This window comes from Hoeflea sp. BAL378 (assembly GCF_000759435.1).
Lineage (GTDB): Bacteria > Pseudomonadota > Alphaproteobacteria > Rhizobiales > Rhizobiaceae > Hoeflea.
This window is the reverse complement of record NZ_JRJG01000012.1, coordinates 1-43,440: the sequence shown is the minus strand read 5'-3', so window position 1 is coordinate 43,440 and position 43,440 is coordinate 1. Positions and strand designations below refer to the sequence as shown.

Below are 43,440 nucleotides of genomic sequence, written 5' to 3'. Positions count from 1 at the left end.
AAACCATGGCAAAACGCTTGACCAGCAAGACAGTCGCTCTCCCCGCAAAACGGAATTGGAGGTCTTCGGCCGGAACGTCGTGCACCAGGTTCTTGACGGCCTGATCGGCGTCTTCGACCAGTTGCTCGCCAAGAACTGGGACCCAACCGGGCTCGACGCTTACCACGAGCAGCTTCGCCGGGCGGCCAATCTCGATTTGCGCGACGTCAAAGACGAGTATACCGCTCTCCATGCCCTTACCGACTATGTGTCTGGGATGACCGACCGTTACGCAGTCAAGGTCGCCAAGCTCGTCGCTGGGGTATAGGCAGTCGGTTGCCTTGATCCTATCGCAGGCCACCCTTCGGCTGCGCGCTCCCGCAGCGAGGCGGCCTTCGCATTTGGTGCTCGATATGAGGGCTGTCCGGCCTTCTGAATGACGATCGGGCATTTCCATTGCCTGGCACATCACCCATTCATGGCTATCGGATGACGACGTCGACGCTCAACTCGAGCAGCGCTACCGTCAAATCGGGCGTTGCTGTCAGCTCTACGACATTGTCTCCCATAAGCTTCGAAGCGATGGCTCGATCGAAAATGGCCACACAATTGAAACCTGTTAGGCGCGAACGATACAGAAAGCCATCAACCGTAGTGTGATCGTGAATGTACTGCGCCAACTCACGCGACAGATTCCATCCTTTCGCCGAAGCAATATCCGTAGAGACGCCGAGTTTGAAGCAACCGTCAGTGCGAAGGTCGATGAGATCCAGTGGTGCCGTTGCCGAAATTTCCGCAACGCTGCGGCCTGTCAGCTCGGAGGAGAAGAGCAGCCGCGGTCCGCCGCCTTCGAAACGATCTCTAATGATCGTCTCCGCGATCGCGGTCGCGAGTGAGACCGCCGCATAAAGGGTGTTGAAGTTGCCGTCAATACTACTGAAACGCGCTGCTCCAGGCCCGGTGCCGAGCGGAGTACCACTAAAGGCGGACGAAAATATGCGCTTATAGGTCTTCGGCCTAAAGGCGATCCTGACATCTGTGATGGCGGCCGTGTTGAGCTTCATCGTCACTAGCGAAAGTCGCGCGTGACGAGCGAACGGAGTTGTTCGATCCCGTTTGTTTTCAGGACGTCAATCGGCCGGCGTCGGGCCAGAATGACATGGGGTTGGCGCAGCCACAGCCACGCCACGCGTGGATCGCCGATGGTCGCGGCAATTTCTCCCATACCGGCGACAGGCGAGCCGCCCACAAATTGCTCGACCGGATATCTGTCGGCACCCCGCTCATCTGGGAAGACGAAGACCAGACCCTCTTCGCGCCACCTTGCCAAGTCCCCCAAATCGATCGCGGCGGCTTCAGAAAGATCGGAAGCAGTGAGTGTGCGACCGGCCCACTGATCCACCGGGATATCCTTTGAAATTGCGTGCAATTGTGCGGCGCCTTCGGCTGGCGATAGCGCTGCGCCCAGACTTATTCCCTCATCTTCCTCGACGGGTCCTTGCGAGAAAAGAGGGAGCGCTGGTGCTTTGTCGCCAGTTCGAGGCTTCCGCGACCGTCGCCGTAACACTGCCCCGCGCACGGGACGTTCGCCGAATCCGAACGCGGCGATCAAATTGCCTTTTAGGTCATCCGCCAGCCCATAGGCTTCAATCGTCAATGCGTCCATGTGATCAAGAATCGCGCTGAGCTCACGAGGGTCGCTGTCGGGCCGGCTGGCAGACGCGGCATAAGCCCGGCTGAGGTCACCCAAGTCCGGCGGGATGTCGCGAGGAACGGGTGCGCGCTCGAGCATGCGGATACGGAATCTTTTGTCGAACGAATGTTCAGCAAGGAACGCATTCACCACGGGGCCATTGAGCAATGCAGCGATAGCATCAAGGTCCTCGCCGTGGGCAGCATCTTTTGGCCAGAAGGCAATAAATTGCTGCGAGGCACGTCGGCCCTCGCGGTCAACTGCTGCGGCCAAGCGCCAGTATCCGCGGCTCAGGCGTCCTGCGTTGGCAAGGATTTTTGGCGCATCCCAGTCGTATTTATCACCCCCGTATATCTCATTCGGCCGGACATCGAGATATCGCGGTTTGTCGAGCACAAATTGGTCGAGCGAACTGCTGTCCATGTAACCGGGGGCTCGGCCAGGACCAGGCGTGTCAAACACGCGGCTCGCTCCCTTTTGCCCTCCGTTCCATCTGAGCCCCCAGTGCCCATGGAGCAAGTCTCCGAGCGTCGGTAGCCCACTTAGCGCCGTCCAAACATGCTGCAACGGCGGCGACCACAGGTTTCCATCTGGGGAATCCGCATTCCTCAGTTGCGTCGTGGTATGAGAGGCTGCGCGATCGACCGCGAAGCGCCGTTTATCGGCATCATAAACGGCGCTTGAGCGAACCAGCTGGGGCGTGCCGGGGTCACGGATGTCCCGCGCGATCAGCAAGGCAGTATCGAGTTGCGAGACATTGAACACACCGTCGGGCAGCGATACCAACTCAACTTCCTGATAGCGCTTCTCGACAGAGCGCCGTTGGTCGCGATAGCGTCGATCGACCAAGAGCGTGTTGGGAACGACAAAGCCAAGCATTTTGGGGCGTGCCTTCAGTGCTGTCTCAAGCGCAAAAACGGCCTTAGAGCCGTCAATCGCCCGCGCGTCCGGGTATTTTTGTCGCTCTTCAGCGATAAATGCCTCAAACGGCGGGTTGCACAGAATGACATCCCTGTTCTCCAGACGCGCTGCAAGCGCGCCTTTCTGGAAGAGATCTGCCTCCTCGATCAACCAACCATTGGCGTTCGGATAATCCGCCAAGATCAGGGATAGTTTGGCCACTTCGCAGGCAAACGGATCGATTTCAGCGCCGCCAATATGTTGAACCAAAAGATCGTGACGCTGCTTATCGGTCCAATCGTGTGGCAGACCGTCCCGCATTTGACGCAAGGCTGACCCCAGAAATACGCCTGCGCCTGCGAACGGTTCGTATACCTTGAGTGGAGCTGTCCCATATTCCCATAGCTTTAACCGATCCAGAATATAATCCGCGACGTATCGTGGAGTGCTGTGTGTCCCAAATTGAGCTCGCGCCTGCGGAGTGACCAGGGTCGACTCGTAAACATACGCAAGATCATCAGCAGAAATATTGGCGACGTTAAACCCTTGGCGGAAGGTGTCCCATACGCCGCTGAGCAAAGCCAATGCGCGAGCGGGCCAGACCTGGGTGTCGTTGCCAAGAGCATAATAGTCGCCCATTGCCGACAAGACATCAGCGACATTTTCCGCATTCCAAGACTGCGCGCGCACATTCTGGCGATCGGTGAGGATCTTGGCCGCGAGCAGCCGGAAAACACCCCGGAATAACAACCGCATCGCTTCATTGCTGGTAACGGTTCGAACGTCCGCAACCGCTTCCCGGATCAGGCGATCGAGCTTTGTGTTTAGTTCACCCTCGATTGCTGGGATCAATCCAACATCAACGAAATCGAGTTGGTAGTTGGCATCAATTCGCCCTATCGATTTCGCCCGATGAATAACATCTGGCGCCCATTCGTGACGGTGTTCGCGAAACTGCTGCTCCAGACCATCCACCGGAAATCGGGAGAGAAGGCGCGGCGCCCGCCGGGCGTAGACCTGCCAAGACGACACTTGATCGCCTTCAATCACGAAGAACAGCGGCGCTCCGAGTGCGCGATGGCCTTCGACAATAGATTGCGCTGTCCCGGCGTCTCCCTCGACCACCGCAAAGGCGGCTGAACGATAGGACGGGGGCGTCTGGGTGAAAGCGACAAGAGGGACAGACCGCGTTCCGCCAGATGCTGCCCATACGTCGCTATAGGCGTAGTTACGCCGGATGGCGTCATCACGATAGCCGATCTGAGTCGTCTGAACGACAACAGCGTCTAGCAGAGTCACGAGCATCATGACCGTCCACCGGCAAACATAGGCGGAAAGGCCAATTCTTGTTGGGGATCCCTGCCTGCCGCAAGAAGACGGTCGCGCAACTCCAAAACCAGTGGTCTAAGCTCAATCAGGACTGCGAGCTTGCAGACCGGTGGTCGTTGATCCTCGTCTAGCAAGATTGCCCGTCCGTCATCAAGAATGAGAGCAACGCAGCCGCGTTCAAGCGGAATCCAAGGATGAGAACCGCATACGTCGTATAGCGCATCTGCGACAGGCGAAAGAGCTGAGACCGACATGTGCAATGTGTCCGTCGCGTATTGAATCACAGCGGTCGCAAGCAGATCACCGGCAGTGAAACAGCCTGATCGACCTTCGGTGGTGCTCAGCGGTGAAAGAGCCTGTCGATAGGTGCGCCATTGCTGCTTGCTGAGAGAGAGCGCCGCCATCAACTGTCCAGGGGTAAATAGGATTGGCAAGGCGCACTCCTTGGTGTTTGTCCGCAACATAATACAGTGTGGTGTAGCAAATGTAAACGAACAAAACATGAACAAAAGGCTTTTGAGGCCATGATCGTCATTGCCAGCCTCATCTCCCCGATACCCAATCTAGTCGACGTTGGCGAGCTGGCGACCCGCATCGCCACCGACGCTATCAAGTTGCCAAGGTTTCGGTTGTTGCATTTGTGTGCGCCGTGCGGACCACTTTGCCGATTCAAGGAGACGCGGACGTGGCCAGCACGATCGTTGTTTCTCCGGAACGTGCATTCCCTCTACCATCCTGGAGCCATTTCCCCACCGGTGTCGCATCCACCGACGAGGCTTCGCCCCAAAACTCAGTCACTCTCATGGAGCTCTGAATCTGGATCCGTGACAGGACTCTCTTCAATCCGCCGGCTGAGCAACCCAGCATCCTCGAGCGCCTCCATATCCGGCAGGTCGCGCAGCGTCTCCATGCCAAAGGCCGACAGAAAATGTTTCGTCGTCACATAGGTGTAGGGCGCCCCCGGCGTCGGGCTGCGAGGCCCAGAGGTAATAAACCCCGCCCCCCGCAGCGATCCGATCAGATCGCGACTGACCTCCTTGCCAAAGATCTTCGACAGCTCGCTCCTCGCCACCGGCTGGAAATACGCAATTGCCATCAGCACCATCGACTCGAGCTCGGACAGCACTGCGGCGGGCGCGCGTGTCGGCGCCGCCGAGGCCCGGATCGCGGGCGCGTAAGCCGAACGGCTTCGGTGCTGCCAGCCGCCGGCGACCGAAACCAGCTCATAGGGCCGGGAACGAAGTTCCTCGTGCAGATCATCAATGAGTAAGTCGACGCTGCAATCCATGCCGACCACGCGCGCCAAGATCTCGCGGGTGACAGGTTCGGCCGAGGCAAAAATCACCGCCTCAACCCGCAGCATCCATTCCCGCCAGCGCAGCTCCTGCGGCAAATCCTCCAGCTCCCGATCAAACAAGCGTTCGCTTGTGCCGTTCGCCTTCTTTCGGGATGCTTTTGTTGCGGTCGATCTGGCCACGCTCACAATCCATAGATCCGGAAGGACGATCGGCCGGACAGCTCGCGCACGGCGTCAAAACTCTCCAATCGTTCGAACAGCCGAGAACTGGCCCAGCGGGACAGACCATTGCCGGGTGCGGAGGCCGCAATCGCATCCTCGTTAAGCAAGGTCTGGATCACCGGCCCAGCTCCTTTGGTGCGCAGCTTCGGCGCGATAGCAACAAGCTGATCGGCTCGTCGGGCGATCTCGCCGGCTGACCGCAGGGCGCCCACTGTGCCATCAACCAGAGCCAAACAGATAGCTGTGGCGAACGCCACTTCGCCGGGTCGGACACGCCCCCCTCCGCCGAGTGTGCGGAAGGCCGAGCCGTACCGTTCGGCCATCAGCAGCGGTAGTGGAAACGGCCACTTGAGTTTTGCGGCGATGAGAACATCGGCAAGCGCCCAGGCGAGGGTTTCGGCATCCGGACGCGAGGCGCAGATCGCTGTCACCAGTTCCGCCGCGGCAAACGGCGCCGGCCGGCCGGATTGAAGCGCCTCGTCAGCATGGTCCACGGCCGCCGCGAGCGACTCATCCCAGGCGAGACCCAAAAGCTCCGCAAGCTCAGCTACATGCTTTGGGAAAAGCCGGGTTTTCGCACGGAAATCCTTTTGAAGGCCAAAACCACCTTACCCGCCGGTCCCGGGTCGTCGCCAGCGGCAGTGAGCATAAGCGCATCACGCAACGCGTGTTCGTCCTCGGTGCGGCCTGACAATCGGACGGCGGCTGTGGCGCATTTCAGCGCCTGGCGGGAGCGCCAGCAGCCGGCCCAGGCGGGTCGTGATCGTACGAGATCATCGAGCGTTTTCAAAGCGATGCCGACAGCGAATGCGGCATTGACCTCGCCGCGATCGCCCGGTTGTCGACCATGTGGCAGGGCCCAAGACGGCACGTGATGCGGCCAGACGGGCGGTTGTGAAGCTGTGGCGGCAAGCGAATCCATACGACATAACATAAATCAGGTGTGCAGTTTAGGATAGCTTTAATGAGACAAACCGCACGCTATGTCGGAGATTATTTACGATGGATAATATTGCATTATCAGTCATTTTGTTCTTTATAGAGGGAATGGCCAAAATCATCGAGCAAAACCCGGAAAATGATGCTCAGGACAGCTCAGCGCCGTCCCACAGCACGGCAGTTTTCGGTGATGTTTCCGCCGTCGGGGTGTCGGCCGGTCTCCCCTCCCCTCTTGAGGAGCTCAATGCCGGTGTCCCGGCGCATCTCCGGGATCTGACTGATCGCGCCCGTGGGTATGTCGAGGCCGCCAGTTCCGCAAACACCCGCCGCGCCTACGCGTCGGACTGGAAGCATTTTACCGCCTGGTGCCGGCGCCAGAACCTTTCCCCCCTACCCCCGGACCCGGAAGTCGTTGGTCTGTACATCACAGCCTGTGCCTCAGGCTCGACATCTGGCAGTCCCTCGGGCCCCCGGAGCAGTAAGCCCAACAGCGTTTCCACGATCGAACGGCGCCTGGCCGCCATCAGCTGGAATCTTTCCCAACGCGGCATGGCGCTCGATCGCAAGGACCGCGCCATCGCCACGGTCATGGCTGGCATTCGCAACACGCACGCAACCCCTCCTCGGCAAAAGGAAGCGCTGTTGCCCGAAGACTTGATCGCCATGCTTGAGACATTGGACCGCGGAACCCTGCGCGGTCTCCGCGACCGGGCGATGCTGCTGATCGGGTTTGCCGGCGGCTTGCGCCGCTCGGAAATCACTGGCCTCGACCTCGGCCGCGACCAGACCGAAGACGGTCGTGGTTGGATCGAAATCCTCGACAAGGGGCTACTGATCACTCTCCGCGGCAAGACCGGCTGGCGCGAAGTGGAAATCGGCCGTGGTTCGTCTGAAGCGACCTGTCCGGTTACTGCCGTTGAGACCTGGATCAAATTCGCGAAGCTCGCCAGGGGCCCCCTGTTTCGTCGCGTGACAGGAAAGGGCAAGAATGTCGGGCCTGATCGGCTCAACGATCAGGAAGTGGCCCGCCTGGTCAAGAAGGCTGCCCTAGCTGCTGGCGTCCGTGGAGATCTGTCAGAAGCTGACCGGGAGAAGCTGTTTGCAGGCCATTCGCTACGCGCCGGGCTTGCCTCCTCGGCGGAGGTTGATGAGCGCTATGTCCAGAAGCAGCTTGGCCATGCTTCGGCGGACATGACCCGCCGGTATCAGCGGCGGCGTGATCGGTTCCGGGTTAACCTGACCAAAGCGGTGGGGCTGTAGCCCCCTCCCCTGCCGGTGGCTCGCTCAGACCTTGGAACTGTGCCGAGAACGCTCCGCGATACCAGAAATATCGACTTTCTTGCCTGCGATATCCGCGACGATCTTCAACGTGCCGCCGAGGGATTCGACATAATCGCGAAGCGTCGATAGTTTCATGTCAGCGCGCTTCTCCAGTCTTGAGACATTGGTTTGCTTGAAACCAGTCCCGGCGGACACGTCTTCCTGCGTCCGTCCAGCGAGTGCCCGCAATTCCCGCAGATTATGCGCCGCAACAAGCTCATCAGCACGCTTTGCAACAGCGCGCCGTTCATTCTCAGGAAGAGTCTGCATCAGCTTATCGAGATCATCCATGTTTCTTCTCCAAGTCGCTCAAATGCTCGTCATACCGTTTGTCCGCCAGATCGATCAGCCGCTTGTAGAAGAGTTTCTGGCTGACGCCACTCTCCGCACCACCGCAGAGAACCACAGCCTTTTGCTCCGGATCGAAGGCAAAGGCGAACCGCCATTGCACCTTCAACACCTTGACGCCCAGTTCCTACATGTTCGCGTGTTTTGAGCCTTCGAGTGTGTCGACTTCAGGTCGTCCCAATCGAAAGCCCTTCTCGCGAAGCAGCACCAGATGCGTGAGCAATTCGACCCGAACATCGGCTGGAAGGTCTTTAGTCTCACCTTTGAAGCGGTCGTGAAACTCGACCTTCCATTTCGTCATTTCATATCCTGTATGATATAGATGCTTCTGGATATATAGTCGACAACTCCACTCGAGGCAATGGGTCGCACTTCCTCCAGATGTTCGGACAAACGATCAGTTATCCGTTACCAGCGCCGCCGTGACCCGTTCCATGTCAATCTGACCAGAGCCACCGGCGTGTGGCAGGGAAAAGTCCCCTCTTCTGTCCCACGTGAACCGGGTAGCTAAAGCGCTCACCATCACGATCTGGGCTTGTTCAGGGATTTCAGAAGCGCTTCCGAGACCTCATACGGTCCTTCCCCGCCCTTGTTGCCGTTTGGCGGCTCCCTATCGGTCGTGGCTGCCGCCTTGTCTGCATCCAGCTTGGTCCGGAGTAGGGCCATCACCATCGGCCAGGTCGAGAAATGCCCCTCTCTCGCCTTGTCGGTGAGGCTGCGCAGATATCCGCCAGCGCTGTTGATCTGATCGGACCGCTGCAAGATCGCCGCCAGCGTGATCGCCGCCTGAACCTCGCCCATGGCTTCGCAAGCTTCTCGCCACGCACTCGGACTGACCCCCAGCATCGGCCGGGCCACCTCGACGGCCGCCAAAAAATCACTCCAGTGGCGTATTCGACCACCCAGAGCCAAGTCCATCAGGTCCGGGCAAGCGTCAAGCACGATTCCCAAGGGCAGCTCCCGCTTCGGCAAACTCCGCAGGTTATCGTTTTCATCGGCGTTGCCGCCCGCTTCATTCTTTTCTCGTGAGCCTCTTTCAGATTCAAATATGGAGTCTGGTTTTGAATTTTGTATGTGGCGTCCATATTGGGACTCATTGGCGTCCATATTCTGTGTTTTCGTGAATAGTTCCAGCATGTCATGCACCTCGGTCCACAACTCCTGGAGTTCGTCACAAAGGCTTTCGATGACTTGGCGCGGTGCCGTGCGAGGAAGCCGTGCAATAATCTCCTGGTAGATCTGACCAATACGGCCCCAGTTGCCTGGAACGCCCTCTTCGATGCCGACGTCGATCATCTTCACAACATCCCGACGAAGCAGTGTCAGGCGTTCCTTGGAGACTTTGAAGGCCTTCTTCTCGGCCTGAACCGCTTCCGCGAGTTGCTCGAACTCCTCGGCGCGGGCCACGATCGGTGAGAGGTCGAAGCCATAGGCCTGTTCGACCTCTCCTCCCCGGCCCTTGCGCGCGAAGCGCTTTCCATTCGGACTGTCTCTACGAATGATCAGTCCGCAATCGACCAGGACGGCTAGATGCCGGCGCAGCGTCGTGGGCGGCATGCCATTAGCGCGCGCCATGAGTTGCTCATTCGACGGCCAAACGATCAGCGTACCGTCGCCCGAAAGCTCGCTGTCCCGATGGAATGACAGAAGCGCGTTGAGAATGGCCAGGGACCGGTCTGTGGCGCCCAGAAGATCACGAGCTTCACGGATCGAGCGGAAGACCTTCCACTTCTCAACCGTTGTTCCCTCGGGTATGGATTTCGCGGTGACTTGGCTTGCCATTTGGCCAAGCGTCATCGGCCGCCGCCCAAAGGGCGTCGTGGAGATATGCGTCTGCATTTTCTTTCACCTATTGCTAGGCAATAGAAAACTGCTCGCCGAAACGGCGCTCACGACTCAAAAGAGCCTTGACTGTGATTCCGGGAAGTGCGATTCTCTAGCTACCACACTAAGAGAGGGCTTCCGGAAGCGATTTCGGTGGCCTTTTTCTTTGCCAATTTCTGCCATGGCCGCCCGTTTACGACCGTTAATTCACTCACCGCCCTCCTCTTTGTTTTGCTGAAATTCTTCGTAAAGGCGCTTCAATTGTCCCGAGAGGAACGCGCCAAACTGAGATGCATCCCTGGATTTCAGGGCAAGAGTGAAGGTCCGGCCGCTATCCTTTGTCGTCACTTTGACGGCAGCTTCGGACAGACTCCACACCTTTTCCGCCGCCTGCTTCGGCTTGGCCTTCTTTGTTCGAGAAGACTTGAGGCCATCGATAAGGACCGTGAATTGTTGGCTCCCCTCTGCCTCAACGAATGCCTCACTCTGAACCAGCTCCAGCGCCGTTTCAGCATTTGCCGGCATTTGAACGAGTTTCTTCAGTTCTTCCCAACGGTCCCGGCCAACACCCTTCGCGGCGCCGAGCGCCTCGAGGACGGCTTCTGGCACGACATCAGCGACGGAGAGCATTCGAGAAAGCAAAGTGTCGTCAATCGTCAAAGCTGTCTTGATGGTAGCCTTGTCGATTCCGGACTCGAGCAAGCGCCGTGCATAAAGCGCCTTCTCGATGAAGCTCAGATCGTCCCTGGCTGAGTTCTCCTGACCCTGAGCGATGACGTGGGCAATATCTTCAAGCGGCTTGATGACGGCTCGAACTTCCTGCCCAAGCTTTCGGGCCACCCTAACTCGCCGGTGGCCGAATACTACAATGTAGCGGCCGCTTATCTGGGGATGCGGCCGAACCAAAACAGGAGAATGCTGTCCGGCATTTTTGATGGCCTGTAGGAGTTCGCCGTCCTTTTCTTCGTCCTCGCCAATTCTATCCGCATAAGGGGAGGGGTCGAGTTTATCTGGATCCAGCGATACCACAATGTCGCCTTCCAGAACGCGCATCGAGCTCTCAGCAAGGTCGTCGAGGGACTGCATCATAGATCGTGAAGCGCCGCGGCGCGCATATTCCACACGCGATTCCGCCACTCCGTCCTGCTCGACGGGTTTTGCCGGACGATCTCCAATATTCGCAAGCAGGTGCTTTCTAGCCATGACATTCACCTAAAATGGGAGATATCGTATTGTTCTCTAACCTTTTTTCCGCAATCTGCACGGCTGTCAAAATGGCCTTCATTTGCGCCTCCATGCCGAGTGGATGAGAGAAGTTATTTCTCCGTTCACTGCATTGAGGGACTCAATGGCCCGGTCATAGGTCGAGCGAACGAACAACGCTCGCTCGACCTCATAGACCGTCTGCTTGGTTATGCCCGCATCGGAGATTGCGGTTGACTTGACCATCTGGTTGTTCAGCATTCTCTTACCAAACATTGCCTGCATGAAGCCCACCATCTGCGCTTGGGGCCCGTCTGTCGCCTCGTAGCGAGTCACGAGGTATCTAAACCAATCAAGTCGAACCTTGGCACCAACTCCTTTAATCGATTGCAGAATGCCCCCGAGCATAAGCAGGAATTGGCTCATGCTCATGATGTCGAGCATTTGCGGATGCACAGTGATGAGAACGCCCGTCGAAGCCGTAAGCGCCGTCAGTGTGAGATATCCCAATTGAGGCGGACAATCGATAACGACGATATCATAGCGGTCATCAACCTCTTTTAGCGCATTGGAGATGCGCGTGAAAAAAAGCCGACCCTCAGGTGAGCTCCGATCAGATGCGGCAAGTGGCGTTTCGTATTCGTACTCTTGGAGCTCCAAGTTCGCCGGGACGATATCCAATCCGGGAAAATTGGTAGTACGAATGACTTCTTTAATCGAACAGCGTTCGTTGTCGTATCGCAAAGCGTCGAAAAGGGAAGGATTCTTATCGAGCTCGGGTTGAACGCCATGAAGAGCAGTGAGCGATGCTTGCGGATCGAGATCAATAGCAAGAACACGGTGCCCCGTAAGAGCCAGGTACTGTGCGAGATGGGCTGTGGTGGTCGTCTTACCGGATCCACCCTTGAAATTGACCACAGAGATGACCTGCAAATGGTCACCCTCACGTCGACGTGGGACATAGTCCTTCACGCCGCTACGTCCGTGCTTATCGAGATACTCGCGCAACTCCAGCATTTGTTCTGCGGTGTAGGAGCGCCTCCCCGACGATGAGACCGTTGGAACAGGACCTTTCCCATCCAAGTGCAATTTTTTCACGTGGTTCTGGGTAACGCCAATGAAGTCTGCAACCTCGGCCAACGAGAACAAGCGCAGACCCTTTTGCGCGTCAGGCGGGTACTGCTCAAGACGGAGCATATTCAGACGATCGGAGATCAATTCACCCTGCTGGATGATCTCCTCGTCGAAATCCATCGCATTTTGCTCATCGACTGTTGACACCAACATCTCACTTCCATCGAAATAACGCTTTTTCCCAAGCAACATGCGGGAAAGCGTTATTACTATGGGCGATTCCGGTTCCGGCGCAAGCGGTTTTTGGTTAACGGTCTCTTAACACGGGCCAAACCATCGGCCTCCAGATTCTCTGGAAAAGCAGATTTTATCCAGTGTTTTCCAATACTTATTTGACGCCACGAATGCCTTTTTGGATATTTGCTGTCCCGGCACATCTGCCGGGGCGACTTCGCATGCCGTCGTTCGAAAACTATGTAGAGCGCAAGTTCCAGCCCAATCCCGCCGATTATCACCCCGACTCAGTGATCTGAGTCGAACTCAAGCCCCGCTCAGCGGATACCGCGCGAACACTCATCTAACCACCCCGGCAGATCTGCCGGGGTGACCGGTTCCTCTCATTCGATCAAAACCGCAACTCACCCGTAAGTAGCAACGGTGGATGCGATGCAGACAAGATTTGACCACGCCGAGCGGCACCTAAATTCACCAATTGGAGAGGATCGATGAGCACGAGTTCCTCTCATTCGCGACTGGTTCGCAAACTGCGCGAGGCGCTCGGAGATGTGATCTGCGCGGCACTCGAGAACGACGATGTCGTTGAAATCATGCTCAACCCAAACGGACGGATGTTTGTCGAGCGGCTGGGCGAGGGGATGGCAAGGATTGGCGAGCTGCAGGTGGGCGCGGCCGAGATCATCATTGGCAGCGTTGCACACGCCCTGCAGACCGAGGCGGATGAAGAACGGCCTATTATTTCCGGTGAACTGCCGATCGGCGGGCATCGGTTCGAGGGACTACTCCCTCCGGTGGTGAGTGCGCCCAGCTTCACGATCCGCCGGCGCGCATCCCGTCTGATCCCGCTGGCGGACTATGTCAGCAGCGGCATGATGACCGGGCTTCAGGCAAGCCTCATTCGACGCGCCATTCAGGAACGGCTGAATATAGTCGTCTCCGGTGGAACGGGGTCAGGCAAGACGACATTGGCCAACGCAGTCATCGCCGAAATCGTACAGTCCGCTCCATCGCATCGGCTGCTCATTCTGGAAGACACGGCCGAAATCCAATGCGCAGCCGAGAACGCGGTTTGCCTGCACACAACCGACAGCACCGACATGGCGCGGCTTCTAAAAAGCACGATGCGTTTGCGCCCCGATCGCATTATCGTCGGCGAAGTCCGGGACGGCGCCGCGTTGACCCTTCTTAAGTCATGGAACACAGGCCACCCGGGCGGGATTACCACCATACACGCCAACACCGCCCATTCCGCGCTGCGGCGTTTGGAACAACTGACCGCTGAGGTGAGCCAGCAGCCGATGCGGGAAGTGATAGGCGAAGCGGTTGATCTCGTCGTCTCCATTGAACGAACGGCGAGCGGTCGGCGTGTGCGTGACGTGATGCGCGTTACCGGTTTCGACGGGGCGACTTACGAAACAGACCACAATTCCCAGATCGACGAGGACAGCCATGCCGCATAACTTCCGCCGAAACGCCTCTATCGGAGCGATCATTGCCTTGCTTTGCGTGGGCGTCGCGTCTCCAGCTCTCGCAAGTTCTGGTGGTGGCCTCCCATGGGAGGGGCCGCTCCAGCAGATCCAGGAATCAATTACCGGCCCGGTTGCAGGCTTCATCGCACTCTCTGCCGTCGCGGTCGCCGGGGGCATGTTGATATTCGGCGGTGAACTCAACGACTTCGCGCGGCGGCTGATGTATGTCGTCCTTGTCGCAGGCATTCTGCTTGGCGCGACCCAGATCGTCGGATTGTTCGGCGCATCGGGTGCCTCGATCGGCCTCCCAGATCAGGCAGCCCCAGGCGGGCGAGGGGAGGGGACTGATGGCTGAAGCCGGCGCACCCCTTTCCCGCTCGCCCATCCATCGCGCATTGTCGCGGCCGAACCATCTGATGGGCGCCGACCGCGAACTCGTGCTTCTGACCGGGCTTGCCACGGTCATTCTCATCTTCGTGGTGCTGACCTGGTTCTCGGTGATGCTGGGCATTGCGATCTGGATCGCCGTTGTCGGGATCCTCCGGATTATGGCCAAGGCCGATCCGATGATGCGGCAGGTCTATCTGCGCCACATCGGCTATCGACCGACTTATCGGCCGACATCTTCGCCATGGCGGAGGTACTGACCTCCCATGGTGGCGCTCAATCAATTCCGAAACTCCAAACCGTCGTTTTCCGACCTGTTGCCCTACGCCGGCCTGGTCGCCGACGGGATCATTCTGTTGAAGGACGGCTCGCTGATGGCTGGCTGGTATTTCGCGGGACCGGATTCGGAGAGCTCGACCAATGTCGAGCGAAACGAGGTGTCGCGCCAGATCAACACGATCCTTTCACGGCTCGGAACCGGATGGATGATCCAGGTCGAGGCCGTGCGTGTGCCGACGACGGCCTATCCGGCGCGAGAAGTCTGCCATTTCCCCGATCCGGTCACACGGGCGATCGACGAAGAGCGTCGCGCACATTTCGAGGCAGAGCGCGGCCACTACGAGAGCCAGCACGCCCTCATCCTCACCTATCGGCCACCGGAACCGCGCCGGTCGGCCATGGCCCGATACGTCTATTCCGACGAGGCAAGCCGATCGGAGACCTATGCGAACCGCGTCCTCAATTCGTTCCAGATCTCGCTCCGCGAGGTCGAACAGTATCTCGGCAACGTGCTGTCGATCCGGCGCATGGTAACACGCACGGTTACCAATCCAGAGACAGGAAGCGAGGCGCACTATGACGAGCTCTTCCAGTTCATCCGCTTCTGCATCCTCGGTGAGAACTACCCCGTCCGTCTGCCGGCGATCCCAATGTATCTTGACTGGCTGGTCACAGCCGAGTTCCACCACGGACTTTCGCCGATGGTCGATGGCACCTATCTGGCAGTCGTTGGCATTGACGGCTTCCCGGCCGAGAGCTGGCCGGGGATTCTCAATTCGCTCGACCTGATGCCGCTCACCTACCGCTGGTCGAGCCGATTCATCTTTCTCGACGATCAGGAGGCGCGCAAGAAGCTCGAGCGCACGCGCAAGAAGTGGCAGCAGAAAGTCCGGCCATTCTTCGACCAGCTCTTCCAGACCCAAAGCCGCTCGGTCGACCAGGACGCCATGACGATGGTGGCCGAAACCGAGGACGCAATCGCCGCCGCCTCGTCCCAGCTGGTCGCCTATGGCTACTACACGCCGGTCATCGTCATGTTCGACACCGACGAAGCTCGTCTGCGCGATCAGGCGGAGGCTGTCCGACGGCTGATCCAGGCCGAAGGCTTCGGTGCCCGGATCGAGACACTCAATGCCACCGAGGCCTATCTCGGCAGCCTGCCCGGCAATACCTACGCCAATATCCGCGAACCTCTCATCAACACAAGCAATCTGGCTGATCTCATTCCGGTCAATTCCGTATGGTCGGGCAGCGCCGTGGCGCCTTGCCCCTTCTACCCACCCAATGCCCCGCCGCTGATGCAAGTCGCCAGCGGCTCGTCTCCCTTCCGGTTAAACCTGCATGTCGACGATGTCGGCCATACGCTGATCTTCGGGCCGACGGGTTCGGGAAAATCGACCCTGCTGGCGCTGATCGCGGCACAGTTCCGCCGATACGAAGCGGCGCAAATCTTCGCCTTTGATAAAGGCAAATCGCTCTACCCGCTGACCAAGGCCGCCGACGGCGATCACTACGAGATCGGGGCAGGGGAGGGTGCGCTCGCATTCTGCCCGCTGGCCGAGCTTTCAACCGACGGGGACCGGGCATGGGCGGCCGAATGGGTCGAAACGCTCGTTTCCATGCAGGGAGTGACCATCACACCCGACCACCGCAACGCGATCGCTCGTCAGATAGCCCTGATGGCCGAGGCGCGCGGCCGATCGCTCTCGGATTTCGTGAGCGGCGTTCAGATGCGCGAGATCAAGACCGCGCTTCACCATTACACGGTCGACGGTCCGATGGGACAGCTCCTCGATGCCGAGCAAGACGGGTTGACGCTTGGGATGTTCCAGACCTTCGAGGTCGAGGAACTCATGAATATGGGCGAGCGCAATCTCGTCCCCGTCCTTCTCTATCTCTTCCGCAGGATCGAGAAGCGCCTGAGCGGGAACCCAAGCCTGATAATCCTCGACGAGGCCTGGCTGATGCTCGGCCACGCAACGTTCCGTGACAAGGTCAGGGAATGGCTCAAGGTCCTGCGAAAGGCCAATTGCGCCGTCGTTCTCGCCACACAGTCGATCTCGGATGCCGAGCAGTCCGGTATTATCGACGTGCTCAAGGAAAGCTGTCCGACCAAGATATGCCTGCCGAATGGCGCCGCGCGTGAATCCGGAACCCGCGAGTTCTACGAACGGATCGGCTTCAACGAGCGGCAGATCGAGATCGTCGCAACCGCCATTCCGAAGCGGGAATACTACGTCGCGTCTCCAGAAGGGCGGCGTCTGTTCGACATGACACTTGGACCCGTCGCGCTCGCCTTTGTCGGCGCGTCGGGCAAGAGCGATCTCAAACGCATCGATGATCTCAGCCAACAACATGGACCGGCTTGGCCGATGCACTGGTTGCAGGGAAGGGGAGTGAACAATGCGAAACGCATTCTCTCGATCAACTAAAATTGCCGTCGCGGCTCTGACGGTGGCCGCGTGGTTTCCGATCGTTCATGCCGATGCCGGCACCGTGACGGGCGGGGCGACCGAATGGACGCAGATCCTGAACAATACCGAGCTTGTCAGTCTCGTCGGGCAGTCGACCGAGCAAATCGGCAATCAGATGACGCAGATCACGCAGTTGGCGGAGCAGATCCAGAACCAGTTGAAGATCTACGAAAACATGCTCCAGAACACACTGACCCTTCCGAACCAGGTTTGGGGTCAGGTGGAAAGCGATCTCAACAGGCTTCGCAGCCTCCTCAATCAGGGACAATCGATCGCCTTTTCGATGGGCAATGCTGACGATGTGCTTCGGCAGCGGTTCCAAAGTTATGCCGATTTCAAGTCGGGGCTCACCAACGGCGAGACGTTTTCTGCAAATTATCAGACCTGGTCGGACACCAATCGCGACACGATTGCCGCAACGCTCAAGGCTGCAGGACTGACTGCGGACCAGTTCAGCTCCGAGGAATCGACGATGAGCCAGTTGCGGTCGATGTCGCAAAGCGCGGTCGGTCAGATGCAGGCGCTTCAGCTCGGCCACCAGATTGCGGCCCAGCAGGTCGCCCAGGCCCAGAAGCTGCGGGGCCTCGTCTCCCAGCAAGTGACGATGATGGGCACCTGGTATCAGTCCGAACAAGCGGCCAAAGACCTCGCCCAGAACCGTCGCGAGGAATTCTTCAATTCAACCGCGCCCTCCACCTCGGGCGGACAGGAATTGGAGCCGCGCTGGTGAACAGGTCCATCATTTTCATGGCGATCGTCCTCACAGTCATCGGAATCGGCGGAATCCTCGTTTGGCAGATCGTTCTGCCCTCAGACCCCACTTCGCATGTCAGCACATCAGCGCCGGTGCCACAGAAATTCGACACGACGGGCGGGCAGGAGATGCGTCCGCGCTGGGCTAACAAGAAAGAGCCGGGGGAAAGGGGATCCGATGGCGCAACCAACAACTAAGCTGGCGCTTGCGGGATTTACCCTCGCCCTGTTTGCGGGGCCCGCGTTTGCCCAGGAAGGTGCGCTGCTGACCAATCTCGAGAACGAAATCGCCAGCGCGGCCCAGGGATGGCAGAGCACCATCCTGAACGCGGCGCGGTCGCTGTTCTGGATTCTCGCTGGAATCGAGGTCGGGATTGCAGCCGTGTGGTTGGCAATTTCCGCCGCTTCGCTCGACACCTGGTTCGCGGAGCTTGTCCGCCGCATCATGTTCATCGGCCTCTTCGTTTTCATACTTGAGCAAGGGCCCGACTTTGCAAAGGCCGTGGTTGACAGCCTGTACCAGATCGGCGCCGGCGGCGGCTCGGCATCGCCCGCCAATGTCTTCAATGCCGGTCTGCAGGTGGCAAGCGCCATGTCAGCCAAAGCCCAGTTCGGCCTGTTCGAGGACAATGCGCTGGCAATCGCCGCTGTCTTCGCAATGGTGGTCGTGGTGATTTCATTCAGTCTGGTCGCGGCGATCTTCGTCGCCGTCATGGCGGAAATGTATGTCGGACTGCTCGCCGGCATGATCATGCTCGGGCTCGGCGGGTCGAGCTACACGAAAGATTTTTCGGTCCGCTATCTCGTCTACGCTTTCTCCGTTGGCATGAAACTGATGGCGCTCGTGATGATCGCGAGGATCGGCTCGGAAGTTCTGATCGGCCTCGCCAATACGCCGTCAAGCAGCGACGAGTTCCTCTCCACACTGGCGATCGCCGGCATCTCCGTCGTGGTGTTTGTCATCGCCATGTACGTGCCGAACATTGTGCAGGGGATGGTGCAGGGCGTTTCCGTAACGGGCGGCATGGAAGCCATACGCCATGGCGGGCAGGCCGCTAGCTTTGCTGCCGGAGGTGCTGCCCTCGCCACGGGCGGGGCGAGGGCAGGGGCCGCGGCCTATTCCAATGCCCGCGCCGGCGGCAGCTCGTTCGGTGCGGCCGCACTCAAGGGCATGGCAAGCGGTGTCGGCGCGGCTGGAGGTGCCGTTGCATCTGCTTCGCGTGACAAGGCGATCGGGGTGCCCGGCACATGGGGCGCTTCGACGCTTGGTCTTGCGAACGCCAAGCTTGATCAGGGTCAGGGTCGTTCAAGTCCAAGCCCGAACCGTGACGAGAAAGCGTGACAGAGACCATGGCCAAAACACATCCCCCCGAAAACCCGTATCTCGCTGCACGCCAGGAATGGAACGAGCGTTACGGTTCCTATGTCAAAGCGGCGGCTGCCTGGCGGATCGTCGGTATCACCGGCATGTTCATGGCGGTGATCGGCTTCTCCTACGCGCTTTACCAGAGCACTCAGGTCAAGCTCGTTCCCTACATCGTGGAAGTCGACAAGCTCGGGACCGCCGCGACCATCGGGTTTCCTCAGCAGATCGAATATGCCGACGCCAGGGTAGTACGTGCGACGCTTGGAAGTTTCGTATCGAACTTCCGCTCCGTCACACCCGACGCGATAGTGCAGAAGCAATACATCGACCGCACCTATGCGCTGCTGAGATCATCGGACCCGGCTACCGAGAAGGTGAATGCCTGGTTCCGCAACAACTCGCCGTTCGACAGAGCAAGATCGAAGACGGTTGCCATCGAGGTCACCAACATCGTGCCGCTTTCCAACCAGAGCTACCAGATCGACTGGACGGAATATGAGCGCGACCGGCAGGGCAAGGAGATCAGTACCAGGCGGTTCCGTGGCGTCGCCACGGTGGCGTTGACCCCGCCACAGGACGAGGCGGTCATCCGGCTCAACCCCATCGGCCTCTACCTCAAGGATTTTGACTGGACAGCGCAGTTGTGAACGCGCGCAAGGATAAAAACATGAAGAAAAGCATGCCCCCCGCCATCGCGCTTTGCGCTGGCGTTATCGTCGCAGCCACAAGCTTGCCGGTTTCCGCTGAGCCACTCAGCAACAATGAAGCCCGCGGGACACAACTTTCCGGACAGTGGCAGCACAGCCGGGGCGTTGTAACGCGTGGGCCGGATGGCAAGGTGGTGTTTCTCTACGGTGAGGTCCAGCCCTCGGTCGTCTGCTCGCCGCTACAGGTTTGCGACATCGAGCTGCAGGCCGGCGAGATCGTTCGGGACGTCCTTGTCGGCGACACGGTACGGTGGAAGGTCGATCCGGCGACATCCGGCGCGCCGAACGGTCAGGCAGTGCATCTGATCGTCAAACCTGCCGAGGCCGGGCTCATGACATCGATGGTCGTGACCACCTCGCGGCGGACGTATCACATTCAGCTCAAGTCCCATCCGACCCAGTACATGGCCCGTGTCGGCTTCGACTACCCCGAGGACATCAATGCACGCTTCGCCGAGATCAATGCCCGGATCGACGCGAGCGTCGTTCCGGGAGCCGGCGTTCCCGCCGACCAGCTCGACTTCTCCTTCCATGTCAGCGGCTCGGCCCGCTGGCGGCCGACCCGGATCTATAGCGACGGCATGAAGACCTTCATCCAGTTTCCGCGCTTGCTCTCGGGTCAGGATGCACCGGTGCTGTTCGTCGTCTCTGGCGGCGAAAACCGGATCGTCAACTACCGGATGAAGGGAACAATGATGGTGGTCGACTACAATGTCGATCGAGCGATCCTCGTCTCGGGCGTCGGGCGCCAGCAGCAGAAGATCACAATCCGGCGGGGAGGGTAGGCGATGTCGAAACTCCTCTCTTATCTTCGTTTTTCCACCGCCCTGTTTTGTCTCGTCCTGCTTGCAGCTTGCCAGACAATGGGCGGGACCGGATTGATTAAAAGCGAAGTCACCGCCGAACTCTCAACCGAAGCCGCAAGCTCGATTGCCGCGGACATGGTGGAGCGGCTCGCGGAGCATATCGGGCCCGGAAGCACGACCATTGCACTCCGCGGCAATGACATCGTGTTCGGGCCGGCGCTCGAGGCGTCCTTGCGGGACAAGGGTTATGCCGTCGTGACTGATCAGGCGACCACTGAAGCGGCTGTCGAACCGCTGGCCTATAGCATCGACCCGTTCGCGGACGGTGTGCTTGTGCGTATCTCGACCTTGAAGGTCGAGCTCACCCGGATGTACACACTCGGTACGACCGGTACGACCGGTACGACCGGTACGAGCGGTACGACCGGTGCGAACGGAGCGGTACCCGCAAGTCCCTTGTCCGTTATGCAGCGGCGATCGGCGGACAGGCCATGATGCAATCGCTGAAGCTTGGTGGCGCCGGTGCCGAGGGTGGGCCAAGGATCCGGAGGCTGAATCGTGTGCCGATCATCGTTGCGATCATCCTCGTCCTGGTTTTTCTGGCGGCGATCTTCTTCGGTCTCTCCTCGAGGGGATTGCATTTCGGGGACCGGCAGATCGACACGTCGTCGTCGCAACCAGCCTCCAATGATGCCGAAAGGCTCAAACAGGGCGTGCCCGACGGGATCATCGGCGAACCGAAGGTCATTTCGGTGCAACCGACGCCAGCCGTCCAAAGCGAAGAACCCACTCGTAACCCGTTCACTCCACCCGACCAGAACCCTCAGAAGACACCAACGCCGCAAACCCCAGCCATCGAGCCGGAAGCCATGTGGCGCGCCCGGCTTGAGCGCGAGCAGGAAGAACAGATGCTCCGCGAATATCATCGCCAGCAGATAGCAAGCATTCAGGCCGAGGAAGCCGCGGCCAATTCGCCGACCGCAGTCAATCTCAAAGGCCTCGACAACGAGAATGCTATGCCGGTCACAGCATCACAACAGTCCGTTTCACCTGCAGGAACGTCAGGCAGTGCGATGGATCTATATGGCGCTGCGTTGCAGACTGGTATTGGTGGACAGAATACCGATCCGAACGGGCAGGTTGGGAAGGCGCAGTTTTTCAACCAGGATATCGCTGATCTCGGCTACCTGCCAAATTCGGTTGTTCCGCAAATGTCGCCCTTTGAACTCAAGCGCGGATCGGTCATTCCGGCGACGCTCGTCACCGGTATCAATTCCGATCTTCCCGGTCGCATCACTGCCCAGGTATCGCAAAACGTCTACGACAGCGCGACCGGCCGGCGTCTGCTCATCCCGCAAGGGGCGAAGCTGTTCGGGCGCTACGATTCCGATGTTTCGTTCGGGCAAAACCGGGTGCTCGTCGTCTGGACCGATATCATCTTTCCGAACGGATCAACGCTGCAGATCGGCGGCATGGCTGGCACCGATACAGCCGGCTATGGCGGGTTCAACGACAAGGTCAACAACCACTATCTCAAGACATTTGGCTCGGCGATCCTCGTCGCCCTGATCGGCGCAGGGACGGACATGCTGCTTCCGAAAGATAGCACCACCACAACGACGGACAGCGCGGCGGACGCGGCCAGGCGGTCCTTTGCCCAGGCCTTCGGGCAGATCTCGGAGCAAACCGTGTCGAAAAACCTCAATGTCCAGCCCACGCTCGAAATCAGGCCGGGTTATCGGTTCAACGTCCTCGTCGATCAGGACATCGTTTTCCCAAAAGCCTATCAATGAATCTGAGGTCGGAAATCCCGACACCTCAACGTGGCGGAGCTTGTTTCCGCAGTTCACCACCATGCCGGAATTTTGTCATTTTGAACGAGCTCCTCCTGCAATTGATCGATATGCTTTCATTGCCGCTTGAGGAGCGGGCAGCACGGCGCGCCTTGCGGGATTTCGCCGAGAGCGCAGGCTTCGACTATTTCGCTTATCTGCATCTGCGTGGGCAGGAAAGCTTTGCTGTGTCGAACTATCCCCGAGAATGGCAGGAGCATTACGTCCAGAAAAAATACATGCGAGTTGATCCGGTCGTCACCAAGGCCAAACACGGGCCGCCGATTTTCCAGTGGTCGGCGGATGAAGCCAGACGAATTGGAAGGCTCGATGTAAGGCAATTCTACAAGGATGCGGATCGGTTCGGAATCCGTTCAGGTCTGTCGGTCTCGGTTCCAGTCGGCTTCAAGAACAGGATGGTGTTCACACTGGCCTCCGGTAAGTCGGTTGTGTGCATCGAGGAGGATCCCGATCCAGTTACTGCAGCGATGGCGGTGGCATTTGTCCATTCCCATCTCGCCTCGGCGACGCCGGATGCTGCCATGGCGTCAGACATTCGCCTTTCACCGCGCGAGGCCGAATGCCTGCGGTGGTTCGCAGACGGCATGTCGATGCCGGACATCGCAGAAACGATCGGCGTAGGATATAGGTCCGTGCGTTCCTATCTCGACGAGGCAACGCGAAAGCTTGGCGCGGCAAACAGCCGACAAGCCGCCTCGATCGCGATCCGGTTGGGGCTGATCTAATTGATCAGCACGGCAGCTTGTGGTCCTATTCGAACATTGAGAATACTTTACACTGCCGCATTGCAGCGCCTGCGCCCCCCGTTTCGGTATCCTTCTTCAAGCATGGCTCTCGCAGATACATTGCAATGCCGCTTCGCACGCGCTGAAGATCCAGTCAGTCTATCTTGACACCGCCCTCAGCTACGTGGACGCAGTCTTGCAGCCGCTCTAATGTCCCGAGCATCAGCGCGACTTGCCTGCAGAGCTTGACGCATCTCAGCAAAGACTGGTTCGATGCCTTTCGGATCACGGATCGTCAAAAGAACCGCGAAAGGGACACCGGAAACTGGAAACTCAGATTCAGCACGCACCAAGCTGGTGACCTCTAACCGCCAATCTGAGGTCTCGCCGCGATCAATCAGATTGCTTTCATATTGTTTCGACGGCCACCACTTGAGGCCGTGTGCAATCAGCGCTTTTTCGGGGATACCAAGGCCCGATGATTTCGGTAGGTAGCGTGCATCGATCTGGTTGGTGTAGCCGAACTGACCATCTTGATTTTTCCGCATTTGGCGCTGGCGCAGACTTGCCTCCAAGTTCACACGCACAAACTCTGCACCGAATGCGGGATCCAATGGTGGCGAATAAACGAGAGTGATTTTGACGTTGCCAGAACACTGACTCTGGGGCCCAACAAGACTTAGAGGCCAAGTAAACGGGAACCGAAGGATTGCCGGTTTTCTCGCGCCGATGGTCAAGCGACTTTGAAAGACGAGTGTAACCTCGTGATCACCGGTTTCCAGCATTTCGGCCACGCTTGAAGGTTGACCATACCCAGCGAACTGCCGGCTTAGATCCTTCATCCCCCGTTTCGTAAGCGGCTCTGGCATGACTGTATGGTGCAATAGCATTGCCCTTAGAGCCTCGGTCCCCAAAGTCCCTTGTGTATCACGATCGAGACTTGCGAGCGTGCGGGCTACAAGAGGAGCGGCGAAGCTTGTCCCAACCACATCCTGCATCACCCCTTCTCGCGTAATAGAGGTGAGACCAGTTGGTTTTCCCGGCCCAACGCCTCCCGCCCCACCGTAGGTGGCAACATCTGGTTTCACGCCAACCTGCAGGCCTGGCCCCCTAGTCGTATAAATCGTGGGAGCACTATCAACTTGTGGGGTATTTGGAGGATTGATTGCACCAACCGAGATCGAACGCACACTTTCTGAAGGCTGAAAGATTGTGTCGGACTGCGTACGCGAGGCAAAGTATTTTACAACGTCACTCGGCTTCTTTTGCCATGGTGCGCGCGATTGACCCATCGGGAGATTGCCAGCGGAATTCACGAAAATGACTCCATAGGTGTCTGCGATCTGATCCAACCTCGCAGCGTACAAGCCATATCTGTACCGGTCGACGTCGGAAGTCACATTGATCGAAAGATTGAATATCCGCACGCCGTGCTCTTCGCTCGCTTCCGTAACGGCTTGCTCCAACTCCTCCAGGAAGTCTGAAAAGCCGTTCGCATACTTGGCGAGGAATGGCCCCTTGGGGAAAAGGGGAACATCATAAAGCATACATCCATTAGGCTCTGGAACCAATTGAGCACTGTTCAGTCCTTGACCAATAGCGATCAATCCGGCAACTCCCGTGCCGTGGGCCTCGTCATACTCTCCCGGATCGAGGAAATCGAACCTCCCCGAAAGCCAGGATGATAGAACATTGGAAAAGCCGGAATCGACGACGCCGACAATAGGATACTGAGCCCCCGGTACGGGGCCTGGTATCTGGATCTTGGCTGAACCCGTCTGGCCAGTCTGCTCGCTAGCCAACGTATCCTGACTGCCAAGTTGAAGCTGGACGGGAGGCCAGATGGCTCTGACCAATGGATGTTTGGCGAGCTCACCCAATGCCAGCTCGTGCCGATCAGCAGAAAGGTCAACCGCGCTCGCTCGCTGAATGGGCGCAACATCTCTACGCGCTAATCCCAGGCGGTTGTCAACCAATGCAGGCTCATCACCTCTCGTTAATTGAAACTCAAGCACCGGGGTGCGACCGACCTTCGTTGCAAGGAATGTGCGCGCGCCAGATCCAAACCCAAGGAGCATACGCTGAAGACTGTTGAGTAGTGCAAACCGACCCAACGGGTCGTCGGCGATCACATCCTGAGTCGGCGTCTCAAAGAGTTCGACGTGGTATCCAGACACGGTTCTCGGATCCTCAAACATCTGCATAGCAGCAGCAGTTGAAAAACCGCGCTTCTCGTACGCCGGCGCAATCTCGATTGAGTCGATTGCACCGACCTCCGACCGTGCAGCAGTCGTTGCGGCGTACCTCTCACCGGTGTTTTTCGAAATATTGTATTTCACCGAGTATTCAGCGGTGTCAATGCGGCTGCGCAGCGCCGTAAGATAGATCAGAGGTGCCCGAAAATATAGCGTTCCAACAGCGCCAGCCCCAACACAAGGGAATTGATCTTTTTGAAACAGCCAAGTTACGGGTCGATAGGATTTAGCGAGCGCTTCGTCCCGCATTTGAACCTTGAGATAGGTCGCGGGACCGTACGGGCTGGATTGCACAGCAGCGATGATTTCGTCGATAGCTTGCAGCAAGCGCTTCTTATGAGCGTCGAATTGGACATCAGCCTTTTCAAAGAAATCCTTGTTACCGCCACCTTGACCTGGGTCTGGGGCCCTAAGAAAATCAGCATCGTTCAGGATGATCTGAACAGGATTATTAGCCATTACTTACCTCCATCAACGCGAGGTGCCGCTTGGCTTTTTTGATCTCGCTAATTTTTGACTGCCCATAACCGGTCGCCGCCGAAATATCCGACTGCTTCAGTGACAAGTTACTGTCATTGGTAATTAAACTGATGAATGCCTCTGGGTCTGCCGCCAACAACTTTGCAGGAAAATGGTCGTGCGACGGAAGGCGGGCAAGAACCGCACTCAAGGCATGAAACACCCCCTGACCATTATGCGCTTGCCCACTGAGCGCCAAGGTTCGCTTCAGCGAGGTGCAAATGCGCTGAATATCGGCGCCCGAGCGACCCTCGAGACAATATGCGATGATAATCACAAGCGCATCGTCGGGTTTGATCGGCAGCAAAAACCTCTTCACTAGCCGAGTACTCGCTTCTAGGTTGGGTTCGCCGATATGAACATGGGTCTCGAAGCGTCGCCAAACCGCCGGATCGAGCAATCGATCATGGTTGGTAATCGCAATTGTTACCCCATGCTCTCTGCGAAGGTCCAGGTTTTGAAGCAGTGTGTTCACGACCCGTTTTATCTCGCCGATTTCTTGAGGGTCATCGCGCTGCTTGGCTAGTGCGTCGAACTCGTCAAGCAAAAGGACACAAGTATATCTGTTCGCGAAATCAAAGAGATTGGCGATGTTTCGCGCGGTTGTACCTAAAAAAGATGAAATAAGGCCATCAATCCGCGCTATGACCAATGGAAGTCCGAGCCTTTGCGCTATGTGACGGGCAGTCATCGTCTTGCCCGACCCAGGAGGTCCAAAAATCAGCAGGGAACGTGTCGGCTCTACCTCCACGCATCGTAGCGCCTCAGGGTTGGACCATTCGTCCAACAGGCCCTGAATCGCCTCCCTGACGTTTTGCTCATATACCGGGACTGTGGCTAACTCCCCGGGAAACTCAATGGTGCATAGCTGAGCGCCAGTCTCCCGATCGATGGGAGGGTTCGTATCCGGAGTCAGCTCCTCTCCCGTCACAATGGAACGGGAAACTTCCACACGGCTTGGGGTGATCTCCCTTATCTCCGCAGATGACGAGAGAAGCCTCCGAATCGTTACTGCTTCCTTTTGCTGCCCCGCCTTCTCCAAGCGCGTCAGCAAGCGCTGCACCTGCTTCTCCATCCCAGCCTGATCGCCACCGAGACCTGACCTTATGATGCTCTGCACAACGGAAAAGTGATCCATACTTGCCTCCTGCCTGAATCTCCAAAGACAGGCGTATTTCTGAGCGTATAACAATATTATTTGGCACAAACAAGGATAATTCCGTTCTATCGCGAATTCTATCCAATTATCCAGAATTTACGTTCGCCTGCATCAATAGCAAGTTCTAATGTTGAAGGCCGTCTCACGGCGTCCCAGCAAGGCCGCCCTATGCGGATAAAAAGACAATGAAGAACCAGACAATCAGTTGAACGGCGGTCGCCCAAAGAACGATATCGAGAGGACCCATTGACAACACCCGCTGCGGTCATCCGGCGCAAGACGACCAGCATGAGGCCTCAAGCCTTGCCCTTAAGCCGATTATATGTCCGTCGTACCGACAGGTTAGGAGGCAATCCGTTCGGCACAGATCGCGGCGACAGCTTCCTGAAGCACCTTTATGCTATCCACCAGCCAGGCGAGTTCCTCGGCTGAGATTTCGAATGCAGGCGAATAGCGCGCATCGACATAGGCGCGATCGAGACGAGCAAATGCGCGCTTTGCGAACTTGGTGTCATTCGGCCATATGCCGATCAACTGCGGCGCTATGCGCTCCGCTTGTGAGCGCAGAAACCGCAGCTTGTGGGATTTGGGGCTATAGAGCGCCAGAACCAGAAGAACGCAGTGATAAAGCCGCTCTGTAGACTGGTGGAGCATGAAAGCAGCTTCATTCTTGAAGCTGCTTTCTATGGCCACAGTTGCAAGCTTAAGAAAGCGTTCCGCTCCCGGAAACCAATGCTCGAAATGTCGTTTCGCCTCCGCGCGTGCCTCGTCTGGCTCAAGCGATTTTGGCGACGCAAGGGGATAACCTTGTAGTTCGCAAAGGACGATCCCGTCGCGGGCGATATCGACGAAGAAGGGGCGTCCCTGAGCCAGCTGCGAGTTCACCTCCTCATAGGTGTGAACGATGAAGTTTACGGGCGCAGTCACGTGATGGGTAATGGCCAGTTCCTGTACGAAACGTTCGCCCGCCTTCTCCCAGGCTTCATACTGATCGGCAAATTGACTGTAGTTAACGATAACCAGGAGATCGTAATCCGACAGATAGCCACTTTTCCGATCCTCGACCCAGTCTCCGCGGGCGTAGGAACCGAATAGGATGAGCTTGAGAATCCGTCCTCGCTTGTTTTTGTCGGACAGCTTGGTTTTCTGGACTTCTTCGAATTCATCGAACAAAATTGCGGCGACGCGCTGCAGTTCGCGCTGCTTGCGCGCTGGCAGGTGTGTCAGCCTGTCGATGTTCATCGAAATATCTTTCAAATCTAAAGTCATAGAGTCGCAGCCTTCGGGCGAATGCCGCTGGCTGTCTAGTCTTATCAGGATCATACGGTCGTGCGAAAGGCGCATGATCTCCTCCGGCTCAACGAGATCTTCGGTGCCGATTGAGTCGTCCGGTTTGCGTCAGCAGTCCTGCTGGTGGAGATCCAGGCCTTGCCCAGCAGCTCGATCTTGTCGGACAGCAGGCCCTCGATCTGTGCCTCCGCAAATCGCCCCTGCCAGCCCCAGACGGTTGTCTTCAACTTGCCCGAAGATGCCATGATGGCGCGGGTACCGGACGCCTCGGCGGTTAGCAGGATGATCCGCGCACGCCAGACATGCTTCTAGCCAGCGTCCCAATCAGAGATCGAGCTTCAAGCCTATGGTGGTTCGAAGTCGAAACAATCATGGCAACCTCCTGCGCATGGCAAAGATCCGGACAGGCGAAACCAGATGGGGTCCCGATCCGAACTCTTCCGTTTGTGCCAATCCAGAAACACATTGTCCTGAGCAGCGCAGCTACTGGCGGATCATGTCTTCCGGGAGTGACGGTGTATAACCCAGCTTGTTGATGACGGTCGCAGCGATTGGATGGTGGGCCTTCATCATGACGAGCGCGAGACGATATTCATGCCGGCGCTGCTCAACCAGGAACCCCTCTCCACTCCCTTGTTCAAGAGTGCCGAGAAGTTCATAGAGCTCTTGCGCTTTTTCGAGCCGACACCGTTGTTCGCGAATGATGTCGATCGCAAGTCGCTCAAGCTCGTCTTGCTCAAGTTCCGCAAGAATCGTCTCAATGGCACACTTTGAGCAATCGGGTTTGAGTTCCAGGCTGCGGATATCCGGCAATATTGCACCACCCCTTCGGCTTGGTCCGCGGTGCGCCCCCGCGAACAAATAAGATCTAATGACCCCAAGCCGGGGGGTAGAAACCGTTTTCCGACGGCCCTGTGACCTTTAGTACCGAGGCACCTGGACATACGTCACAGGCCCCCGGCCAATGGCCAGAGGATCTCTGGTGCTGTTCCGGTCAACACCAACCGCGGAAAAGGGGTTTCTACGCCCCGAGGCAGCGCGTACCGCCTCGGGGAAAAGCATATTTCATCAGGCTAGCGAACGCCAGATGCCAACCGGCATGTTTACCTTGAATCTATTCGGCAATCGCAACAAAATCGGTTGCAGAAGGCAGAGGAATTGTACCATCAGCGAGCACTGATGAACGCAAATCACCGGCTGCTCCAAGCCGCGACCGCATGTCGGCGCCTATGTCGAACAGACCGGCATAGGTCATGACCTTCCCGATCCGCACCGGCGTACCGAGCTGTTCAAAACGGCAATCGATCGACCTGAAAATCCGCGCCATTCTCGCGTCGAAGACCGATACGATGTGTTCGATACCGGCACGCTGGGCAGTTTCAACCATCCCGCACAACAGCTCGACGGTGATTCCGTTGACCATGTGGTTTGCTTTTGCCCGATCCCTCGCCTCGAAGATCTGCGGATTGACCGCAAATCGTGAGCTCTCCCAGATCAATGGACTTTCGACCGTGCCACCAGGCATCAGCACGGAAAACACGTCTCTGAGCATGTTGGGACCGGTCGTGGGGAGCAGACGCACAGCGCCACGAAGCTGTCCTGACCTTTCATCGAGCGACAGAAGGTAGAGAGGGTCTTCGGCATCGAACAGGTCAATCTCCCGGCCGTTTTCGACTTTGACGTCCCAGCCGAGGCGACCAGAAAAAACTTCGGCCCGCATGCGGAACATTTCGTCAAACAGCTCGGGGTACTTGTCCTGATCGGCGCTTTCGATTGCAAATATCATGATGTTGGTCTCCGTTCATTAATTGATGACGGAGGCACCAGTTATCGGCTGGGTTTCGAGAAGAACATCCGGTCCAATAGCTGGGTTTACAAGGGATCGAAGAGCAGCCCGGCTCTATGAGCGATTGAAACGGCATGGGTATTGCTGGTGGCATGGAGCTTGTGGCGGGCGCTCTCCAGATAGCAGCGCACGGTGTGCTGCGACAGGCCGAGAATTACAGCGCATTCCCAGGCCGTCTTGCCCTCGGCGATCCATTGCAGGCATTCCAGTTCACGCGGAGAAAGAACTGCAGGTTCGCTCGCATGTCCCTCGATGCCAAGCACACGATCGTGGATGTGCATCGCAAGGACCTGGAAGTCACGCATATAGAGCAATTTCGCGCTCGCCCAGTCGCGGGCGGAAAGATCTGACGTCACGGAGAACAAGGCACGATTGCCGCGGCGGCCGTGCACCGGAACTGTCAGTCCGCGGCTCCCGATACCGAATTCGCCTGCTTCACCAAAAAAGGTCTTCAGCCGCCCCGTAGGCTTTCCGAACTCGTCCCAATCAAGGGGAAGCATACGGCGAAATCCAAGACGAACAACAGGATCGACATCGACATACTGCCGGTTCTTGTAGTGCGCGACCCACTCGGGAGGATAGGTTACGGCGAGATAGGGATCGATCTCATTTTGACCGGCAACGCCGACACCGAAATAGGCAATGGTATTCAATGCGTATCGGGAAGCCACGTCTTTCAGGAACCGGATAGTTGAATTCCGGTCGGCAATGTCTGAAATTTTCGAGAGTGCGTCCATCAAATCGGAATCTGCGATATTCTCCAACGTCCTACCTTTCCCGGAACCTGAGATTCGGGCGCAATATTTCCATTATGAGTCGCATATGCAATGCATAGTTGTCGAACTGAACAAATTCTAGAGCGCCAGCTTCCGGGCGTTGTTTGATGGGGAATCCTGTCAGGTATTAAAGGCGATGACGAGCGGCACGCCGAACAGCGACGCCCAGGCCCGGGCGCTCGCCTTCTGGATAGCAACGATGTTGGTGTCGCCGGTCCACCAGCCGTTGCCCGTTGCCACGATTACGCTCGGTTTGTAGATCATCGACTGCAGGACCGGCCAGACCAAGAGTTGCTCGTAGCAGATCAGGGGAGCGATGAGCGTCCCGGCAAATCTGCCGGTAGGTTTTCCAAAGATATGGGCCGTTGCGCCACCCGATGCCCAGGGTTGCCACATCGAAACCGGCACAGGGATGCGTTCACGGTAGAGGATTTGTGCGCCCTTCCCTGACACTTCCATCATGACGTTGTCGTAGCCCTCGGCACTGATAAGGATCGCACCCCCATTCACCGTCACATCAAGGTCCTGAAGTGCGCGGACCCAGAGGTGTTCGGTGGTCGGCGTCCAGATTCCGAATGCGCTTTCGGGAAGGACGATGTTTTTCGCGCCGGCTTTCGCGGCATCCTGTACCAAAGCTAACGTGGCGAGATTCTGCGCATAATCTGCGTGCTGACCGGGAGAGGCATAGTTGAAGTGCGTGTCGATGCCGATCCAGCCTTCTGGTGGACGCGGTTCGATCCAGTCCGACGACGACCAGGCGAAAATTGCACCTATGACAAGAGCAACGATCGGCCACGCCCGCGTCGTCATGGCAGATAAGGTGTGAGCCATGGCAATCAATCCAAACCAGCCCAGGCCCGGGAACAAGACGCCTGCGGCCGCGATTGGGTTTGCCCACCCGATGATGCCAAAGGGCGGAACGCTCATCAGGATCCATGCAAGCGCGTAACGCAACGATCGGTGCCATCCTGATTTTGAAGTCCAAAGCATGCTGTGCACGAGTACGAACAGAAACGAGGCCGCGAGCCACAGGGCAAGCCCGAGCCGCATATCACTCGCGTAGAAGATTGAGACGCCAACAGGCAGCCCGCGCGACGCTGCAAGGAAATAGGCCAGCGCCACCAGCCCCGCGACCAACCGGTTCGGCGCAAACGCCCATAGCGTCGGAAACAGGACAGCGGCGGGCAAGGCCAGCACCGCGCCATTCCAGGCAATTGCACCGACAGTGGCGCTGCCTGCAACAAGGCCGATGCTGATCAAGCCTTCACGGAACGAAGGTGAGGACGGGTGCCGCCAGCCCGAGAACACCGGCGGCCGGGATCGGCCCGAAATATCGTGAGTCATAGGAACCCTTGAATGGTGAGTGGAGAAACAGAAAACCCGGCGGCACCACACCACCGGCGTAGGGCGTTACCGGCCTGCCCGAACCATCGTTTGGCTGGACTGCGGATCGCGGCAAATTCACGCCGTCGATGGCGACAGACGCGCCGATTTCAATCGACTGCCCCGGGAGCGCAACAACGGCCTTGATCAACGGACTAAGCCAGCCCGGGCAAAGCCCACGGCGCAAATATCCGCGCTCACGCGCCCGTCGAAACTCGTGCGTTAACGGCGGACAGATGAAGATGCGATCCCCGACGCGAATAGCACGGTTCAATGGCTCGATCCGCCAGAGCCCGAGCGGATAGCTCGGCGTCAGGTTCAGCCGGAAGCCGGCCTCGAATCCCACGCCAAACAGGGCTGCCGGAAGACAAACCAAAACGGCGATTGCTGTGAAACGCTGACGCCGGGTCTCTGTTTGAGCCCCTTGCTCTGGCGTTGTGTCTGGCGAAGAGCTTCGCTTTCCTTCAGTACCTGTTGCGTGCGTTCCTGGGCTGCGAGCTGCTGACCGGCCCGCATGGTGGGCCATGCGGATGCGAGTTTTTCCCTTTCATCCGACGGCATACCCTTGGCCGCTTTGCCGAAGGTCGAACCCGAGGGGTCCCTAGCACCGTTGCCGAGCAAGGTCCGTTCGCCGAACCGTTCGGACACCGCTTTGTTGAAGGCATCAAGTTCGGACTTCACCATCCGGTCGGCCAGCGCGAACCCGAGTGCTGCGGCTAAGTCGTTTCGGTCGATGGCGTCCCGCACCTTCTCCATGGCCCGCGCAGCCGCTGGTGACAGCGACGGAATATCGATCGATATGCGCTTGCGCTGCCCCTCTTCCTCGGCAGCGTACTTCTTCATCGCGCTCTGTCGCATGTCCAGATAGCGCTCGAGATCGCGACGGAGCGCAGGAATGTTGACCTGCGCTACGCGCCGGTCTTGCCGATCCGCCCGGCTTGCCAGAAGTCCTTCGCGACCGAGCAACTCACCGAAGCTTGCCGCGTTCCATTCGATTTCGCTGAGACGCTGCCGGGCAACATTCGGGTCTTCCAGAACGGTCTCCATACGCATCGCCTTGAAGGCGGTTTCTGGATCCGCATAGACAAGACGAATACGGTCAGAGAAATTGTCCCACTGCTTTTGCAGTGCCGGATCGGACTGCAGCTTTTCGGCGACCGCGTCGGTGATCGACATTGTAAAACTTGAGACGCCTTTGACCATTGGCCCGGCCTTTCTGGCTGTTTGACTGGATTGGTGAAGTGGATGATCTACAAGGCCGAGCTGCGCGCCGGCGGTGCGAAGCCGGAAGCTAAAATCGACGAGTCTCTGTTTCTGCCGGATGGTCCATTGCACCCGGTCACGCAATAGCGTCCGGGCAACGCGAACGAGATGCAGACCCCGGTTGTTGGCGAAGCGGAGCGCCTGGGCATAGAACCGGCCGCTTGCATAATCGAGGGTCACTTCCTTGGCGTTCTTGCGGGAGAGGATCTTCTCAAGTCCACCTGCAAGGTGGAAGGGTCGGCTGCCGTAGTAGAGGGCCAAGTCCTCCCGGTGCCGGGTCATCGCGACATAGGTAAGATGCCGGTCGAGCGAGAGCGAGGCGAGCACCTTTACGCGGTCGACGGTTGCACCTTGCGATTTGTGGATCGTCGTCGCATAGCCATGATCGAGATTGCGATAGAATCGCTGATCGACGTCCACGCGGTGCACGCCCTCCCCCTCGCCGACGGCCACGGCGATCCTGCCGGGCGCTGCCTCAACGACCTTGCCGATCATGCCGTTCTTGACGCCAAGCGAGCCTTCATTCTTAAGGAACACGATCTGGTCGCCAACGGCGAATTGCCGGGGTCCATCCTCGGTCTTGAAGGCGTGGCCCTCTTCGATCAGACCGCGCTCAACTAGCTTTTCGCGCGCCATCGAATTGAGTTGACGCACATCGCGGCGCAGATGCGCGAGGATCAGTGTCGACTTCTCCGGATCGTAATCGCGGTTCCAGTCGGCAATGAGGGTTTCCAGTGCCTCAGCCTTCAGCGTTTTTGCGATCAACCGGCCCTTCCCGCCGTAAGCAGCGAGCGCTTCGGCAACGCGCCCGCGCGCCAGGTCGAGCGAGGCGGCGCGCATCCAGTCTTCTTTCTGGCGATAGATGGTTTCGAGCTCGGCATATCCGGTGCGTTCCACGATGGCACGGAAGGCGGCACCCGCCTCGATGGGCTGAAGCTGCTCGGCATCTCCGACCAGGACGAGTTTGGCGCCGGCTTTGGTGATGGCTTCGACGAAGGTCGCCATCTGCCGGGACGACACCATGCCCGCTTCATCGAGCACGAATATCGTCTTGCCATCGAGACGCCGGCGTCCCTGTTTCCAATTGAGTTCCCACGACGCCAGCGTACGGGAGGGAATGCCCGCCTCTTTCTCCAAACCCTCCGCCGCCTTGCCTGCAAGCGCGCCACCAACAACGTTGTATCCGGCTAATTCCCAGGCTTCGCGGGCAGCCTTCATCATCGTGGTCTTGCCGGCCCCTGCGCGGCCCACCACGGTTGCTATGCGCTCGGCTCCCGCCACATGTTCGATGGCCGTCCGCTGCTCTTCCGACAGCCGGTCATGCCGGGAAAAGACGGTTTCCAGGACTTTCGCCGCAACCGCAAACCCGTCCCTTCCCGAAAGCCAGTTTGCGCGGGAAATCATTTCGGCTTCGAGCCTGATCATCGCACGCGTCGTGAGGCGCGCCGGAACCCGTGCCCCGGTCGCAAAGTCGATTGTCTCGTCAGTGAGTTTTAGGCACTCCGGGCTTTCCGTAATCCGAGTGAGAAGCCGCCGGAAGCGCTCGGGATCGTCGACATAGCGATGCAAGATCTTGGCGATATCACGCTGATCGAAGACACTTCGTTCGGATGTCAGGATATCGAAAACGAGTTCTGGCCTGTGCTCGATCCGGGCGGCGTTCTGTTTCCGTTGGGCTTCATGCAATGTCAGCCGTTCGAGATCGATCTTGTTTCCTGCGGCGCCCGCCTTGCGCTGTAGCGCCTTTGCAGCAACGCCGATATGAGTTGTCGGTTCGATGTCGATGCCGCGTTCGGCATAGGACCGGCCATCAACACGGATTTCGAGACCCGCTATCGCCAGATGCTGGTTTTGCAGATCGAGCCATCTCTGCCGCTGTTCGAGGAATTCGGCCTTCTCGCCGGACCAAAGTTTGTATTGGATTTTCCCGGTCTTGGTTCGAACCGGGTTTCCATCCGGGCCAATCACCGCGACCTTCTTGGAACCGAACCCGTCCTGGGTGAGCGAACGCAATGTCGTCATCAGATGGATATGCGGATTGCCGGGATCGTTATGGAAGACCCAATCGGCCACTTGCCCGCGAGCGAGCACCTGCTCTGAGACGAACTGCTGGACGAGCGCGATGTTCTGGTCGCGAGTAAGCTCGACGGGCAAAGCGACAATGAATTCCTTGGCGAGCTGGGCGTCGTTGCGTTTTTCGAATGCCTCTACCTTGTTCCAGAAGGCTTCCGCTGCCCCGGCAACCGAACGATCGGCGATCATCTCCCGCACCCATTTCGGCGCATCGGGGGGCAGCAGGAATTCTTCGTGGGCGAGGTTCTTCTTGTTGGAATAGTCGACTGTGCGCGCTTCCGCCTCGTGGCTCATCTTCGCGCAATGGCGATAGGCTGCGGACAGAACGGCGCTGCGGCCATTTCCACGGGAAATAAGCTGGGGTGTAAAATGCGTGATCGCCACGGTTCATCAGGCTCCTGCGAGACAAGTTCATCCTTGTTCCGCAGGCCGCCGCCCCGGCCCGACTGGGACCGCAGCGAGCCACGTCGCCCCAGCGACGTATTACTGCGCCCTTGGACGCATTCCTTCGGAACGCAGGGATGATCTCTCAAAGCGTCGGATCTGCCGACCCGGCATTTCTGCCGGGATGCGCTTCACGCGCTCCAGGGCGATTCTCCTCATGCCTTCGGGGCATTCGCGACAATCGGGAGCAAACGGAATGAAGAAGCCATCATCCAGAATCAAAGAAGAGATCGCCAAACTCCAGGAGCAGCTGAAGGCCGCAGAGACGCGTGAGGCCGAACGGATCGGCCGGATCGCGCTCAAGGCCGGGATTGGCGAAGTCGAAGCCGACGAGGGCAAGCTGCTGACGGCGTTTGAGGACCTGGCCAAACGGTTTCGTGAGCGCGGCAGCGAGATCCGGAAAGTCCCTCCCGCGCAAAACCCGTCTGGCGCGGCTTCGCGCGCAAATAGCGAGGCTTGAGCGCATGCGACAAGCAAGCCAATCGGAAAAGCGCAGGAAAGACACGCGCGAGAAAATTCAGCTCGGCGGCCTGATTGCCAAGGCAGGCTTGCGCTATGAGAAGCGCGCGCTCCTGCTTGGCCTTCTGATCGACGGCACGCGGCGGATCGAAGGCGACGAGAATGAGCGAGAACGGTTGATGGCGATCGGAGCGGAGGCGTTTTCCGATGACACCGAGTAAGCTCATTCTTCTGCTCGTGCCCGTCAGCATGATGATTGCCGTCTGCATCGGGTTAAAGGGTTCCGAAACCTGGTTGGCGCACTTTGGAAATTCGGCTGAGACGCAACAGGCGTTTGGGCGGATCGGTATCGCCATGCCCTATGGCGTAGCCGCGGGTATCGGCATCGTTTTCCTGTTCGCAGCGCGCGGAGCAATGGCGATCAGGTTCGCCGGATACGGTGTTCTGACCGGTGCAATTGCCGTGATCTCCATTGCCGCAACCCGGGAAATCACACGGCTCAGCGGTTTTGCAGATGCGGTTCCGGCGGGACACAGCCTGCTCGAATATGCCGATCCTTCGACCGGCATCGGCGCAATGCTTTGCTTCGTCGCCGGCATGTTTGCGCTCCGCGTCGCTCTCAGTGGTGATGCAGCGTTCGCGACAATGAAGCCGCGGAGGATGACGGGAAAGCGCGCAATCCACGGATCGGCCGACTGGATGTCCGTCACCGCCGCCAAGAATATGTTCGGTGAGGGTGGAGGCATTGTCCTTGGCGAGGCATATCGCGTCGACCAGGACAGTGTGGCGAGCCGCCCATTCCGGACTGATGTCAAAGATACGTGGGGCAATGGCGGAAAATCATCGCTGCTCTGCTTCGACGCCTCGTTCGGGTCAACGCACGGACTGGTCTTTGCCGGATCGGGCGGGTTCAAGACCACTTCGGTAACGATCCCTACGGCGCTCAAATGGGGTGGAGGGCTCGTTGCGCTCGATCCGTCAAACGAGGCCGCACCCATGGTGATCGATCACCGGCGGCGTGCTGGACACGAGGTTTTCGTGCTCAGCCCCAAGGACGCTTCGGTCGGGTTCAATGTGCTCGACTGGATCGGCAGGTTCGGCGGTACCAAGGAGGAGGATGTCGTTGCCGTAGCAAGCTGGGTTGTGACCGATACCGGACGCCAGACTTCAATGCGCGACGACTTCTTCCGCGCCTCCGCCCTGCAACTCATCACCGCGTTGATTGCTGATGTCTGCCTGTCAGGGCATACGGAACAGGAAAACCAGACGCTGCGCCAGATGCGCATGAACCTGTCCGAACCTGAGCCCAAACTGCGCGAGCGATTGCAGAGGATCCACGACAATTCAGAATCCGCTTTCGTTCGAGAGAACGTCGCCGCCTTCGTCAACATGACGCCGGAAACCTTCTCCGGTGTTTACGCCAACGCGATCAAGGAGACCCATTGGCTAAGCTATCCGAACTATGCTGCGCTCGTTTCAGGTTCGAGTTTCTCGACCAATGACATCGCCGGCGGCAAGACCGACATCTTCGTCAACCTCGACCTTAAAACACTGGAGGCCCATCCGGGGTTGGCCCGCACCATCATCGGCGCGCTTCTCAACGCCATCTACAACCGGAATGGAGTGATCAAAGGCCGCGCCCTGTTCCTGCTCGATGAGGTGGCTCGGCTCGGCTACCTGCGTATTCTCGAGACCGCGCGCGATGCCGGCCGCAAATACGGCATCAGCCTGCTTCTGCTTTTCCAGTCGATCGGGCAGATGCGCGAGACCTATGGTGGGCGGGACGCCGCATCGAAATGGTTCGAGAGCGCCTCATGGGTATCCTTCGCCGCGATCAACGACCCCGAGACCGCCGACTACATCTCGCGACGCTGCGGCAACACCACGGTGGAGGTCGACCAGTTGAGCCGCACATCGCAGATGTCGGGGTCGTCGCGAACGCGCTCCAAGCAGTTGGCGGCGAGACCTCTGATCCTGCCGGAGGAAGTGCTACGCATGCGCGGTGACGAGCAGATCGTTTTCACGTCGGGTAATCCGCCACTCAGGTGCGGGCGCGCCATCTGGTTCCGGCGCAATGACATGAAAAGCGTCGTTGGCAAGAACCGATTCCATCGCTGATCGCGAGGAATGCGTATCAACGTTGTGAATCGATTGTCCTGCTTTGATTCACACAACTCATTGGACTTCGGTTGCGGCGTCGAAGAGACTCTTCGCATGCAGACATTCACTCCCGACCAGGTTCATCTTCGTCGCATCGACCCGGCCCAGAATATGCGCCGCTTCTACAGCTTGAGCCTCCAGCCCACGCTGTTCGGCGGTGCGTCGCTCATTCGCGACTGGGGAAGGATTGGAAGACGCGGTCAGACCATGATGGAAACATTCGATACGAACGCCGATGCAGGGTCCGCACTGCACCGTCTCGAGCGTAGCAAAAGGCGCCGCGGATATCGCGATACCCTTGCCGACGAGTTGGTAAGATAAAGTGACATGCCTGATGACATGGAGAAGGCCCCGCCTTGCGGCGAGGCCCTCCTTTGGTGATCAGTCGCGGTTGCCGTTCGGGCGGGACCAGATCAGTTGCAACCCTTCCTGGCCGTCCACCTCGATCAGGGTTGCGTAGATCGGAGCAGGGAAGCTCGGGTCATCCAGCTTGACCGAGATGTAATCCCGCTCGGTTCCCTTCGCCTGCTTCTGCCACCCGGCGCCTAGTTCCACCGCACCCGAGAAGATGCGGAACTGCGGGCCGTTCTCGGAAGGGGTTTCGACGCGTTCGAGGCGGGCCTTGACGTTTAGGGCGAGGGTCTTGATCTGACCGGTGAAACCGTTCTTCGCAGTGGTGAAAGTGCCGATGTTTGCCATTGTCTTCATCCTTTCGATGTTTCGGGCCGCGCCTATCGCGGCCTCGATGGCTGTCAGGAGACCGGGAGCGATCGGCGCGCACCCCAAAGGGGACGAAATGAAATGGAGGACGGCGGGGAGACACTTTCTTGGCTCGCGAGGAATTCGAATGAAGTTCGAAGGGGAAGAAAGTTTCGAAGCGCCGTTGCGTCAGGCCGAGCGAGGCGAAGCCGTTTTCCGGTCAGACATGCCTCAATCGAGACCGCATTGAGCGGCGCATTGGTAACATTTGAACGGGTGTGAAGACCGGCAACCGTCGTGTCGCAACTCCGGATCCGAAATATGATCGGACAGCATAACATGAAGCCCTTGCCAACGACGAGGTTACCACGTGGCGCTGTCGAGCCTTTCTCACAGAATGCGACACCGCTCTCATCCCCCACAGTGCGTTGAACTAAGTTTGGATGTTGTGGCGATCGAAAGGGAATGAGCAGGTACATCGACGCAAGGGCCGTGATGACCAAAGCCTTTTGATCCCTTATTCACAACCTCGATATAGCCGATGAGGAAGCGGTATCATTGCTGTGGTAGACACGAGCACTGCAAAGCCGGGATACAGCCCGGCGGAGAGCTGATCGCACTCCGCCAGGGTCATTCGGAAGGAATGCATTACGCCGCCTCTTGCTCTTCAGTAAGCTGAGCCGGTTGAAGACCATGAAGATAGGTCACGGCGCGTTGTGCATGCGCCGCCGCCTGAAAGATCGCCCGTCTGTCGTCCTTCAGGATCCGCAACCACGACTGAAGGTAGCTGGCGTGATCCGGCCGGGGCTCCAGCTCAGGTACGACACCAAGATCGGCGCACAGGAAGCAACTTCCGAGCTCGGCAACGAGTTCTTCGCGAGCGCGGTCGGAGCGATCCTTGTGATAACGCGAAAGATCGCGTCCGACCCGGTGCGCTGGCGCCGTCCAGTGGGTTGCCTCGTGGCTGAGCACAGCGACGTAGGATTGCGCATCTCGGAAGCTTTCGAAGGGCGGCATCTGGATGTGGTCGCTTGCCGGAGCGAAGAAGGCTCTTGCGCCGCCGTGGCGGATCACAGCGCCGGTATGTTCGAAGAAGCGGTCCGCGTGCTCGATGCGCGATATCGGATCCGTGATCTTGTCCGGCCGGTGATAATAGTGCTCAGGCAATCCATCGATCTGATCGCAATTGAAGACGGTGTAGGTCTTGAGGAACGGGATATCCCGCTCGACCTCGTCACCGCGGGAATCCGTTTCGGTCTTCGTGAAGCGACTGGCATAGACGACGGTTGCGCCGGTCTCGCCCTTGCGGACTTGTCCCCCTATCTGACCGGCCTGCCGGTAGGTCATCCAGAGTGGCGCTTCGAAGCCTCGGGCGAGGCTTTCCGACCAGAGCAGGAGGACGTTGATGCCCGTGTACGGCTCGCCGGTGTGCCGGAGTGGGCGCGTGATCCGGCCTTCGAGCCCGCCCACGCTCCAGGGTTTCATCCAGGGTCGGACACCTTTTTCCAGATCAGCGACAATCGTCTCGGTGATCCGCGCATAGATATCGATGCGCGGGTTTTTCTCTTTCCTTTTCATTTTCAGATCTCCTGGTTTGAGGACCGCGCCAATCGCGGTCCGTCACGAGGTCCAAAAACGGCGGGGCTCAAGGCCGGAGCGGCACCCGAGCCGGGGCCCCGGCACGCCAAGCGCGACGGGGTGGCGAAGGGCCGGAACGAAGAGGAGGACGGCAAAGCCGTTGCCGCTGCTGCCGGTTCCGCCCGGACCTTTTTCGGGACGGACCGCGATCGGGGCATCCGCGCAGCGAAAAAGCGGCGCATCGCGCCGCCGTAAGGGGATGAGTGAAATGATCGATCAGTGAACCGGGTGACCGCCGGTGTAGGGGTCGTATTCGAAGAGGATGACGATCTCTGCCTCTTCGACTTCGTCGGCAGGGAGGACGCCGTATTCGTCGTCGGACTTGAAGAGGACGATCGGGGTCATGAGGGTGCGAGCGAGGTTCCAGGCGTGCTTTTGGGCGAGGGAAAGATCGTGCTGCATGTGAGGGCTCCATCGTTGGAGCGGGCCAATCCCGCTCTTGATGGCTCCGTCAATGTGCGGCTTAGCGGACGCGATCACCGCGCAGGCCAAAGCCAAGCGGCCGCCGCTTGCGAGCGGACCCTTTACGGGTTGATCGTGGAAGTCCGCGCCGCACCAGGAATGCCATCCCTCAAAAGAGCGGGATTGGGTTGCGTCCGAGATAGAGTTCTGGCCATGTGCAGTCGGATTGGCCGGGCCGAGGCTGGATCGCCAGGTACACTCTCCGGTCGCCTGATGACAGACCTCACACAGTGCGGGATACGAGGACTTCTTGTCGGGGAGTGTTCCGAGCAAAAATCAAGTCCGTTTCACGGCCTTGATCGCGGACGCGCCGGCCGCTTGCTTGATTGTCGTGGCTATCTCGCGGAGGAACGCCGCGCTGACAGAACCGATCGGCTTGGTGGACACGAAATCATAGTCCTTATCCATCTCGACGCGATTGAACTCGTCGAGAATGATCCAGCATGGGGGTTTGAGCCCAATGCGCCGGCACTCGATTTCAGGGACAGTAAGCGCAAGCTGGCCGTCGAGCGGCGGCCTGGAGGTAAAAGGAAAGAGAAACACGACATCAGGATTGCCGGATGTTTTGATGACGATGCAGACTGGGCGCGGTTTCCGGCCGGATTCCTCGCCCTTCTGAGCTTCGCGATGCCAGAGATAATGAAACTCGGCGACGTCGCCATGCTTAAGCATCGTCTTTGGCAGGTTCGAGAATGGCGTCAATGCCGGATATCAATTCCGCAATGACATCGTCCGGCGCATCATGCAGGGAATATGACTTCGTCGGGCTCGGTTCGCCGCGCATCCTGTGATAGTCGCGGGCGGAGAGAACAAAGAGCTTCTCCTTGCCGTGCTTGGTGAGCACGACCGGTTCGATCATCGCCGCCTCAAGAATTTCACCCGAAGAGCGGTTCATGTCGGAAAAAGTGTAGTGCTTCATCTCATGGCTCCTGCATTTCACGTAAAATAGGTATTTTACGTTGTTTTGTCAATTCGAGTCTTCGTGTCGACAAAAATGGGGCGGAGCCGAAGCTCCGCCCGTATGGCCTAGCTGAGTGCGGCCATCTGCAGTTCTGCCGCCTTGCGATCGACGGTCTGGCCGGGGTTGTCGATCGGGCGCTGGAAGGGCTTCCAGGCCTCGCCGACCACCTCTTCGTAGGCGGTCACGACGCCTTCGGCGGCGCAACGGAGCGCGTGAGCCTGCAGGCCCATATCGGCTGCGAATTCGCGCTTGCGTTGGGCTGCCCCATCAAAACCGACCGGGCCATCGATGTCCTCGTCCCGAGTGTCATTGGATCCCTTGGCCGAGGCATCGCGGGCCTCGGTCACGGCGCGGCTGTAGAATTGTCCGGCCCCGTGGGCGGAGCCGACAAACGAACCGATGATGCGCTGCAGGTGGATCTGCATCGCCCGTTCGCCGAGACCCTCGTTGAGGGCGTCGGCCGTGTCGACGATGATCTTGTGATGGAGATCGCGGATGCCGTCACCGTCGATCACGGGAAGACCGAAGCTTTCGGAGATGAGGGAGGCCTGAGCGCTATCGGGGCAGGCAAGTCGGACCATTTCGAGCGAAGCGCCCTTGCGAAGCTGGGTGACCTTGGCGGATTGACGGGAAGAACGAGCGGTACTGGTCATGTGAGTTTCCTTTCCTTCACGGTATGGCCGAAGGCTCAAGCCGGACTGCCGGCCTTCCCTTCGGGCGCGGTCAGGAAAAACCGGTGGAAAGACGGAGGCTTCAGGGTCCGCGCGGACCGAGACGAGCGAACCTGTCCTGCGGGTCAGCAGGGCTTTCAGCCCTTGCGCCATACCGCGGGGCCGGCTTGGCGAGGATGGTCCGCGCGGCCGCACCGC

The 43,440-nt window shown here is 58.5% G+C and carries 40 protein-coding genes and 4 pseudogenes; 18 read left to right on the top strand and 26 right to left on the bottom strand.

What is annotated here, in order from left to right; genetic code table 11:
* Positions 1-307 (top strand): annotated as a pseudogene (locus tag LL06_RS04045) (deoxyguanosinetriphosphate triphosphohydrolase); the annotation flags it as partial.
* 154 nt (positions 308-461) lie between these two features.
* Here LL06_RS04045 and LL06_RS04040 read toward each other — a convergent pair.
* The 5 genes and pseudogenes from LL06_RS04040 to LL06_RS28185 all read right to left on the bottom strand — a co-directional run bounded on the left by LL06_RS04040 (position 462) and on the right by LL06_RS28185 (position 6,354).
* Positions 462-1,043: an RES family NAD+ phosphorylase gene (locus LL06_RS04040; RefSeq protein ID WP_035522570.1), complete on the bottom strand. Its 582-nt coding sequence runs from the start codon at positions 1,041-1,043 to the stop codon at positions 462-464.
* Positions 1,044-1,048: 5 nt separating this feature from the next.
* On the bottom strand, positions 1,049-3,880 hold the full coding sequence (locus tag LL06_RS04035; RefSeq protein WP_052161192.1) for an N-6 DNA methylase: 2,832 nt from the start codon (positions 3,878-3,880) through the stop codon (positions 1,049-1,051).
* A complete protein-coding gene (locus tag LL06_RS27210) occupies positions 3,877-4,335 on the bottom strand; it encodes a hypothetical protein (RefSeq protein WP_152599486.1) in 459 nt (152 codons plus the stop codon). The genes LL06_RS04035 and LL06_RS27210 overlap by 4 nt, the downstream gene beginning before the upstream one ends.
* 356 nt (positions 4,336-4,691) lie before the next feature.
* The gene (locus LL06_RS04030) at positions 4,692-5,384 is read right to left on the bottom strand and encodes an SMC-Scp complex subunit ScpB (RefSeq protein WP_345775671.1); all 693 of its coding nucleotides are present in this window, start codon (positions 5,382-5,384) and stop codon (positions 4,692-4,694) included.
* A pseudogene (locus LL06_RS28185) lies at positions 5,381-6,354 on the bottom strand (DUF1403 family protein). The gene LL06_RS04030 and the pseudogene LL06_RS28185 overlap by 4 nt, the downstream one beginning before the upstream one ends.
* A 113-nt stretch (positions 6,355-6,467) precedes the next feature.
* On the opposite strand from LL06_RS28185, the gene LL06_RS04020 reads away from it, so the two are divergent.
* On the top strand, positions 6,468-7,619 hold the full coding sequence (locus tag LL06_RS04020) for a site-specific integrase (RefSeq protein ID WP_035522566.1): 1,152 nt from the start codon (positions 6,468-6,470) through the stop codon (positions 7,617-7,619).
* Positions 7,620-7,643: 24 nt separating this feature from the next.
* On the opposite strand, the gene LL06_RS04015 is transcribed toward LL06_RS04020, so the two are convergent.
* The 5 genes and pseudogenes from LL06_RS04015 to repA form a co-directional block, all read right to left on the bottom strand.
* Positions 7,644-7,970 carry a helix-turn-helix transcriptional regulator gene (locus tag LL06_RS04015; RefSeq protein ID WP_035522536.1) on the bottom strand — a complete coding sequence of 109 codons (327 nt, stop codon included), beginning with the start codon at positions 7,968-7,970 and terminating at the stop codon, positions 7,644-7,646.
* Positions 7,963-8,328 (bottom strand): annotated as a pseudogene (locus LL06_RS04010) (type II toxin-antitoxin system RelE/ParE family toxin). The gene LL06_RS04015 and the pseudogene LL06_RS04010 overlap by 8 nt, the downstream one beginning before the upstream one ends.
* 221 nt (positions 8,329-8,549) lie before the next feature.
* Positions 8,550-9,866: a plasmid replication protein RepC gene (gene repC / locus LL06_RS04005; RefSeq protein WP_035522533.1), complete on the bottom strand. Its 1,317-nt coding sequence runs from the start codon at positions 9,864-9,866 to the stop codon at positions 8,550-8,552.
* Between the two features lie 192 nt (positions 9,867-10,058).
* Positions 10,059-11,054, bottom strand: a complete 996-nt coding sequence (gene repB, locus LL06_RS04000; RefSeq protein WP_035522532.1) for a plasmid partitioning protein RepB — start codon at positions 11,052-11,054, stop codon at positions 10,059-10,061.
* A 78-nt stretch (positions 11,055-11,132) separates the two neighbouring features.
* Positions 11,133-12,341 (bottom strand): plasmid partitioning protein RepA, encoded by a 1,209-nt coding sequence (gene repA / locus LL06_RS03995; protein ID WP_035522563.1) that lies wholly within the window; start codon positions 12,339-12,341, stop codon positions 11,133-11,135.
* Between the two features lie 512 nt (positions 12,342-12,853).
* Here repA and trbB point away from each other — a divergent pair.
* From trbB to LL06_RS03935, 12 genes are all read left to right on the top strand, one after another.
* Complete coding sequence (trbB, locus tag LL06_RS03990) at positions 12,854-13,825, top strand: P-type conjugative transfer ATPase TrbB (RefSeq protein ID WP_035522528.1); 972 nt, start codon at positions 12,854-12,856, stop codon at positions 13,823-13,825.
* Entirely contained in the window at positions 13,815-14,189 is a 375-nt protein-coding gene (locus LL06_RS03985; protein ID WP_035522526.1) for a TrbC/VirB2 family protein, read from the top strand. The genes trbB and LL06_RS03985 overlap by 11 nt, the downstream gene beginning before the upstream one ends.
* Positions 14,182-14,481, top strand: a complete 300-nt coding sequence (locus tag LL06_RS03980) for a conjugal transfer protein TrbD (RefSeq protein WP_035522524.1) — start codon at positions 14,182-14,184, stop codon at positions 14,479-14,481. Before LL06_RS03985 ends, LL06_RS03980 begins: the two co-directional genes overlap by 8 nt.
* Positions 14,482-14,487: 6 nt before the next feature.
* The gene (locus LL06_RS03975; RefSeq protein ID WP_035522522.1) at positions 14,488-16,932 is read left to right on the top strand and encodes a conjugal transfer protein TrbE; all 2,445 of its coding nucleotides are present in this window, start codon (positions 14,488-14,490) and stop codon (positions 16,930-16,932) included.
* Positions 16,904-17,704 carry a P-type conjugative transfer protein TrbJ gene (gene trbJ / locus LL06_RS03970; protein WP_035522519.1) on the top strand — a complete coding sequence of 267 codons (801 nt, stop codon included), beginning with the start codon at positions 16,904-16,906 and terminating at the stop codon, positions 17,702-17,704. The genes LL06_RS03975 and trbJ overlap by 29 nt, the downstream gene beginning before the upstream one ends.
* Positions 17,701-17,925: a hypothetical protein gene (locus LL06_RS03965; protein WP_035522516.1), complete on the top strand. Its 225-nt coding sequence runs from the start codon at positions 17,701-17,703 to the stop codon at positions 17,923-17,925. The genes trbJ and LL06_RS03965 overlap by 4 nt, the downstream gene beginning before the upstream one ends.
* Positions 17,906-19,069, top strand: a complete 1,164-nt coding sequence (gene trbL, locus LL06_RS03960) for a P-type conjugative transfer protein TrbL (RefSeq protein ID WP_035522511.1) — start codon at positions 17,906-17,908, stop codon at positions 19,067-19,069. The genes LL06_RS03965 and trbL overlap by 20 nt, the downstream gene beginning before the upstream one ends.
* A gap of 8 nt (positions 19,070-19,077) precedes the next feature.
* Positions 19,078-19,740, top strand: coding sequence for a conjugal transfer protein TrbF (locus LL06_RS03955; protein WP_035522508.1), 663 nt, complete (start codon positions 19,078-19,080; stop codon positions 19,738-19,740).
* A 20-nt stretch (positions 19,741-19,760) separates the two neighbouring features.
* Entirely contained in the window at positions 19,761-20,585 is an 825-nt protein-coding gene (gene trbG, locus LL06_RS03950; protein ID WP_035522506.1) for a P-type conjugative transfer protein TrbG, read from the top strand.
* A gap of 3 nt (positions 20,586-20,588) precedes the next feature.
* Positions 20,589-21,101, top strand: a complete 513-nt coding sequence (locus LL06_RS03945; protein ID WP_035522503.1) for a hypothetical protein — start codon at positions 20,589-20,591, stop codon at positions 21,099-21,101.
* A complete protein-coding gene (gene trbI, locus LL06_RS03940) occupies positions 21,098-22,399 on the top strand; it encodes an IncP-type conjugal transfer protein TrbI (RefSeq protein ID WP_035522490.1) in 1,302 nt (433 codons plus the stop codon). Before LL06_RS03945 ends, trbI begins: the two co-directional genes overlap by 4 nt.
* Before the next feature lie 80 nt (positions 22,400-22,479).
* Positions 22,480-23,184 (top strand): autoinducer binding domain-containing protein, encoded by a 705-nt coding sequence (locus tag LL06_RS03935; protein WP_052161191.1) that lies wholly within the window; start codon positions 22,480-22,482, stop codon positions 23,182-23,184.
* A 176-nt stretch (positions 23,185-23,360) separates the two neighbouring features.
* Here the strand turns inward: LL06_RS03935 and LL06_RS03930 are convergent, their stop codons facing one another.
* From LL06_RS03930 to traA, 10 genes and pseudogenes are all read right to left on the bottom strand, one after another.
* Positions 23,361-25,898 carry a S8 family serine peptidase gene (locus tag LL06_RS03930; RefSeq protein WP_035522489.1) on the bottom strand — a complete coding sequence of 846 codons (2,538 nt, stop codon included), beginning with the start codon at positions 25,896-25,898 and terminating at the stop codon, positions 23,361-23,363.
* Entirely contained in the window at positions 25,891-27,096 is a 1,206-nt protein-coding gene (locus LL06_RS03925) for an ATP-binding protein (RefSeq protein ID WP_035522488.1), read from the bottom strand. Before LL06_RS03925 ends, LL06_RS03930 begins: the two co-directional genes overlap by 8 nt.
* A 363-nt stretch (positions 27,097-27,459) precedes the next feature.
* Positions 27,460-28,461: a HEPN domain-containing protein gene (locus LL06_RS03920; protein WP_345775670.1), complete on the bottom strand. Its 1,002-nt coding sequence runs from the start codon at positions 28,459-28,461 to the stop codon at positions 27,460-27,462.
* A 101-nt stretch (positions 28,462-28,562) separates the two neighbouring features.
* Positions 28,563-28,715, bottom strand: a pseudogene (locus LL06_RS28180) (IS630 family transposase); the annotation flags it as partial.
* 175 nt (positions 28,716-28,890) lie between these two features.
* Positions 28,891-29,220, bottom strand: a complete 330-nt coding sequence (locus LL06_RS26765; protein WP_161784930.1) for a transcriptional repressor TraM — start codon at positions 29,218-29,220, stop codon at positions 28,891-28,893.
* 301 nt (positions 29,221-29,521) lie between these two features.
* Entirely contained in the window at positions 29,522-30,193 is a 672-nt protein-coding gene (locus LL06_RS03905; RefSeq protein WP_052161190.1) for an acyl-homoserine-lactone synthase, read from the bottom strand.
* Between the two features lie 86 nt (positions 30,194-30,279).
* On the bottom strand, positions 30,280-31,017 hold the full coding sequence (locus LL06_RS03900; protein ID WP_052161189.1) for a LuxR family transcriptional regulator: 738 nt from the start codon (positions 31,015-31,017) through the stop codon (positions 30,280-30,282).
* 132 nt (positions 31,018-31,149) lie between these two features.
* On the bottom strand, positions 31,150-32,289 hold the full coding sequence (locus LL06_RS03895) for a conjugal transfer protein TraB (protein ID WP_244447046.1): 1,140 nt from the start codon (positions 32,287-32,289) through the stop codon (positions 31,150-31,152).
* A 4-nt stretch (positions 32,290-32,293) separates the two neighbouring features.
* Entirely contained in the window at positions 32,294-32,797 is a 504-nt protein-coding gene (gene traF, locus LL06_RS26760) for a conjugative transfer signal peptidase TraF (protein ID WP_081963644.1), read from the bottom strand.
* On the bottom strand, positions 32,731-36,132 hold the full coding sequence (gene traA / locus LL06_RS03890; RefSeq protein ID WP_081963637.1) for a Ti-type conjugative transfer relaxase TraA: 3,402 nt from the start codon (positions 36,130-36,132) through the stop codon (positions 32,731-32,733). The genes traF and traA overlap by 67 nt, the downstream gene beginning before the upstream one ends.
* A 256-nt stretch (positions 36,133-36,388) precedes the next feature.
* On the opposite strand from traA, the gene LL06_RS03885 reads away from it, so the two are divergent.
* The 4 genes from LL06_RS03885 (at position 36,389) to LL06_RS03870 (ending at position 39,132) form a co-directional block, all read left to right on the top strand.
* On the top strand, positions 36,389-36,652 hold the full coding sequence (locus LL06_RS03885; protein ID WP_035522483.1) for a TraC family protein: 264 nt from the start codon (positions 36,389-36,391) through the stop codon (positions 36,650-36,652).
* A gap of 4 nt (positions 36,653-36,656) precedes the next feature.
* Positions 36,657-36,872 (top strand): type IV conjugative transfer system coupling protein TraD, encoded by a 216-nt coding sequence (gene traD / locus LL06_RS03880; protein WP_035522480.1) that lies wholly within the window; start codon positions 36,657-36,659, stop codon positions 36,870-36,872.
* Entirely contained in the window at positions 36,859-38,769 is a 1,911-nt protein-coding gene (traG, locus tag LL06_RS03875) for a Ti-type conjugative transfer system protein TraG (RefSeq protein ID WP_035522477.1), read from the top strand. The genes traD and traG overlap by 14 nt, the downstream gene beginning before the upstream one ends.
* Positions 38,770-38,865: 96 nt before the next feature.
* Positions 38,866-39,132: a WGR domain-containing protein gene (locus LL06_RS03870; protein ID WP_035522543.1), complete on the top strand. Its 267-nt coding sequence runs from the start codon at positions 38,866-38,868 to the stop codon at positions 39,130-39,132.
* A gap of 60 nt (positions 39,133-39,192) precedes the next feature.
* On the opposite strand, the gene LL06_RS03865 is transcribed toward LL06_RS03870, so the two are convergent.
* The 6 genes from LL06_RS03865 to LL06_RS03840 form a co-directional block, all read right to left on the bottom strand.
* Entirely contained in the window at positions 39,193-39,510 is a 318-nt protein-coding gene (locus LL06_RS03865; RefSeq protein WP_035522475.1) for a DUF736 domain-containing protein, read from the bottom strand.
* 648 nt (positions 39,511-40,158) lie between these two features.
* Positions 40,159-41,088, bottom strand: a complete 930-nt coding sequence (locus LL06_RS03860) for a zincin-like metallopeptidase domain-containing protein (RefSeq protein WP_035522472.1) — start codon at positions 41,086-41,088, stop codon at positions 40,159-40,161.
* Between the two features lie 276 nt (positions 41,089-41,364).
* Positions 41,365-41,550, bottom strand: a complete 186-nt coding sequence (locus LL06_RS03855; protein WP_035522468.1) for a hypothetical protein — start codon at positions 41,548-41,550, stop codon at positions 41,365-41,367.
* A 336-nt stretch (positions 41,551-41,886) separates the two neighbouring features.
* Positions 41,887-42,312 (bottom strand): hypothetical protein, encoded by a 426-nt coding sequence (locus tag LL06_RS03850; protein WP_345775669.1) that lies wholly within the window; start codon positions 42,310-42,312, stop codon positions 41,887-41,889.
* On the bottom strand, positions 42,275-42,529 hold the full coding sequence (locus tag LL06_RS03845) for a type II toxin-antitoxin system prevent-host-death family antitoxin (protein ID WP_035522463.1): 255 nt from the start codon (positions 42,527-42,529) through the stop codon (positions 42,275-42,277). The genes LL06_RS03850 and LL06_RS03845 overlap by 38 nt, the downstream gene beginning before the upstream one ends.
* A gap of 107 nt (positions 42,530-42,636) precedes the next feature.
* Positions 42,637-43,224, bottom strand: coding sequence for a hypothetical protein (locus tag LL06_RS03840; RefSeq protein WP_035522460.1), 588 nt, complete (start codon positions 43,222-43,224; stop codon positions 42,637-42,639).
* Between the last annotated feature and the right edge of the window lie 216 nt (positions 43,225-43,440).

Bases quoted from the DNA above. Each gene is read 5' to 3' on its own strand.
- LL06_RS03985 (WP_035522526.1), top strand. From the start codon at position 13,815: ATGCCGCATAACTTCCGCCGAAACGCCTCTATCGGAGCGATCATTGCC.
- repB (WP_035522532.1), bottom strand. From the start codon at position 11,054: ATGGCTAGAAAGCACCTGCTTGCGAATATTGGAGATCGTCCGGCAAAA.
- LL06_RS03945 (WP_035522503.1), top strand. From the start codon at position 20,589: ATGTCGAAACTCCTCTCTTATCTTCGTTTTTCCACCGCCCTGTTTTGT.
- LL06_RS03860 (WP_035522472.1), bottom strand. From the start codon at position 41,088: ATGAAAAGGAAAGAGAAAAACCCGCGCATCGATATCTATGCGCGGATC.
- trbJ (WP_035522519.1), top strand. From the start codon at position 16,904: ATGCGAAACGCATTCTCTCGATCAACTAAAATTGCCGTCGCGGCTCTG.
- LL06_RS04020 (WP_035522566.1), top strand. From the start codon at position 6,468: ATGGCCAAAATCATCGAGCAAAACCCGGAAAATGATGCTCAGGACAGC.
- LL06_RS03885 (WP_035522483.1), top strand. From the start codon at position 36,389: ATGAAGAAGCCATCATCCAGAATCAAAGAAGAGATCGCCAAACTCCAG.
- LL06_RS03955 (WP_035522508.1), top strand. From the start codon at position 19,078: ATGGCCAAAACACATCCCCCCGAAAACCCGTATCTCGCTGCACGCCAG.
- LL06_RS03865 (WP_035522475.1), bottom strand. From the start codon at position 39,510: ATGGCAAACATCGGCACTTTCACCACTGCGAAGAACGGTTTCACCGGT.
- trbL (WP_035522511.1), top strand. From the start codon at position 17,906: ATGGCGCAACCAACAACTAAGCTGGCGCTTGCGGGATTTACCCTCGCC.
- traD (WP_035522480.1), top strand. From the start codon at position 36,657: ATGCGACAAGCAAGCCAATCGGAAAAGCGCAGGAAAGACACGCGCGAG.
- LL06_RS03855 (WP_035522468.1), bottom strand. From the start codon at position 41,550: ATGCAGCACGATCTTTCCCTCGCCCAAAAGCACGCCTGGAACCTCGCT.
- LL06_RS03905 (WP_052161190.1), bottom strand. From the start codon at position 30,193: ATGATATTTGCAATCGAAAGCGCCGATCAGGACAAGTACCCCGAGCTG.
- LL06_RS04040 (WP_035522570.1), bottom strand. From the start codon at position 1,043: ATGAAGCTCAACACGGCCGCCATCACAGATGTCAGGATCGCCTTTAGG.
- LL06_RS03925 (WP_035522488.1), bottom strand. From the start codon at position 27,096: ATGGATCACTTTTCCGTTGTGCAGAGCATCATAAGGTCAGGTCTCGGT.
- repA (WP_035522563.1), bottom strand. From the start codon at position 12,341: ATGTTGGTGTCAACAGTCGATGAGCAAAATGCGATGGATTTCGACGAG.
- LL06_RS04015 (WP_035522536.1), bottom strand. From the start codon at position 7,970: ATGGATGATCTCGATAAGCTGATGCAGACTCTTCCTGAGAATGAACGG.
- trbI (WP_035522490.1), top strand. From the start codon at position 21,098: ATGATGCAATCGCTGAAGCTTGGTGGCGCCGGTGCCGAGGGTGGGCCA.
- LL06_RS03930 (WP_035522489.1), bottom strand. From the start codon at position 25,898: ATGGCTAATAATCCTGTTCAGATCATCCTGAACGATGCTGATTTTCTT.
- trbB (WP_035522528.1), top strand. From the start codon at position 12,854: ATGAGCACGAGTTCCTCTCATTCGCGACTGGTTCGCAAACTGCGCGAG.
- LL06_RS03870 (WP_035522543.1), top strand. From the start codon at position 38,866: ATGCAGACATTCACTCCCGACCAGGTTCATCTTCGTCGCATCGACCCG.
- LL06_RS03840 (WP_035522460.1), bottom strand. From the start codon at position 43,224: ATGACCAGTACCGCTCGTTCTTCCCGTCAATCCGCCAAGGTCACCCAG.
- trbG (WP_035522506.1), top strand. From the start codon at position 19,761: ATGAAGAAAAGCATGCCCCCCGCCATCGCGCTTTGCGCTGGCGTTATC.
- LL06_RS03980 (WP_035522524.1), top strand. From the start codon at position 14,182: ATGGCTGAAGCCGGCGCACCCCTTTCCCGCTCGCCCATCCATCGCGCA.
- LL06_RS04035 (WP_052161192.1), bottom strand. From the start codon at position 3,880: ATGATGCTCGTGACTCTGCTAGACGCTGTTGTCGTTCAGACGACTCAG.
- traG (WP_035522477.1), top strand. From the start codon at position 36,859: ATGACACCGAGTAAGCTCATTCTTCTGCTCGTGCCCGTCAGCATGATG.
- LL06_RS03920 (WP_345775670.1), bottom strand. From the start codon at position 28,461: ATGCGCCTTTCGCACGACCGTATGATCCTGATAAGACTAGACAGCCAG.
- LL06_RS03975 (WP_035522522.1), top strand. From the start codon at position 14,488: ATGGTGGCGCTCAATCAATTCCGAAACTCCAAACCGTCGTTTTCCGAC.
- repC (WP_035522533.1), bottom strand. From the start codon at position 9,866: ATGCAGACGCATATCTCCACGACGCCCTTTGGGCGGCGGCCGATGACG.
- LL06_RS03845 (WP_035522463.1), bottom strand. From the start codon at position 42,529: ATGAAGCACTACACTTTTTCCGACATGAACCGCTCTTCGGGTGAAATT.